Source organism: Ramlibacter sp. (assembly GCF_041916345.1).
GTDB lineage: Bacteria > Pseudomonadota > Gammaproteobacteria > Burkholderiales > Burkholderiaceae_C > Ramlibacter.
The window spans coordinates 1-55,583 of record NZ_JAYRZR010000007.1; the positions used below are offsets into that span (position 1 = coordinate 1).

General features: G+C 70.6%; 51 protein-coding genes (1 of these 51 running past the window's edge). 27 read left to right on the top strand and 24 right to left on the bottom strand.

What is annotated here, in order from left to right:
- The first annotated feature begins 121 nt into the window (after positions 1-121).
- Genes ACE3T5_RS03480 through ACE3T5_RS03500 form a run of 5 tightly spaced genes read left to right on the top strand, consistent with a single transcriptional unit; the run spans position 122 to position 4,215 of the window.
- Positions 122-589 (top strand): DUF3237 domain-containing protein, encoded by a 468-nt coding sequence (locus ACE3T5_RS03480; protein WP_374664484.1) that lies wholly within the window; start codon positions 122-124, stop codon positions 587-589.
- Positions 586-1,386: an SDR family NAD(P)-dependent oxidoreductase gene (locus ACE3T5_RS03485; RefSeq protein ID WP_374664486.1), complete on the top strand. Its 801-nt coding sequence runs from the start codon at positions 586-588 to the stop codon at positions 1,384-1,386. Before ACE3T5_RS03480 ends, ACE3T5_RS03485 begins: the two co-directional genes overlap by 4 nt.
- A gap of 5 nt (positions 1,387-1,391) precedes the next feature.
- Positions 1,392-2,156, top strand: a complete 765-nt coding sequence (locus ACE3T5_RS03490; protein ID WP_374664488.1) for an SDR family NAD(P)-dependent oxidoreductase — start codon at positions 1,392-1,394, stop codon at positions 2,154-2,156.
- Between the two features lie 26 nt (positions 2,157-2,182).
- A complete protein-coding gene (locus ACE3T5_RS03495; protein WP_374664491.1) occupies positions 2,183-3,427 on the top strand; it encodes a cytochrome P450 in 1,245 nt (414 codons plus the stop codon).
- On the top strand, positions 3,424-4,215 hold the full coding sequence (locus ACE3T5_RS03500) for an SDR family NAD(P)-dependent oxidoreductase (protein ID WP_374664493.1): 792 nt from the start codon (positions 3,424-3,426) through the stop codon (positions 4,213-4,215). The genes ACE3T5_RS03495 and ACE3T5_RS03500 overlap by 4 nt, the downstream gene beginning before the upstream one ends.
- A gap of 4 nt (positions 4,216-4,219) precedes the next feature.
- Here ACE3T5_RS03500 and ACE3T5_RS03505 read toward each other — a convergent pair whose 3' ends face one another.
- The 6 genes from ACE3T5_RS03505 to ACE3T5_RS03530 form a co-directional block, all read right to left on the bottom strand.
- Positions 4,220-4,924 carry an SDR family NAD(P)-dependent oxidoreductase gene (locus tag ACE3T5_RS03505; RefSeq protein WP_374664495.1) on the bottom strand — a complete coding sequence of 235 codons (705 nt, stop codon included), beginning with the start codon at positions 4,922-4,924 and terminating at the stop codon, positions 4,220-4,222.
- Positions 4,925-4,968: 44 nt separating this feature from the next.
- The gene (locus ACE3T5_RS03510; RefSeq protein ID WP_374664497.1) at positions 4,969-6,102 is read right to left on the bottom strand and encodes an ABC transporter substrate-binding protein; all 1,134 of its coding nucleotides are present in this window, start codon (positions 6,100-6,102) and stop codon (positions 4,969-4,971) included.
- A gap of 127 nt (positions 6,103-6,229) precedes the next feature.
- Positions 6,230-6,538, bottom strand: a complete 309-nt coding sequence (locus tag ACE3T5_RS03515) for a muconolactone Delta-isomerase (protein WP_374664499.1) — start codon at positions 6,536-6,538, stop codon at positions 6,230-6,232.
- 47 nt (positions 6,539-6,585) lie between these two features.
- Positions 6,586-7,803: a cytochrome P450 gene (locus ACE3T5_RS03520; protein WP_374664502.1), complete on the bottom strand. Its 1,218-nt coding sequence runs from the start codon at positions 7,801-7,803 to the stop codon at positions 6,586-6,588.
- Between the two features lie 13 nt (positions 7,804-7,816).
- Entirely contained in the window at positions 7,817-8,275 is a 459-nt protein-coding gene (locus tag ACE3T5_RS03525; protein ID WP_374664504.1) for a nuclear transport factor 2 family protein, read from the bottom strand.
- A 30-nt stretch (positions 8,276-8,305) separates the two neighbouring features.
- Positions 8,306-9,577 carry a cytochrome P450 gene (locus ACE3T5_RS03530; RefSeq protein WP_374664506.1) on the bottom strand — a complete coding sequence of 424 codons (1,272 nt, stop codon included), beginning with the start codon at positions 9,575-9,577 and terminating at the stop codon, positions 8,306-8,308.
- A gap of 142 nt (positions 9,578-9,719) precedes the next feature.
- Between ACE3T5_RS03530 and ACE3T5_RS03535 the strand changes: the two genes are divergently transcribed.
- Genes ACE3T5_RS03535 through ACE3T5_RS03550 form a run of 4 tightly spaced genes read left to right on the top strand, consistent with a single transcriptional unit; the run spans position 9,720 to position 13,032 of the window.
- The gene (locus tag ACE3T5_RS03535; protein ID WP_374664508.1) at positions 9,720-10,613 is read left to right on the top strand and encodes a branched-chain amino acid ABC transporter permease; all 894 of its coding nucleotides are present in this window, start codon (positions 9,720-9,722) and stop codon (positions 10,611-10,613) included.
- Between the two features lie 7 nt (positions 10,614-10,620).
- Positions 10,621-11,541, top strand: coding sequence for a branched-chain amino acid ABC transporter permease (locus ACE3T5_RS03540; protein WP_374664510.1), 921 nt, complete (start codon positions 10,621-10,623; stop codon positions 11,539-11,541).
- The gene (locus ACE3T5_RS03545) at positions 11,541-12,299 is read left to right on the top strand and encodes an ABC transporter ATP-binding protein (protein WP_374664512.1); all 759 of its coding nucleotides are present in this window, start codon (positions 11,541-11,543) and stop codon (positions 12,297-12,299) included. The genes ACE3T5_RS03540 and ACE3T5_RS03545 overlap by 1 nt, the downstream gene beginning before the upstream one ends.
- A gap of 16 nt (positions 12,300-12,315) precedes the next feature.
- Positions 12,316-13,032 (top strand): ABC transporter ATP-binding protein, encoded by a 717-nt coding sequence (locus tag ACE3T5_RS03550; protein ID WP_374664514.1) that lies wholly within the window; start codon positions 12,316-12,318, stop codon positions 13,030-13,032.
- 14 nt (positions 13,033-13,046) lie between these two features.
- Here the strand turns inward: ACE3T5_RS03550 and ACE3T5_RS03555 are convergent, their stop codons facing one another.
- The 5 genes from ACE3T5_RS03555 to ACE3T5_RS03575 form a co-directional block, all read right to left on the bottom strand.
- Complete coding sequence (locus tag ACE3T5_RS03555) at positions 13,047-13,610, bottom strand: hemerythrin domain-containing protein (RefSeq protein WP_374664516.1); 564 nt, start codon at positions 13,608-13,610, stop codon at positions 13,047-13,049.
- Between the two features lie 59 nt (positions 13,611-13,669).
- Positions 13,670-14,521 (bottom strand): LuxR family transcriptional regulator, encoded by an 852-nt coding sequence (locus ACE3T5_RS03560; RefSeq protein WP_374664518.1) that lies wholly within the window; start codon positions 14,519-14,521, stop codon positions 13,670-13,672.
- A 146-nt stretch (positions 14,522-14,667) separates the two neighbouring features.
- On the bottom strand, positions 14,668-15,507 hold the full coding sequence (locus ACE3T5_RS03565) for an IclR family transcriptional regulator (RefSeq protein ID WP_374664520.1): 840 nt from the start codon (positions 15,505-15,507) through the stop codon (positions 14,668-14,670).
- Between the two features lie 52 nt (positions 15,508-15,559).
- Entirely contained in the window at positions 15,560-16,159 is a 600-nt protein-coding gene (gene wrbA / locus ACE3T5_RS03570; RefSeq protein ID WP_374664522.1) for an NAD(P)H:quinone oxidoreductase, read from the bottom strand.
- A 5-nt stretch (positions 16,160-16,164) separates the two neighbouring features.
- The gene (locus ACE3T5_RS03575; protein ID WP_374664524.1) at positions 16,165-17,118 is read right to left on the bottom strand and encodes a zinc-binding alcohol dehydrogenase family protein; all 954 of its coding nucleotides are present in this window, start codon (positions 17,116-17,118) and stop codon (positions 16,165-16,167) included.
- Between the two features lie 89 nt (positions 17,119-17,207).
- Between ACE3T5_RS03575 and ACE3T5_RS03580 the strand changes: the two genes are divergently transcribed.
- Positions 17,208-17,876: an NIPSNAP family protein gene (locus ACE3T5_RS03580; RefSeq protein ID WP_374664526.1), complete on the top strand. Its 669-nt coding sequence runs from the start codon at positions 17,208-17,210 to the stop codon at positions 17,874-17,876.
- Between the two features lie 53 nt (positions 17,877-17,929).
- Here the strand turns inward: ACE3T5_RS03580 and ACE3T5_RS03585 are convergent, their stop codons facing one another.
- The 3 genes from ACE3T5_RS03585 to ACE3T5_RS03595 all read right to left on the bottom strand — a co-directional run bounded on the left by ACE3T5_RS03585 (position 17,930) and on the right by ACE3T5_RS03595 (position 20,364).
- Positions 17,930-18,766, bottom strand: a complete 837-nt coding sequence (locus ACE3T5_RS03585; protein WP_374664528.1) for an SDR family NAD(P)-dependent oxidoreductase — start codon at positions 18,764-18,766, stop codon at positions 17,930-17,932.
- Positions 18,767-18,776: 10 nt separating this feature from the next.
- Complete coding sequence (locus ACE3T5_RS03590) at positions 18,777-19,922, bottom strand: MFS transporter (RefSeq protein ID WP_374664665.1); 1,146 nt, start codon at positions 19,920-19,922, stop codon at positions 18,777-18,779.
- Positions 19,923-20,040: 118 nt separating this feature from the next.
- On the bottom strand, positions 20,041-20,364 hold the full coding sequence (locus ACE3T5_RS03595; RefSeq protein ID WP_374664530.1) for a 2Fe-2S iron-sulfur cluster-binding protein: 324 nt from the start codon (positions 20,362-20,364) through the stop codon (positions 20,041-20,043).
- A gap of 131 nt (positions 20,365-20,495) precedes the next feature.
- Here ACE3T5_RS03595 and ACE3T5_RS03600 point away from each other — a divergent pair, with 131 nt between their 5' ends.
- The 12 genes from ACE3T5_RS03600 (at position 20,496) to ACE3T5_RS03655 (ending at position 35,103) form a co-directional block, all read left to right on the top strand.
- Positions 20,496-21,707, top strand: coding sequence for a cytochrome P450 (locus ACE3T5_RS03600; protein WP_374664531.1), 1,212 nt, complete (start codon positions 20,496-20,498; stop codon positions 21,705-21,707).
- Between the two features lie 56 nt (positions 21,708-21,763).
- Entirely contained in the window at positions 21,764-22,945 is a 1,182-nt protein-coding gene (locus tag ACE3T5_RS03605; RefSeq protein ID WP_374664533.1) for an alpha/beta hydrolase, read from the top strand.
- A gap of 9 nt (positions 22,946-22,954) precedes the next feature.
- Positions 22,955-24,478, top strand: a complete 1,524-nt coding sequence (locus ACE3T5_RS03610) for an AMP-binding protein (RefSeq protein WP_374664535.1) — start codon at positions 22,955-22,957, stop codon at positions 24,476-24,478.
- 32 nt (positions 24,479-24,510) lie between these two features.
- On the top strand, positions 24,511-25,725 hold the full coding sequence (locus tag ACE3T5_RS03615; protein WP_374664537.1) for an MFS transporter: 1,215 nt from the start codon (positions 24,511-24,513) through the stop codon (positions 25,723-25,725).
- A 15-nt stretch (positions 25,726-25,740) separates the two neighbouring features.
- Positions 25,741-26,904 (top strand): acetyl-CoA acetyltransferase, encoded by a 1,164-nt coding sequence (locus tag ACE3T5_RS03620; protein ID WP_374664539.1) that lies wholly within the window; start codon positions 25,741-25,743, stop codon positions 26,902-26,904.
- 110 nt (positions 26,905-27,014) lie between these two features.
- Positions 27,015-28,289: an NAD(P)/FAD-dependent oxidoreductase gene (locus tag ACE3T5_RS03625; protein WP_374664541.1), complete on the top strand. Its 1,275-nt coding sequence runs from the start codon at positions 27,015-27,017 to the stop codon at positions 28,287-28,289.
- A gap of 84 nt (positions 28,290-28,373) precedes the next feature.
- On the top strand, positions 28,374-29,204 hold the full coding sequence (locus ACE3T5_RS03630; protein WP_374664543.1) for an ABC transporter ATP-binding protein: 831 nt from the start codon (positions 28,374-28,376) through the stop codon (positions 29,202-29,204).
- Positions 29,205-29,324: 120 nt separating this feature from the next.
- A complete protein-coding gene (locus tag ACE3T5_RS03635; protein ID WP_374664545.1) occupies positions 29,325-30,113 on the top strand; it encodes an ABC transporter ATP-binding protein in 789 nt (262 codons plus the stop codon).
- Positions 30,106-31,968 carry a long-chain fatty acid--CoA ligase gene (locus ACE3T5_RS03640; RefSeq protein WP_374664547.1) on the top strand — a complete coding sequence of 621 codons (1,863 nt, stop codon included), beginning with the start codon at positions 30,106-30,108 and terminating at the stop codon, positions 31,966-31,968. The genes ACE3T5_RS03635 and ACE3T5_RS03640 overlap by 8 nt, the downstream gene beginning before the upstream one ends.
- Positions 31,968-32,840 carry a branched-chain amino acid ABC transporter permease gene (locus tag ACE3T5_RS03645; RefSeq protein ID WP_374664550.1) on the top strand — a complete coding sequence of 291 codons (873 nt, stop codon included), beginning with the start codon at positions 31,968-31,970 and terminating at the stop codon, positions 32,838-32,840. Before ACE3T5_RS03640 ends, ACE3T5_RS03645 begins: the two co-directional genes overlap by 1 nt.
- A complete protein-coding gene (locus tag ACE3T5_RS03650) occupies positions 32,840-33,886 on the top strand; it encodes a branched-chain amino acid ABC transporter permease (protein WP_374664552.1) in 1,047 nt (348 codons plus the stop codon). The genes ACE3T5_RS03645 and ACE3T5_RS03650 overlap by 1 nt, the downstream gene beginning before the upstream one ends.
- Positions 33,887-33,939: 53 nt before the next feature.
- Complete coding sequence (locus ACE3T5_RS03655; protein ID WP_374664554.1) at positions 33,940-35,103, top strand: ABC transporter substrate-binding protein; 1,164 nt, start codon at positions 33,940-33,942, stop codon at positions 35,101-35,103.
- Between the two features lie 45 nt (positions 35,104-35,148).
- Here the strand turns inward: ACE3T5_RS03655 and ACE3T5_RS03660 are convergent, their stop codons facing one another.
- Positions 35,149-35,742, bottom strand: coding sequence for a TetR/AcrR family transcriptional regulator (locus tag ACE3T5_RS03660; protein ID WP_374664556.1), 594 nt, complete (start codon positions 35,740-35,742; stop codon positions 35,149-35,151).
- A gap of 151 nt (positions 35,743-35,893) precedes the next feature.
- On the opposite strand from ACE3T5_RS03660, the gene ACE3T5_RS03665 reads away from it, so the two are divergent.
- Genes ACE3T5_RS03665 through ACE3T5_RS03680 form a run of 4 tightly spaced genes read left to right on the top strand, consistent with a single transcriptional unit; the run spans position 35,894 to position 39,751 of the window.
- Entirely contained in the window at positions 35,894-37,054 is a 1,161-nt protein-coding gene (locus ACE3T5_RS03665; protein WP_374664558.1) for an acyl-CoA dehydrogenase family protein, read from the top strand.
- A 12-nt stretch (positions 37,055-37,066) separates the two neighbouring features.
- Positions 37,067-37,756: a transglutaminase family protein gene (locus ACE3T5_RS03670; protein WP_374664560.1), complete on the top strand. Its 690-nt coding sequence runs from the start codon at positions 37,067-37,069 to the stop codon at positions 37,754-37,756.
- Between the two features lie 8 nt (positions 37,757-37,764).
- On the top strand, positions 37,765-38,925 hold the full coding sequence (locus ACE3T5_RS03675) for a CaiB/BaiF CoA transferase family protein (RefSeq protein ID WP_374664562.1): 1,161 nt from the start codon (positions 37,765-37,767) through the stop codon (positions 38,923-38,925).
- A gap of 13 nt (positions 38,926-38,938) precedes the next feature.
- A complete protein-coding gene (locus ACE3T5_RS03680; protein ID WP_374664564.1) occupies positions 38,939-39,751 on the top strand; it encodes an enoyl-CoA hydratase-related protein in 813 nt (270 codons plus the stop codon).
- Positions 39,752-39,865: 114 nt separating this feature from the next.
- On the opposite strand, the gene ACE3T5_RS03685 is transcribed toward ACE3T5_RS03680, so the two are convergent.
- Genes ACE3T5_RS03685 through ACE3T5_RS03700 form a run of 4 tightly spaced genes read right to left on the bottom strand, consistent with a single transcriptional unit; the run spans position 39,866 to position 44,186 of the window.
- On the bottom strand, positions 39,866-41,026 hold the full coding sequence (locus ACE3T5_RS03685) for an acyl-CoA dehydrogenase family protein (protein ID WP_374664566.1): 1,161 nt from the start codon (positions 41,024-41,026) through the stop codon (positions 39,866-39,868).
- 21 nt (positions 41,027-41,047) lie between these two features.
- The gene (locus ACE3T5_RS03690; RefSeq protein WP_374664568.1) at positions 41,048-42,199 is read right to left on the bottom strand and encodes an acyl-CoA dehydrogenase family protein; all 1,152 of its coding nucleotides are present in this window, start codon (positions 42,197-42,199) and stop codon (positions 41,048-41,050) included.
- Positions 42,200-42,216: 17 nt separating this feature from the next.
- Entirely contained in the window at positions 42,217-43,023 is an 807-nt protein-coding gene (locus ACE3T5_RS03695; protein ID WP_374664570.1) for a crotonase/enoyl-CoA hydratase family protein, read from the bottom strand.
- Entirely contained in the window at positions 43,020-44,186 is a 1,167-nt protein-coding gene (locus tag ACE3T5_RS03700; protein ID WP_374664572.1) for an acyl-CoA dehydrogenase family protein, read from the bottom strand. Before ACE3T5_RS03700 ends, ACE3T5_RS03695 begins: the two co-directional genes overlap by 4 nt.
- Before the next feature lie 215 nt (positions 44,187-44,401).
- Between ACE3T5_RS03700 and ACE3T5_RS03705 the strand changes: the two genes are divergently transcribed.
- On the top strand, positions 44,402-46,960 hold the full coding sequence (locus ACE3T5_RS03705) for a glycosyl hydrolase 53 family protein (RefSeq protein WP_374664574.1): 2,559 nt from the start codon (positions 44,402-44,404) through the stop codon (positions 46,958-46,960).
- A 5-nt stretch (positions 46,961-46,965) separates the two neighbouring features.
- On the opposite strand, the gene ACE3T5_RS03710 is transcribed toward ACE3T5_RS03705, so the two are convergent.
- From ACE3T5_RS03710 to ACE3T5_RS03730, 5 genes are all read right to left on the bottom strand, one after another.
- A complete protein-coding gene (locus ACE3T5_RS03710) occupies positions 46,966-48,552 on the bottom strand; it encodes a fatty acid--CoA ligase (protein WP_374664576.1) in 1,587 nt (528 codons plus the stop codon).
- Positions 48,553-48,554: 2 nt separating this feature from the next.
- Positions 48,555-49,382 carry an enoyl-CoA hydratase-related protein gene (locus tag ACE3T5_RS03715; protein WP_374664579.1) on the bottom strand — a complete coding sequence of 276 codons (828 nt, stop codon included), beginning with the start codon at positions 49,380-49,382 and terminating at the stop codon, positions 48,555-48,557.
- 14 nt (positions 49,383-49,396) lie between these two features.
- On the bottom strand, positions 49,397-51,520 hold the full coding sequence (locus tag ACE3T5_RS03720) for a 3-hydroxyacyl-CoA dehydrogenase NAD-binding domain-containing protein (protein WP_374664581.1): 2,124 nt from the start codon (positions 51,518-51,520) through the stop codon (positions 49,397-49,399).
- Positions 51,521-51,542: 22 nt separating this feature from the next.
- On the bottom strand, positions 51,543-52,751 hold the full coding sequence (locus ACE3T5_RS03725) for an acetyl-CoA C-acetyltransferase (protein ID WP_374664583.1): 1,209 nt from the start codon (positions 52,749-52,751) through the stop codon (positions 51,543-51,545).
- Positions 52,752-52,975: 224 nt separating this feature from the next.
- Positions 52,976-55,583: the 3' portion of a LuxR C-terminal-related transcriptional regulator gene (locus tag ACE3T5_RS03730; RefSeq protein ID WP_374664585.1), read on the bottom strand. The gene runs 161 nt beyond the window's last position; the window shows 2,608 of its 2,769 coding nt (coding positions 162-2,769); its start codon lies off the right edge, out of view — the gene reads right to left on this strand; the stop codon is at positions 52,976-52,978.

Here is a 55,583-nt window from a genome sequence, read left to right on the forward strand (position 1 = left end):
GTAATGCTGCGTGCCGACAGACCACTGGTAAGCCGTGTGCGGGAAATCCGCATGCACGGTTTGAACGGGGGTGTTGGCTTCTACTTGAACCTGATGGCTCGATAGGGGCCAACATCTACCAATGACCCCCATCACGCTGCAACCCCTGTTCTCGATCAAGGCCATCGTCACGGCGCCGCCGCAGCTGGTGGGCGCCGTGCCCCACGGCTTCACGCGGCGCGTGATGGTGGTGAGCGGCGGCCACTTCGAGGGTGAGCGGCTGTCCGGCCAGGTGCTGCCCGGCGGCGCCGACGTGGTGCTGGAGCGGCCCGATGGCGGCCTGCACCTCGATGTACGCCTGATGCTGCAGACCACCCAGGGCGAGCTGATCTACATGACGTACCAGGGGCGCCGCAACGGGCCCACGCCGGAGATCATGCGCCAGATCGTCAACCGTGAGCCGATCCCGCGCGGAGCGGACTACTTCCGCGTGCTGGTGCAGTTCGAGACCGCCGCGCCGCGCCTCGCGTGGCTGAACGACAAGGTCGCCATCGGCACCGGCACGCGCGAGTCGGATGGTCCGGTGTACGACGTGTGGGAAGTGGCATGAGTCCAGTGAAGCGCTTCGAGGGCCGGCCGGCCATCGTCACCGCGGCGGCCTCGGGCATCGGCCGTGCCATTGCGTTGCGGCTGCTCGACGAGGGCGCGCAGGTGCTGGCGGCGGATGTCAACGCGGCCGGCCTGGCCGAACTGCCTGCGTCGGACCGCCTGCGCACGCTGCAGGTCGACGTGAACGCGGCGGATGCGCCGCAACGCATCGTGGCGGCCTGCGTGCAGGCCTTCGGCGGCATCCGCGTGCTGGTCAACAACGCCGGCCTGGGCAACTGCCCGCCCTTCCACGAGACCAGCGACGCCGACTACGACAAGTGGATCGACATCAACCTGCGCAGCAACTTCCGCATCACGCGCGAATGCTTCCCGCAGCTGCTGGCCAGCCGGGGCGTGGTGTGCAACATCGCCTCGACCCTGGGGCTGGTGGGCTATCGGCGGCAAGCGGTGTACTCGATGGCCAAGGCGGGCGTGATCGGCCTCACGCGCAACCTGGCTGCCGACTATGCGGACCGCGGCATCCGCGTGAACGCCATCGCGCCCGGCATCATTGCCACACCGCAGACGGCCGGGCGGCTGAACACGGCCGGCTTCTACGCCAACATCGTCGGCACCACGCCCATGGGGCGGCCCGGCCTGCCGGAAGAGATCGCGGGGGCCGCGGCCTTCCTGTGCAGCGACGACGCCGGCTTCGTCACCGGCCAGGTGCTCGCTGTCGACGGTGGCCAGACCACCAGCGCCTACATCAGCAGCGCCCTCGTCGACTGCTGGACCACCGCCCACCCGGACAAGGACTGAACCCCATGCAGCGAATCGCGCTCATCACCGGCGGCGCCAGCGGCCTGGGCCTGGCCAGCGCCCGCCGCCTCGCCGAAGACGGTCTCGTCGTCGCCGTGGCCGACCTGCGGGCCGAGGCCGCGGCGAGCGCCGCCGCCAGCCTGCCCGGGCAGGGCCACATCGGCCTGGCCATCGACGTCACGCGCGAAGACAGCATCGCCGCGGCCTTCGACACCGTGCAGCAGCGGCTGGGCCCGGTCACCGTGCTGTGCTGCTTCGCCGGCATCCTGAGCACCAGCCCGACGCCCGGGCGCCTGCCCACCACCGCCATCAGCATCGACGAATGGGACCGTGTGATGCAGGTGAACGCGCGCGGCAGCTTCCTGTGCATCCGCGAGCTGCTGCGCCGCACGACCGCGCCGGTGGCGCAGGGCCGCATCGTCACCGTCGCGTCGCTCGCCGGGCAGATCGGCGGGCTGCAGAGCGGTGCCGCCTACAGCGCCTCCAAGGGCGCGGTGCTGGCCATGAGCAAGGTGGTGGCGCGTGAGGCCGCCGCGCTGGGCATCACCTGCAACACCATCGCGCCCGGCCCCATCGACACGCCCATGCTGCACCAGACCGTGCCGCCCGAGCAGCAGGGCCAGAAGTACTTGGGCACGGCCGCGGTGCCGCTGGGCCGCATCGGCGTGCCGGAGGAAATTGCCGCCGCCGTGAGCTACCTGGTGTCGCCGGGCGCCGCCTTCGTCACCGGTGCCACGCTGGACGTGAACGGCGGCCTGGCCATGCGCTGAGCGCGCAGCCTCACGAAAGACACGCGATGAATGCCATTTCCGCCTGCCCCTTTCATGCCGGCGCTGCCGCTGGCTTCAAGCCCTATTACCGCCCGGAGCTGCATGCGGCGCTGGAGACGCTGCGCCGCGAGGAGCCGGTGTTCTGGTGCGAGGAGATCGGCTACCGGGTGCTGACGAAGCATGCCGATGCCTACGAGGTGCTGCACGACGGCGTGCGCTTCTCCTCGCAGAACACCACGCGGCCGGTCACGCCCATGCACCCGGACGCGCAGAAGATCCTGCAGGAAGGCGGCTATGCGCCCACCGGCAGCCACAGCAGCCTGGATGGGGAGACGCACAAGCGCATCCGCGGCGTGACCAGCCAGGTGCTGAACCTGCGCGAATTCATCCGGCTGGAGCCGCACATCCGCCAGCTGGTGGCGGCGGCGCTGGACCGCATCGACGGCCAGCCGGATGTGGACCTGCTGCGCGACGTGAACTACGAGCTGCCGGCGCAGGTGGTCTTCAAGCTGCTGGGCATTCCGGAATCGGACATCCCGAACGTGAAGAAGTGGGCCGGCACCCGCAGCGTGATCGACTTCAGCCCGGCGACCTACGAGCAGCAGATCGCAGGCGCGAAGAACCTGGTGGCCTACTGGCAGTACTGCAAGGCCATGGTGGAAGACCGCCTGAAGCATCCGCGCGACGACTTCACCAGCCGCATCCTCGCCATCCGCAATGGTGACGACAGCGTGATGACGCTGGCCGAGGCCACCAACCACACTTTCGGCGTCGCCTTCGCCGGCCACGAGACCACCACCAACCAGCTCACCAACACGTTCCGCACGCTGCTGCAGCACCGCGACCAGTGGGAGCGCCTGTGCGCCGACCCGTCGCTGGCCGCGAACGCGGTGGAAGAGGGCATGCGCTACGCTGGCGCGGTGATCGGCTGGCGCCGCATCGCCATGCAGGACGTCACGTTCCGCGGCGTCGCCATCCCGAAGGGCGCGCCCATCATGCTGTCGCTGGCCTCCGCCAACCGGGATGAAGAGGTGTTCGAGGACCCGCAGCGCTTCGACATCGGCCGCAAGAACGCGCGCCGGCAACTGACCTTCGGGAATGGCGTGCACTTCTGCCTGGGCGCCCCGCTCGCGCGGCTGGAGATGAAGATCGTGCTGGAGGAGTTCGCCAAACGCTATCCGAAGATGCGCCTGCGCGAGCCCGACGCCGCGAAGCACATGCATACCTTCGTCTTTCGCGCGCCCGAGGCGCTGCCGGTGGTGCTGCAATGAGCCAGCCATCGCACCCCTTCGCCGGCCAGACGGCCGTGATCACCGGCGGCGCCAGCGGCGTGGGCCTGGCGCTGGCGCACCAGCTGCTGGGCGTGGGGGCGAACGTGGTCATCGTCGACCGCGACGCGGCCGCGCTGGACAGCGCGCTCGCCACCATGGACACCGCCCGCGCCCTGGGCGTGCAGGCCGACGTGGCGCAGCCCGCCGACGTGAAGCGCTATGCCGACGCCGCCGTGCAGCGCTTCGGCCGCATCGACCTTTTCCACAACAACGCCGCCATCGTGGGGCCGCAGTCGTCGCTGCTGGACTTCCGCATGGAGGATTTCGACCGCATCTTCGCCGTCAACGTCAAGGGCGTGCTGCTGGGCATGCAGGCGGTGGGCAAGGTGATGCGCGCTCAGGGCAGCGGCGCCATCGTCAACACGTCCTCGGTGTCGGGTCAGCGCAGCAGCCGGCCCGAGGCCGGCCTGGGCATCTACGGCGCCTCCAAGGCCGCCGTGATCCGCATGACGCAGCAGGCCGCGCTGGAGTTCGCGCCGCACGGCATCCGCATCAACGTGATCTGCCCTGGCCCCATCGACACGCCGCTGCTGCGCAGCACCTTCCGCGTGGACGGCCGCACCGAGGAGCAGGTGGAGGCGGCGCTGAAGCAGCACTTCATCAACCAGCCGCTCAAGCGCGCCGCCAGCGCCGACGAAGTGGCCAACCTGGTGTTCTGGCTGCTCTCGCCGGCGGCGAGCATCGTCACCGGCGCGGTCTACAACGTGGATGGGGGGATGACGGCGTAGGCCGTCAGCCCACGAACATCCCGCCGTTCACATCCAGGATCGCGCCGCTGGTGAAAGAGGCCATCGGCGTGCACAGCATCGCGATCGGCCAGCCCAGTTCCTCCGGGCGGCCCATGCGCTTCATGGGCAGGATGCTGGTGTCCACCGTCAGCGTGGCCGACAGCGGCGTGGCCACGATGCCGGGGGCCACGCCGTTGACCAGCACGCCATGGCCGACCGCGCGGCGCGAGAGCCAGCGCACCAGCGTGTGCACGCCGCCCTTGGAGGCGGCATAGGCCGCATAGGCCTGCGAGTCATTGGGCAGGCCGCCGCCGTTGCGGCCGGCGGCGGAGCCCACCAGCACGACGTAGCCTTCGCGCCGCGGGATCATCTGGTCCACGCACGCGCTGGCCAGGCGCATGGTGGCGCGCACGTTGATGGCCATCACGAACTCGAAGCTCTCCTGCGCGCTCATGCCGGGCAGGCCGTTGAACACACCGGCAGCGCTGGCGAGCGCGAAGTAGGGCCCCTGGGCGAGCAACTGGTCCTGCAGGCTGTCCTGCGTGATGTCGCCCTGGATGCACAGGGGCGCCTCCGCGCCAGCGGCTTTCACCTGCGCGACGGTCTCGTCGAGCGGGTTGCGGTCCGTCAGCACGAGCTGCGCGCCCAGGGCGGCCAGGCAGGCCGCGGCCGACTGGCCGATGCCGCTGGCGGCGCCGGTGACCAGCACGCGCCGACCCTCCAGCGACAGCGCGGAAGGAAGCGCGCGCGGCGTCACTGGATACTGACGAAGTTGCCGTCCTTCACCTGCAGCAGCACGCCGCCATAGCTGGGGTTGCGCTTGTCGTCCACGCTCCAGGTGCCGGTGCCCAGCACCATGGGCACCTTGTTCAGCTTGGCCAGCTCGTCGCGGATCTTCTGGCGGTCCGGGTTGGGGCCGGCGTTGCGCACGGCCTGCACGGCCACCGTGCCCAGGGCGTAGCCCATGCCGGCCCAGTTGTCCGGCACGGCCTTGTACTTGGCCTGGTAGGCCTTCACGAAGGCCTGGTTCATCGCCGAGCTGTTGTTGGGCGAGTAGTCGGCCACCACGTAGGTGCCTTCCACGGCCTTGCCGCCGGCCTTGATGAAGCCGAGCGAGCCGAAGGTGCTGGGGCCGATGATCTTCACCTTCGGGTCCATGCCGGCCTGGCGGATCTGGATGATGAGGTTGGCAGCCACTTCCGCCGGTGCCGCGATGAAGATCGCGTCGGTCTGCATGTTGGCCACCTTGGTGGCCAGCGCCAGGAAGTTGCTCTCGGAGGAGACGAACTTCTCATCGGCCACGATGGTGGCGCCAGCGCCCTTCATGTAGTCCACCAGGGCGTTCTTCTGGCCCACGTAGCCGTCGTTGCTCTGGTCGATGATCGTCACCACCCGCTTCACGCCCAGCTTCTCCACCGCCAGCTTGCCCAGGAAGTTCATGATGTCCACGGGCGTGGCCTGGATCTTGAAGGCGTAGGGCCCGGTGGCGATGATGCCGGGCGAGCTGCCGATGGCCAGGATGGGCGTCTTCAGCTCGTTGGCCACCGGCGCACCCGCCAGCGCCTCACCGCTGGTGGTGGGGCCCAGGATCAGCATGGCGTTGTCACGCTTGATGAACTGGTTCACCAGGCTGATGGTCTGGCCCTTCTCGCCAGCGGTGTCGCCTTCGAACACCTTGAACTTGTTGCCACCGGGCATGCCGGCCGCATTGGCCTCTTCCAGCGCCAGCTTCATGCCGTTCTGGATCGGCACGCCGCCGAAGGCGTAGGTGCCAGTCATCGCGTTGAACACGCCGACGGGGATCTCCTTGCCCTGCGCGAAGCTCGCGAGCGGCAGGGCGGCAAAGAGGGCGGCGGCAGCGACAGTGTGCCTGCGGTGAAGGGCCATGGGGTGTCTCCTGGTGGGTTTCTGCTGGGGGCCGGACAGACGCGCCCGGTCTGGGGCCAGTATCAAAAGGGTCGGGCTGGCGCGCAGTCCCCCGCTGCGGGGACACACTGCTTGCTGCCGCGGCCGACTAGCGGGCGCGTTGGGCGAGTCGCGCTTCGTAGGCGATCTGCACGCGGTGCTTCATGATGGGCGTGACCTGGATCCGGATGTAGGGCGCCATCGGCAGCGACTGCAGCGCTGCGTCCAGCTGCTCGGGTGAGGCGGCCTGCCACAGGCTGATGTTGCCGCCGCGGCCGACCACGCGGTCGATGCGCAGCAGCACGCCCTGGTCCATGAGATCCATCGCGGCCTCGGTCTCCAGGCGCAGCATCTCGGTGAGCTTCTCCTTCGACCAGTCGTGGGGGAAGTTGGGGAGGATGTCGACGATGAATTGCATGGGGATTCCGTTTCGGGGATGGGGGCAGGCCGAGGGCCAGTCGCGCTTCAGGTCACCAGCCGCAGCGGCAGCACATCCAGCGTGCGCAAGGTATTGACCGGCCGCCACCGCGCCTCGCCATCGGGTTCGATGGCCTTCACGCGGCGCAGCAGCGCGCCCAGCACCGACTCCGCCTCCAGCCGCGCGATCATCTGGCCGATGCACACATGCGCGCCGGCGCCGAAGGCGCGGTGCACGCCGGCGGTCTGCCGCGTGACGTCGAAGCGGTCCGGGGCCTTCCACTGGCGCGGGTCGCGGTTCGCCGCGCCCATGTGATAGCCCACCTTGGTGTCGGCACGCAGCTTCACGCCACCCAGCTCCACATCCTGCGTGGTCGTGCGGAACATCACCTGCGCGGGCGACTCCAGCCGCAGCGCCTCCTCGAAGGCGTTCTTGATCATCTTCGCCGGGTCCTGCTTCACCAGAGCCAGCTGGTCGGGGTGCTCGGCCAGCAGCTTCAGCGTGGAGCCGATGCCGGCCATGGTGGTGTCCACCCCGGCGCGGAAGAAGGTGCGCACGTGCAGCGGCGCCGTGCCGGCGTCGAACTCGCCTGCGTCCTCGGCCTGGTAGATCTTCTCGCCGAAGCCGCCGGGCAGCATGTGCTCGCGCTGCAGGATGTTCACGTACCATTCCATCAGCGGCGCGGTCTTCGCCAGCGCGGCCTGCAGGCGCGCGTTGTTCGGGCCGAGCTGGTTGAAGTTCAACTCGCCCGTCTGCTTGATGCGCTCCGGCGGCACGTTCACGCCCAGCACCTTCGGGAACACGTCCAGCACGAAGGCCTCGGCGACGTCGGCCACGCCGTCGATGCGGCCCTTGGCGAGGGCGGCCTCGGCCACCTCCTCCGCACGGCGCTCGAAGGCCTCGCGCCAGGTCTTTACCACCAGCGGCGACAGGATCTTCTGCAGCGCCGCGCGCACGCGCGTGTGCTCCGGCGGGTCCCATTCGGTGATGGGGCTGCGCGGGCGCCAGGCGCCGGGCTTGCGGATGTCGCTCATGCCCACGCCGCCCTGGGTGGTGAAGCGCGCGTAGTCGCTGGCCACGATGCCGGCCTCGGCATGGCGGCCCACCGCGTAGTAGCCGTGCGGCTGCACGAACACCGCCGGACCCATCTCCCGCATGCGCTCGAACAGCGGGTAGGGGTTGGCGATGTTCTCGTCGGAGAACGGGTCCTCGTCCAGCACGGGGGCGTCTGGCGCGGTGATGGGGGTGGCTTCGCTGGCGCTCATGGCGGGGCTTTCTTCACTGGCCGTCGGGCAGCACGTACACGCTGGCGTGGCGGATGCGCCAGCCGTCCGCGGTGCGCACGAAGCGCAGGCTGTACTTGCCGAACATCGAGAACTTGCCGGGGCCGTCGCGCCAGTCGGTGATCAGGGCGCGGGCATGGCCCACCGCGTCGTCGGGGCCGTCGCCGGGCTCGACGTAGAAGTCGGTGAACTGGTGGTGCATCCGCTGGCGGAACTTCTTCTGCATCACCTCGGTCATCAGCGCGCCCAGCTGCGCGCGGCCGATGGTCTCGCGCGGGAGGCCCGAGCCGCCCATGGAGGCGGGGGGCGAGTTCTCGCGCGTCCAGGTGGCATCCTCGGAGAACAGGTCGATGAAGCCGGGGTCGCCCGCGTCGGCCAGATGGCCGTAGCGCGCGAACAGGCCGCGGATCGCCATCTCGTCGTCGAGCGGTAGGCGGGGAAAGCGGGGGGTCATGGGTTCGGTCGGGTCACGGTCGTCGGCGTGTCACCACGTCACCATCAGGCGGCGCAGGGCACGGAAGGAGGTGTTGGGCGTGTACGGAAAGTCCTGGTCCGGCACCAGGGCCAGGCCGGGCAGGCGGGCGGCGGTGCGCTGCACCATCACCTCCAGCTCCAGGCGCGCGAGCGGCGCGCCCAGGCAGAAGTGCGGGCCGGCGCCAAAGGCCACCTGCTGCAGGCCGTTGCGGCGCCCGGGCGTGAAGGTCTCGGGCTCGGGGAACTGCTGCGGGTCGTGGTTGGCGGCGGCGAACACCAGCAGCAGCCGGCTGCCGGCGGGCAGGGTGATGCCGTCCAGCACCACCTCCTCCTTCGCCTGGCGCCGCCAGGCCTGCACCGGCGGATCGATGCGCAGCGCCTCCTCGACCACCGAGGCGATGGCCTGCTCGCCGCGCACCAGCGCGGCCCACAGGTCGCGCCGGGGCAGCACGGCCTTGAACAGATTGGCCGCCGCGCTGGAGGTGGTCTCGTGGCCGGCGAACAGCAGGTTGAAGGCGGTGGCGCCGATCTCGTGCAGCGTGGCCCGCGTGTCGTCGCCATCGCGCGCGCGCAGCAACTCGCTAATGTAGTCGTCGCCCGGTTGCGCCAGCTTGCGCTGCACCAGCGAGTGGGCGTAGCGGTAGTAGGCCACCGCGCCTTCGGAGAGCTGCACCTGTTCCTCGTCGGTGGGCCGGCCCCAGGTGAGCACCACGCGGCTGGCCGCCCACTCCTTGACCTGCGCCACGTCTTCCGCCGGGATGCCCAGCAGCTCGAAAAGCGCCAGTGCCGGCACGTCCCAGGTGAGGCCGGCCACCAGGTCGGCTGGCTGCGGGCCGGCCAGCAGCCGGTCCAGGTACTGGTCCACCGTGCGTTCCATGAAGGGCCGCAGGGCCGTCAGGCGCTCACGCGTGAGGGGCGCGCCGAAGAAGGCGCGGTAGTGCGTGTGCGAGGGCGGGTCATTGTTCACCAGCAGTGGCGGCACGTCGAAGCCGGCGCCGGCGATGATGCCGCGCGCATGCGGGCACAACGGCCGCAGCGGATCGGACACCAGCTTGGCCGAGTAGCGCTGGTTGTCGCGCAGCACCGTCTTCACGGTCTCGAAGCGCGTGACCACCCACGAGCCGATCTCGGGCGAGAAGAACACCGGCTCGCTGCCGCGCAGCCGGGCCAGCACCGGGTAGGGGTCCTGCACGTAGTCGGGCGCGAAGGGGTCGAACAGGCCGCTCGCGGGCGTGACCGGGCCCTGCGCCACGGCGGAAGCATCGGTGGAAAGCGGGCGCATGCGGTTCTCCTGCGGGCTGGATGAGGCGGCCACGGTAGCCCGCCGGGGGGGGCGGGTCTGTCCCCCTGCAAAGGGACCACGGGCAAACCCGTCCCTCCCCGGGGGGACATACCGCCGGGAGGCGCGCACCTATGCTCCCCGCATGTTGATGCAACAAGTCCTCAACGGGATCGTGGTGGGCAGCGTGTACGGGCTGTTCGCACTCGGTTTCACCCTGCTCTTCGGGGTCAACCACATCATGAACATGGCCCACGGCTCGGTGTTCATGTGGGGGGCGTTCGCGGGCCTGTTCGTCATGCTCAAGCTGGACGCGCCGATCTACGTGTCGCTGCTGGCCGGCATGCTGGCTGGCGGCGTGGTCTCCATCCTGCTGGAGCTGCTGGCCTTCCGGCCGCTGCGACGGCGCCAGGCGCCGGAGTTCTCGGCCATCGTGTCCTCGATCGGGGCGGATCTGGTGCTGCTGTCGATCGCGCAGAAGGTGTCCAACACGGCCATCATGCGCTTCCCCTTCGACGCCTTCCCCATCGTCTTGTTCACCTTCATGGGCCTGCGCATCCAGCTGCTGCAGCTCGTGATCGTGGGGCTGGTGATCGTGATGGTGGTGGGCCTGGTCTGGTACCTGTACCGCACGAGCTTCGGCCTGCGAATCCGGGCGGTCGCCTACGCGGAGCAGACCTCGCGCCTGCTGGGCATCAACCCGGGTCCGGTCAACCTGCAGGTGTTCTTCATCTCCGGCGCGCTGGCCGGCATGGCCGGCGTGCTGATCGGCCTGGTCTTCAACTCGGTGCACTTCGCGATGGGGGAGCCGCTCTTGCTGCGCGCCTTCGTCATCATCATCCTCGGCGGCCTGGGCAGCATCCCTGGCGCGCTGATCGCCGGCCTGGCCATCGGCATCGTGCAGACGCTGAGCGTGGCCTACGTGTCATCGGGCTTTGCCGAGGCGATCGTGTTCCTGGCGCTCTTCATCGTGATCGTGGTGCGGCCCACCGGCCTGTTCGGCCAGCCCACTGCCGCCATGCGGGTGCAGCGCGCGTAGGCCGGACATGCTCAGCTTCTTTTCCACCTACCAGTCGCTGTTCGACCACATCCTGGTCAACGTGCTGTTCGCCGCCAGCCAGTACGTGGTGCTGCGCGCCGGCGTGTTCTCGCTCGGCAGCGCGGGCTTCGCGGCGCTGGGTGCCTACTGCACGGCGCTGCTGACCACCAAGCTGGGCTGGAACCCCTGGCTCTCGGCTGTGGCCGGCATGCTGCTGGGCACCTTCGCCAGCGTGCTGCTGGCCCTGCCGCTGTCGCGGCTGCGCGGCGTGTTCCAGGCCGTGGCCACGCTGGCCTTCGTGCAGATCGTGATGTCGGTCACCCAGAACTGGGTGAGCGTGACCAATGGCCCGATGGGCGTGAACAGCATTCCCCATGCGGCGGGCACGCTCTCGCTGTTCTGCATCACGTTGGCGGTGGTGACCTTCCTGGTCATGATGGGGCGCTACAGCTTCGGCCGTGCGCTCGACGTGATCCGCGAGGACGAGACGGTCGCCGTCTCGCTGGGCATCTCGGTGCCCTACTACCACCGGATCGCCTTCATCCTCTCGGGCGCACTCGCAGGCCTGTCGGGTGGCCTGCACGCGCTCAGCAGCTACAGCATCACGCCGCAGGACTACGGCTTCAGCTTGCTGGTGGCGGGCCTGGCCATGGTGGTGCTCGGCGGCCGCACCTCGGTGTGGGGCGCGGTGGTGGGCGCGGTGGTGCTCACGTCTTTGCCGGAGATCTTCCGCGTATTCGCGGACTACCGAGCGGTGGTGCAGGGTGTGCTGCTGATGCTGGTGATCGTGTACCTGCCGCGCGGCCTGGCCGACACGGTGATCGCCCACTGGAAGGACCGCCAGCTGCGCGCGCGGGCGGTGCCTGCGCCCGCCTCCTCTGCACCTGTTCGGCCTGCGGGCGCAGCCGTTGAAGCAGGAGGCCGCTGATGACCGCCACCCTGGTTCTCGAAGACGTGGCGCGCCACTTCGGCGGCGTGCCGGCCGTGGACGGCGTGAGCCTGGAGGCACCCGCCGGCCAGATCACCGGGCTGATCGGCCCCAATGGCGCCGGCAAGACCACGGTGGTGAACCTGATCACCGGCATCCTGCACCTCACGCAGGGCCGCGTGCTGCTGGACGGCCAGGACGTCTCGCGCCTGGAGGCGCCGGCCCTGGCCCGCGCCGGCGTGGCGCGCACTTTCCAGAACATCCGCCTTGTGCCGGACGCGAGCGTGCTCGACAACGTGCTGGCCGGCTTCCACCGGCATGAGCAGACCGGTCTGTGGGCCAACCTGCTGGGCCTGCCCTCGGCGCGGGCCGAGGCGCGACAGATGCGCGAGCGGGCGATGGAACTGCTGGAGCGCTTCGAGATGACGGCGCTGGCGGAGCATCGCGCCGGCGGCCTCTCCTACGGCCACCAGCGCCGCATCGAGATGATGCGGGCGCTCGCCACCCGGCCGCGCCTGCTGCTGCTCGACGAGCCGGTGGCCGGCATGAACGACGCCGAGGCCGAGAGCCTGGCGCACATCTTCCGCAAGGTGGCCGACGACGGCGTGGCCGTGCTGCTGATCGAGCACAACATGCGCTTCGTGATGTCGCTGTGCTCGAAGCTCTACGTGCTGGCCTCCGGCCGGCTCATCGCCCAGGGCGAGCCCGAGGCCGTGGGCCGCGACCCGGTGGTGGTGGAAGCCTATCTCGGTGCCTGATCCCGCGAGGAACCCCATGCTGCAGATCCGCCAGCTCGACGTGCACTACCGCGGCATCCAGGCCCTGCGCGGCGTGGACCTGACCGTGAACAAGGGCGAGATCTTCGCCCTGATCGGACCCAACGGCGCCGGCAAGTCCAGTCTGGTGAATGCCATCTCGGGCATCGTTCCCGCCAGCGGCGAGATCCTGTTCGAAGGCCAGCCGCTGGCCCGCATCCCGGCCCATCGCCGGGCCCGTGCCGGCATCATCCAGGTGCCCGAGGGTCGCCGCGTGATCGCGCCGCTCACCGTGGCCGAGAACCTGGAGCTGGGTCGCCAGGCCGTGGGCCTGCGGGGCAGCGATGCCTCCGACCTGGACCATGTGCATGCGCTGTTCCCGGTGCTGAAGGAGCGGCGCAACCAGCTCTCGGGCTCGCTCTCCGGCGGGCAGCAGCAGATGCTGGCCATCGGCCGCGCGCTGATGGGCCGGCCGCAGGTGCTGCTGCTGGACGAACCCAGCCTGGGGCTGGCGCCGGTGATCGTGAAGGAGGTGTTCAAGGCCCTGCAGCGCCTGAACGCCGAGGGCCTGACCATCCTGCTGGTGGAGCAGAACGCCAAGCTCGCGCTGGCCACCGCGCACCGTGCCGCGGTGCTGGAGCAGGGGCGTGTGGTGCACCAGGGGGATGCGGATGACCTGGCGAGCGATCCGGTGATCGCGGATCACTACTTCGGGCGGGCGGGGGCGATTGCCTGACGGAGTTCCCCCGCCTACCGCCCCCCACCCCCCGCCACGATGCGCTCGAACAGCGCCCGGTGGCTCTCTGCCCCCACCGCACCACTCGCGTGGCCTGGCGCGCCGAACGCCGCCTCCAGCTCGCGCCAGTCGGCCGCCGACAGGTAGTCCTGCGCCACCGGCAGGATGTAGTTCTCCTCGACCTCCATGTGGCCCAGGTAGCCTTCGACGAAGGCGTGCAGCAGCAGCTCGAAGGCCTCGCGCCGGGCGTCGCCCATCACCTGCCACGCGTTCAGCGCGTGTTCCAGTTCGCGCACCGAGGTCTCGCCGCGCCCATGGTCGGCCTCCAGGCGGTCCAGCACGGGCCGCAGGGCGGGACAGCGCTCGCGGATGCGGGGGAACAGCAGTTCGCTCTCATTGGCGTGATGCACCCGAGCGGGCACCTCGTCCAGATAGAACAGCATGGCGCGCAGGCGCTCGAAGTCGGGCTGCGCGCCGGCCTGGTGCGCAGCGGCCACGGTGGCCTGCAGCGTGCGCATGACCGTGGCGAGCGCCGCGTGCTCCTCGATGATGCGCTGGATGGCGCTGGGCGTTGGCATGCCTCCATTGGGGCACCGCGTGGCGCGATGGTCAGTCCCCGCGACGGGGGACCGCACCCCTAGTGAACCGCCGCCGGTGCGCCGCGCACCAGCGTGTGCCGCTGCAGCGACCAGTGGCTCCAGCGCGCGAGGTACCAGGTGAGCAGCTCGCGCTCGCTGCCGATGTTCAGGCGCTGGTAGGCGCGCTTGCGGTAGGTCTTCACCGTCTCCTCGCTCACCGACAGGTCGAGCGCGATGCCCACCGACGACAGGCCGTAGAGGATGCGGGCGCAGACCTCGGCCTCGCGCCGTGGCAGGGCGCCCATCTCGACGATGCAGCTCTCGATGTCAGGCAGGGCCGTGAGGGCCTGCGCCACGTTGGGGCGGCTCTGCGACGACTCGGCATGCTTGCCCAGCACGGCCACCAGCAGGTCGGCCGCTTCGCCCAGGCGGCGCAGGTTCTCGTCGCCGAAGGGGCTGTGCGGGTCGGCGCGCAGCACGCTCAGGCCGAAGGCGCCGCTGGCGGCACGGCCGCACAGCAGCACGCGATCGCGTACATGCGGGTAGACCTGCGGCCGCAGCGCGGTGTAGCCCTGGTCGGAGAAGTCCACGTGGATCAGCGCCGGCGCGGCGTGCTGCACGCAGCGCTGCGCCTCCGTCATGGCCGGGTCGTGCTTCCACAGGCCCAGCTTCACGTAGCTCTCCACGCGGTCGCGCGCGGTACGCGCCGGCTCCACGCAGCAGGCGGCCACTTCGCGCAGTTCGTCCTGCCCGAGGCGGAAGGCCGCGAAGTGATCCGCGCCGCACAGACCGTGCAGGTAGCTCGCCAGTGCGGGCCCGAAGCGATCGTGGCCGATGGCGTCCACCAGGTGGGCGAGGGAGCCCTGCGATGCACCGCCGGCGGGGCCCTCCTGGACCATCACTGTCATCATGGCTTGTCTCCTGTCCTTGGATGACGTCACTGGCAGGCGCGGATCTGAAGGCCCGCTGCAATTCCGTGACGCGTAATCAGATTACGCTTTGCGTAATCCCGACCGGATCCGGATAAACCCTGATATCCGACCGACGGGACGGACTATCAGGCGCTCCAGCCCATGCGGCGGGAGGCCTCTTCCGCGCGGGTCGCCAGCACCCGGGCGGTCGGGCCGTCGAGGTTGGTGTCGATCAGGCCGGCCGGCCCCATCAGTGTGATGACCCCCACCACCGCATCGGCATGGTCGAACACGGGGGCCGACAGGCCATGCAGGCCCGGGTTCAGATCGCCCAGCACGCGCGCCATGCGGCGCTGGCGCACCTCGGTGAACAGGGCCTCCACCTCGGCGGGCGTCGGCGGCTTGCGCTGCGGCATGGGTGTGGCGCCAGGGTGCGGCGTGCCCGCCAGCTCGCGCGCGATGAAGGGGCCGGTCACGGTGCGGGGCATGTAGGCGCCGAAGACGCGCCCGGTGGAGGAGGTGAGCACCGGCATCACCGAGCCCGGTCGCCCGCTGATGATGAGTGCGTCGTTGGTTTCCTCGAAGCGCACGAAGGTCGGCCCGGCCGCCCCCCACACCGCCAGGCCGGCGGTGAAGCCGAGTTCATCGCGCAAGTGCCCCAGGTAGGGTGCGGCGACCTGCACCACATCGAGATGGCGCAACGCGGCCAGGCCCAGGCGCACGGCCAGCGGGCCCAGCCGGTAGCCGCCGGTGGCGGGGTCGCGCTCGGCCAGGCCGCCGCGGCAGAAGCTGACCAGGTAGCGGTGCGCCTTGGGCGGCTGCATGTCGGCGCGCTCGGCCACCGTCTTCAGCGGCAGCGGCGCGCCCATGCCGATCAGGGCGGACAGCACGCGCAGCGCGGTGTCCACGGCCTGTACGCCGCCCGCCTCGTCGTCACCCTGGATCGAACCCTGCTCTTCGCTCATCTCCGCATCGTCGTCGCGCATGCCTGGGGCCTCCTGATCGCGCGCGCAGACTAGCACGCGCCAGGGGCCCGGATCACCCCCTGGCAGCCGCCAGCAGCGCCGCGAACTTCGCCACGCGCTGGCCCTGGTAGCGGGCGGCGGCCAGGGCCTCGGCGGCCACCGAGGCGCCGGCGGTGAAGCTGCTGCCGTAGGGGTTGCCGCCGGCGGCCTTGACGCTGGCATCGGTATAGCCGGGCGGCACGATCACCGAGCCCCAGTGATAGAACATGTGGTGCAGCGCGAGCAGGGTGGATTCCTGGCCGCCGTGCCGGTTGCCCGCGCCGGTGAAGGCGGCCGCGGCCTTGTCCTGCAGCTTGCCCGTGGCCCACAGCGGGCCGGTGGTGTCAATGAACTGCTTCATCTGCGCCGCCGGCAGCCCGAAGCGCGTGGGCGAGCCGAACACGTAGCCGTCGGCCCACTCCAGATCCGCCAGCGTGGCCTCGGGCACGTCGCGCGTGGCCTCCAGGTGCGCGCCCCAGGCGGGCTTGCTGGCGATGGCCTCGGGGCCGGCGAGCTCGCGCACCTTGCGCAGCCGCGTCTCGGCGCCGGCCGCCAGGGCGCCGGCCTCCACGGCCTGGGCCATCTCGTAGGTGTTGCCGGTGCTGCTGTAGTAGACGATGGTGATGCGGGCCATGGGGGTCAGTCGACGAGGAGGACGATCTTGCCGAAGTGCTGGTTCGCGGCCATGCGGGCCAGCGCGGCCCCGGCCTCGGCCAGCGGGAAGCGGCTGTCGATGGGCAGGCGCAGCTGGCGCGCGGCGACAGCGGCGCCCAGGTCGGCCAGCATGCGGGCATTGAGTTCGCGGATCTCCGCCACCGATCGGGTGCGGAAGGTCACGCCGATGTAGCTGAGGCGGCGCAGCGCGTGCAGCTGGAAATCGAACGGGCTGTCGGCGCCGCCCAGGCGGCCCAGGTTGACGATGCGCCCGCCGATGGCCGCGGTCTTCATGGTGCTGGCGAAGTCGCGGCCGGTGACCTGGTCCACCACCACCTCCACGCCCTTGCCGCCCGTGGCCGCGAGGATGCGCTCGTGCCAGCCGGCCTGCGATGCGTCGATGGCGGTGGTGGCGCCGAACTCGGCGAGCCGCGCCAGTCGCCCCGCGTGGGTGCCGGTGCCGAAGACCTGGCCCGCGCCCAGCAGCCGTGCGATCTGCATGCCCATGAGGCCGACGCCGGAGGAGGCACCGTGGATCAGCACGTCCTGCCCGCGCTGCAGCCGCCCGTGGGTGACCAGCGCGTCGTGCATGGCCTGCAGGGCCAGCGTGAGGATGGTGGCCTCGTCGTAGGGCAACGTGGCGTCGGGGATGCGGCAGGCGCGGCCGCCGTCGGTGACCGCGTACTCGGCATAGGCGCCGGCGCCGGTGCACATCACGCGGTCGCCGGGCTTCCAGGGGCCGGCGTCCGGGCCGGCCTCCACCACTTCACCGGCCCATTCCATGCCGATGACCTTGCCGTCCTTCGCGGCGAGCCCGGCGAGATCGGCACGGTTCAGGCTGGCGGCCTTCACGCGCACCAGGATCTCGTGCGCCTGCGGGCGGGGAACGGGCACTTCGGCCAGGGTGGCGCCCTCGGGCGCGGCGATGATTGCTTTCATGCGGGACAGCATAGGCAGGCCGCGCGCTGTCGTATGCCCCCCTTCGATGGGACAGACACGACCGGCCACAGGCGGTCAAGATGGCGGGCATGATCTACGAACTGCGCCTCTATTCCGTGGCCCCGGGCCGCATGGACGACGTGCACGAGCGCTTCGCCCGCCACCTGCCCGTGCTGTTCGAGCGCCACGGCGTGCGGCTGGTGGGGCGCTGGCATGCGCTGGCGGGGCCCGACGCGCCGCGCTTCGTGTACCTCATCGCCTACCGCGACTACGCCGAGCGCGAGGCGGTGTGGTCCGCCTTCTACCAGGACGCCGACTGGTGGCGCATCCGCGCCGAGACCAATGCCGGGCATGAGATGGTGGAGCGGCACGACCTGTTCTTCCTCAAGCCCAACGCGGCCTGGCCGCCCGCGGCGGACGCGCAGGCGCCGGTGGGCGGCCTGCATGAGCTGGTGCAGCAGCAGATCGCGCCCGGGCAGAATGCGCGCGCCAACGCGTTCCTGAAAGACGTTCAGCTGCCGCTGCTGCGCGAGGCCGGCGCGCAGGTGCTGGGCGTGTTCGACATGGCCGCCGGCGCCGGCATGCAGAAGGTGGTGCAGCTCATCGCCTGGCCCGATGCGGCCACGTGGCATGCGGGGCGGCGGATGATCGATGCGCACGAAGGGCTGCGCGCCGCGCTGAAGGCGCAGCGCGAGTCGGCCGCGGGGCCGGTGTTCGAGCGGGCGGAGGTGAACCTGCTGGAGCCGGGGGCGCAGTGATCCACCCGTCATCCCCGCCTACGCGGGGATGACGGGAGCCACGGGGATGACGATCAGGATGCGCCCGCGTCCTTCTTCTCGAAGCCCGGCCGCGGGATCAGGGTGAGCCAGGCGGACGACAGGCCACCATCCACCAGCACGTCCTGCCCGTTCACGTAGCCCGCGCGCGGGCTGGCGAGGTAGACGATCACTTCGGCCAGGTCGGCCGGGCCGCTGACGCGTCGCGCGGGCACGATCTGCTCGCGCTTCTTCAGCACCTCGGGGTTCTCGTAGATCACGGTGGTGAGCGGCGTGCGCACCATGGCCGGGCTCACCACGTTGCTGCGGATGCCGTGCTCGGCCAGCTCCACTGCCAGCAGGCCCGACAGCATCTTCACGCCCGCCTTGCTCACGCTGTAGGGGCCGCTGAAGGGCTGCGGCACGCGGCCGGAGATGGAGGCCACGTGGACCATGCTGCCGCCGCGCCCGCTGGCGATCATCTGCCGGCCGAAGGCCTGGGCGCACAGCAGGTAGCCGTTCACGTTCACGTTCATGGCGTGGTTCCAGCGCGCCAGGTCCACATCCATCAGGGCGGCCGCGTAGATGGCGGCGGCATTGTTCACCAGCACATGGCATGCGCCCAGCTCGCGCTGCACCGTGTCGGCGGCGCGCTGCACCGCGGCCGGGTCACTCACGTCGCAGCCCAGGCCGATGGCGCGCGCGCCGGTGGCGGCGATCTCGGCGGCCACGCGCTGCGCGCCGGCCTCGTCGCGGTCCAGCAGCGCGACCTGCGCGCCGACGCGGGCGAACTCGCGCGCGGTCTCGGCGCCGATGCCGCTGGCCGAGCCGGTGACGACGACGACTTGTCCTTCAAGAGCCAGCCAGCCGGCTGGGGAGGGGGTGGAAGACATCAGGGATTCCTCAGGAGGGGGTATGGGCGGCGGCCCGCGCGCGGGCCCGCAGCCGCCATGCGAAGAGCAGGGCCAGCACCAGCAGCCCGCCCGCGCAGGCAGCGAACAGCGGGCGGTAGCCGAGGTGGTCCACCACGCGGCCTGCCACGGCGACGCCGGAAGCGATGCCGATGAACATGGTGGCGGCGAACAGCGAGACAGCCGTGCCGCGCAGCGCAGGCACCATCTGCGTGGCATGGGTCTGCATCAGCCCGTGCAGCGAGTAGAAGCCGAGACCCGCCAGCGCCGCCGCGGGCAGTGCCATGGCCCAATGCGTGCCGAGCGCGAGCGCGGTCCACGCCAGTGCCAGCGCCACGCCGCCAGCCAGTGCCACCCCGGTCTCGCCGAGGCGTGGCACCAGCCAGCGGGCCGCGAACGCGTAGCCCAGGCCGCCCAGGCCATACAGCACCACGATGGCGGCGGCCGTGGACAGGCTGAGGCCGTAGCTGTGCGCCAGGAAGGCGGGCAGGAAGGCAACGGCGCCGAAGGCGAGGGCGCCCTCCACCGCCACGAAGGCGAGCATGGCGCGCGCCCAGGGCACGCTCAAGACATCCGCGATGGCGCGCAGGTGGCTGCGTGAGGCGCCGCCCGCGCGCCCTTCGCTGCGCAGGGCGCGGTCGAGGATGATGATCGTGCCGCCTGTGCCCAGCAGCAGCACCAGCAGCGCGAACACCGCGCGCCAGCCGACATGCTCGGTCAGTACGCCGGCCGCCCACTGCCCGGCCATCATGCCGGTGAGCGAGGCGGTGAGAAACCGAGCCAGCACGACCTGGCGTTCCGCATAGGGCACGGTGTCCCCGATCCAGGCCAGCACCAGCGCGATGATGCCGGCGGCGGCCGCGCCCGAGAGCACGCGGGCCAGCACCAGCACCTCCAGCGTGGGCGCGACCAGCGCCAGCAGGTTGCCCGCCACCGTGGCCAGCGCGGCAAAGCCGATCACCCGCCGCTTGCCCCAACGGTCACCCGCCGGGCCGAAGAAGAACTGCAGCAGACCGTAGGCGATGGCGTAGGCCGAGATGGTGGATGCGGCCTGGCCGGTGGTCACGCCGAAGTCGCGCGCCAATGCCGGCAGCATCGGATCGCACACGCGCATCATCGCGGCGCTGCCGAAGTGCACGGCGAACAAGGCGACCAGGCCGCCCGGGCGCGGGGCGGCGCCAGCGGTAACCGGGGCCTGCGCGGAGGGGGAGGTGGGTGCGTGCGGCGACGTCATCCGTGTGGGCGGGCCGGCGCGCTCAGACTTGCGGATCGGCGACGCGCACCACGATGCCGGCGATCGACTCGCTCATCACGATCTGGCAGGCGAGGCGGCTGTTGGGCTGGCGGCCGGCGGCCGTGTAGTCGAGGATCTGGTCCTCGTTGGGCGCCATTGCCGGCAGCCGGTCGCTGAAGCCGTCTTCCACGAACACGTGGCAGGTGGCGCAGCTCATCGCGCCACCGCAGTCGCCCACGATGCCGTCGATGCCGTTGTCAGTGGCGGCGCGCATGAGGCTGGTGCCGATGGCGACGTCCAGTTCGCGCCGGGTACCGTCCGCGCAGACGAAGGTGGCTTGGGGCATGGGTTCTCCTGGTGCAACTCGCACGCAGTGTGCGACGTGGCGGTCCGCGCGTCAGTCCCCTCGGCAGGGGACGGTGCGGGCGGCGGCGTGCGCGCACACTCACGGGCATCCCGCCTGCTGGAGCCCTGCCCATGCCCGTGAACCTGCCGCCCCCCTCCGACGACGTGCCCGTGCTGCAGGTCGATCCGTTCGATGTGGCGGTGCTGCGCGATCCCTATCCGTTCTTCAAGGCCCTGCGGGAGGCGGGCCCCGTGGCCTGGCTGGCGCCCTACGGCATCTACGCTACCGGCCGCCATTCGGAGGCGACCACCGTGCTGTCACGCTGGCAGCAGTTCACCAATGCGGGCGGTGCCGGCCTGGCCGACATCCGCAAGCCCGGCAACTGGCGGCCGGCCAGCGTGATCCTGGAGGTGGACCCGCCCGCCCACACGGCCGTGCGCGGGGCGCTGCAGAAGATCCTGTCGCCGATCGTGGTGCGGCAGTGGCGCGAGAAGTTCCAGGCCGAGGCCGAGGCGATGGCCGACCAGCTGGTGGCGCGGGGCCGCTTCGACGGCATGCGCGACGCGGCCGAGGCCTTCGTGCTGCAGGTGTTCCCGCCGGCGGTGGGCATCCGCATCCCGCGCGAGAACGCACAGGCCATCGGCGACATGAACTTCAACGCCATCGGCCCGAACAACGAGCTGACCAAGGCCGCCGTCGCCCGCGCCCAGCCCTACATGCAGTGGTACGAGGACAGCATGAAGCGCGAGGCCATGCTGCCCGGCGGCTTCGGTGAGCTGATCCACCAGGCCGAGGATGCCGGCGCGCTGCAGAAGGGCTTCGCGGCGAACCTCACACGATCGTTCCTGCGCGGTGGCATGGACACCACCATCAGCGGCATCGGCTCGGCCCTGCTCGCCCTGGCGCGCGACCCGGCGCAGTGGGACCTTCTGCGCGCGGATCCAGCCCTGGTTCGCAACGCGTTCGACGAAGCGATCCGCCATGAGTCGCCGGTGCAGGTGATGTTCCGCACCACCTGCGAAGGCGCCGAACTGGGCGGCGTGGCGTTGGCGCCCGACATCAAGATCGCCGCCTTCATGGGCGCTGCCAATCGCGACACGCGCCAGTGGCCGGACGCCGACCGCTTCGACCTGCGCCGCCCCGTGGCCGGCCAGCACCTCGCCTTCGGCAGCGGCCCGCATGTGTGCATCGGCCAGATGATTGCGCGGCTGGAGGCGGAGTGCCTGATCGGCGCGCTGGCGCGGCGCGTGAAGCGGCTGCGGCTGGCGGGTGAGCCGGTGTATCGGCCGGTGAATACCTTGCGCACGCTGGACAGCCTGCCGCTGGAGGTGGAGGCGGGGTGATGTCCGTCCCCCACCGGGTGACTGTCCCGCCCACCAGACCCCGCTAGAGTCCTGCCATGAGCGCAACTCCCCAATTCCACACCGAGTGGGTCCACCTCCAGTACGAGGAGACCGCGGCCTTCACCGAGACCTACGGCTTCTCGGGCAACCAGGGCGCGGTGAACCTGGAGGCCATCCGCTTCCGGCCCGCGGACGGCCGGCCCTCCGACACGCTGATGGTGTTCATGCACCCCTCGTCCACGCTGCAGCTGTTGCCGGTGCCGCGCGCCATGGCCGCCGCGGGCGCGCACGTGCTGTGCGCGGGCAGCCGCTACCAGCGCAACGATACCGCGCTGATCCTCGAGAAGGTGCTGCTGGACCTGGGCGCCTACATCCGCCATGCCAAGACGGTGTGGGGCTACCGGCATGTGGTGCTGGTAGGGTGGAGCGGCGGCGGCTCGCTCGCGGTGAGCTACCAGTCGCAGGCCGAGCAGCCCACCATCACCCACACGCCGGCCGGCGACCCGGTGAACGTGAAGGGCGCCGGGCTGATCCCGGCCGACGCGGTGATCTACCAGGCCGCGCATCTCTCGCGCGCGCACCTGCTGGCCGAGGTGATCGATCCCTCGGTGAAGGACGAACTGAACCCTGATGACCGTGACGTGGATCTCGACATCTACGACCCGCGCAACCCGAACCAGCCGCCCTACAGCGAGGCGTTCATCCAGCGCTATCGCGCCGCCCAGATGGCCCGCATGCGGCGCATCACGGCCTGGGCGAAGCAGTCGCTGGCCGAGCTGAAGGCGCGCAACACGGGCGAGCTGGAGCGCGGCTTCATCGTGCACCGCACCCTGGCCGATCCGCGCTTCCTGGATCCCGCGCTGGACCCCAACGACCGCCGGCCGCGCTGGTGCTACCTGGGCAACCCCGAGACGGTGAACACCGGCCCGGTGGGGCTGGCGCGCTTCACCACGCTGCGTTCGTGGCTCTCGCAATGGTCACTGGACGATTCCTGCGGCAACGGCCTGGAGGCGGTGAAGACCATCCGCGCGCCGCTGCTGGTGATCGAGAACACGGCCGATGATGCCGTGCCCACCACGCACCCGCGCATGCTGTTCGAGGCCGCCACCACGGCCGACAAGACTTTCAGCCAGATCCGCGGGGCCACGCACTACTACGCCGGCCAGCCCGAGCTGCTGGCCGAGGCGACGCGGCTGATCCAGTCGTGGCTGGTGGCGCGCGGCCTGCTGGAAGGCTGAGGGGGCACCATGCATCTCTTCAAGCTGCTCGAACGCTCGGCGCACCAGTGGCCCGATGAGGGCGCGGTGTACCTCGGCACGCAGCGCGTGCAGACCTGGGCGCAGCTGCACCGCCGCTCGCTCGCGCTCGGTGGGGCGCTGGCCGCGCAGGCCCCGGCTGGCAGCCGCATCGCCCTGGCGAGCGAGAACACGCCGCAGTACCTGGAGCTGATGTTCGGCACCTGGGCCGCGCAGCAGGCCATCGTGCCACTCAACTACAAGCTGCATGCCAAGGAGATGGCGCAGATCATCGAGGACGCCGATGTGTCGCGCGTCTTCGCCTCGCCCGCCATCGCCGAGGGCCTGCGCACCACGCTGCCGGCGCCCTGGCGCGACCGCCTGGTGGTGATCGGCTCGGCCGACTACGAGCGCCTGTTCGAGGGGCCCGTGGCCACCGTGGGCACCATCGACCCGCAGGCGCTGGCCTGGCTGTTCTACACCAGCGGCACGACCGGCCGAAGCAAGGGCGCGATGCTCTCGCACCGCAACCTCATGGTCATGACCATGGGCCACCTGGCCGATGTGGAGGTGCTGGACGAGCACTGCAGCCAGATCCACGCGGCGCCCATGTCGCATGGCTCCGGTCTGTACATCCCGACCTCGATCGCGCGCGGCGCGCGCCAGGTGATCCCCGCATCGCAGGGCTTCGACGCGGCGGAGTTCCTGCAGCTGTGCGACCAGCATCCGGGCTGCGGCGCCTTCCTGGCGCCCACCATGGTGCAGCGCCTGCGCCTCGCGGCGGAGGCCAGCGGCCACGTGCCCAAGGGGCTGCGCAGCATCGTCTACGGCGGCGCGCCCATGTACGTGGAGGAACTGAAGAAGTCCATCGCGGTGTTCGGCCAGGTGTTCGCGCAGATCTATGGCCAGGGCGAGGCGCCCATGACCATCACCGGCCTGCGCCGGCAGGACCATGCGAGCACTGACGAGGCCGTGCTGGGCTCGGCCGGTGTGCCGCGCACGGGGGTGGAGGTGCGCGTGGTCGACGAGCAGGGGCAGGACGTGCCGCAGGGCGAGATCGGCGAGATCATCGCGCGCGGCGACGTGGTCATGTCCGGCTACTGGAACAACCCCAAGGGCACGGCCGAGGCGCTGCGCGAGGGCTGGCTCTACACCGGCGACATGGGCTCCTTCGACGCGCGCGGCTATCTCACGCTGCGCGACCGCAGCAAGGATGTGGTGATCAGCGGCGGCTCCAACATCTACCCGCGCGAGGTGGAAGAGGCGCTGCTCACCCACCCCGGCGTGTCGGAGGTCAGCGTGATCGGCCAGCCCGATCCGGAGTGGGGCGAGGTCGTCATCGCCTGCGTGGTGCGTGTGCCGGGCGGCAACGTCTCGGCGCAGGAACTGGACGCGCATTGCCTGGAGAGCATCGCGCGCTTCAAGCGACCCAAGCGCTACGTGTTCCTGGAGGCGCTGCCCAAGAGCAGCTACGGCAAGATCCTCAAGCGCGAACTGCGGCAGCAGGTCGCCGCAACCGCCCGGGGCGCAAGCTGAACGACGCCGCGCGCGGGTATCGCCCGCCGGCCATGGGCCCGGCGCTGGTGGTGCTCGTGGTCACGCTGGGCACGGCCGCGCAGCCGGTGGGGACCGATCTGTACCTGGCCGCGCTGCCGGCGATCCGCAACGACTACGGCGCGCCGGTCAGCGTGGTGCAGCTCACGCTGGCGGTGCTGGTGTTCAGCTTCGGCCTGAGCCAGCTCTTCTGGGGCCCGGCGGCAGACCGCTTTGGCCGGCGGCCGGTGTTCCTGGCCGGCTTCGCGCTCTTCGCCGGTGCCGCGCTCATCGGCAGCATGGCGCCCTCCATCCACCTGCTGATCGCGGCGCGGGCGCTGCAGGGCCTGGGCATCGCCGCCACGATGGTGTGCGCGCGGGCCCTGGTGCGCGACCTGTTCGAGCAGCAGCGCGGCACCCACGTGATGACGGTGGCGATGTCGGTGCTGGCCTGCCTGGTCATGACGGTGCCGGCATTGGGCGCCGCCCTGGCGGATGCCTTCGGCTGGCGCGCCACGCTGTACACCATGGCCGCCTTTGGCGTGGCCGGTGCGCTGCTGGTGGCGCTGCGAGTGCCCGAGACGGCGCACGCCCTGCGTCCCGACGCGCTGCAGGTGGCGCCGCTCTTCGCCGTCTATGGCCGCATCGCCCGGCACCCGACCTTCCGCTCGTGGACGCTGCTCAATGCGTTCGGCTACGCGGCCAACTTCGGCTTCTTCTCCAGCTCGGCCTACCTGTTCATCGAGACCTTCGGTCTCTCGCGCGTGAGCTTCGGCCTGGTGATCGGCGGCGCCTCGGTCAGTTACCTGGTCGGCACCTTCCTGTGCCGCCGCTGGATCGCGGCGCACGGCATCGTGACCACGGTGCGCTGGGCGGGCCGGCTCACGCTGGTCGGTGCGGCGGCCTTCATCGGGCTGGAGCTGGCGAACAGCCACACCGCTGCCACGCTCGCCGGCAGCCTGTGGCTGATGCTGCTGGCCTATGGCGTCTACCAGCCCTGCGGCCACGTGGGCATGGCCACGCCGTTCCCGCAGCAGGCCGGCGCGGCCTCTGCCCTGGGCGGTTTCGTCTTCGCGGTGGCGGCCTTTCTCTCTGGCGCCTGGATGGGCTGGATGTTCGAGAGCGGCAGCACCCGCGTGCTGGCGCTCACCACCGGCGTGCTCAGCGCGCTGGCCGGCCTGACCTGCCTCACTTTCCTGCAACGCCACGGCCAGCCGGCCGTGCCGGCCACGTCTCAATCGACCACCTGACCAAGAGGACCACGCATGACCGCCTACATCACCGGCTGGGGCCACACCGCCTTCGGCAAGTTCGACCAGGTCGAACTGGAGCAGATGATCCGCGACGCGGTGCAGCCCGCGCTGGCGAGCGCCGGGCTGGCGCCGCAAGACATCGACGGCATCTTCGTCGGCCACTTCAACGCCGGCTTCGTGGGGCAGGATTTCACCGCGGCCCTGCCGGCCGTGGCCATGACCGAGTTTCGCCACACGCCGGCCATGCGCACCGAAAACGCCTGCGCCACCGGCTCCGCCGCGATCTGGGCGGCGCTCGACGCCATGGGCGCCGGCCGCATGAAGCGCACGCTCGTCATCGGCATGGAGAAGATGAACGGCCTGAAGACGCCCGAGGTGGCGGCCACGCTGATCAAGTGCTCCTACGTCAAGGAGGAGGGCAGTGACCCCGCGGGCTTTGCCGGCATCTTCGGCGGCATCGCCACGAAGTACTTCGAGCGCTACGGCGACCAGTCAGACGCGCTGGCCGCCATCGCGGCCAAGAACCACGCCAACGGCATGCACAACCCGTACGCGCACATGCGGCGCGACTTCGGCTTCGACTTCTGCCGCACGCCGAGCGACAAGAACCCGTTCGTCTCGGGCCCGCTCAAGCGCTCCGACTGCTCGTTGGTCTCCGACGGCGCGGCGGCCCTGGTGCTCTCCACCGAGCCGCTGCCCGGTGCCAAGGTGCGGCCGGTGAAGTGGCGCTCGCGCACGCAGGTGAATGACTTCATGCCCATGTCGCGCCGCGACCCCACGCGCTTCGAGGGCGCGGCCATGGCCTGGCAGAAGGGCCTGGCGGCGGCGAACGCCACGCTGGACGACCTGGCCTTCGTGGAGACGCACGACTGCTTCACCATCGCCGAACTGCTGGAGTACGAGGCCATGGGCCTGGCGCCGCACGGCCAGGGCGCGCGCGTGATCCTGGACGGCGTGACGCGCAAGGACGGCCGCCTGCCCGTCAACCCTTCGGGCGGCCTCAAGTCCAAGGGCCATCCCATCGGTGCCACCGGCGTGTCGCAGCACGTGATGGCGGCCATGCAGCTCTCTGGCACCGCGGGTGACATGCAGGTGGGCCGCAACGGGCTGGGTGCGGTGTTCAACATGGGTGGCTCGGCGGTGGCGTCGTACCTGAGCATTCTCGAAGCGGCCTGAGGCGGCGTGCCGGCGGCCGGGCGCCGGCACCTTGCGACCCCGCCGAAACTGCCCCATAATTAGTCCGACGAGACGGACTATCAACAGACGACGGCGAAGCCCCACAGACCATGCAGACGCAACCGCCCGGCCTGCTCATCATCGGCGCCGGCCACGCCGGCAGCGAGCTGGCCATTGCCGCGCGGCAGGCTGGCTGGCCCGATGCCATCACCCTGCTCGGCGAGGAGCCGTTCGTGCCGTATCACCGGCCGCCGCTCTCCAAGGCCTGGCTGGCCGGCGAGGCGGATGAGGCCTCGCTGCAGCTGCGGCCCGCCAGTGCCTATGAACTGGCGCGGGTCGACCTGCGCCTCGGCACACGCGCCGTGGCCATCGACCGCGCCGCCCACACGGTGACCCTGGCCGACGGTACGCAGCTGCCGTACGCCAAGCTCGCGCTGTGCACCGGCGGGCGCCCGCGGCCCTTTGTCTGCGAGGGCATCGACCCCGCACAGCCGCCCGCCAACCTGCACCTGCTGCGCACCCGCGCCGATGCCGACGCCCTGCGCGCAGGCCTGCGGGTGAGCGGCCACCTCGTCGTCATCGGCGGCGGCTACGTGGGGCTGGAGGTCGCGGCCTCGGCCATCAAGCTGGGCCTGCGGGTCACGCTGCTGGAGGCGCAGCCGCGCGTGCTGGCGCGAGTGGCCGGCCCTGAGGTCTCGCGCTTCTATGAGGATGTGCATCGCGCCGCCGGCGTGGATGTGCGCACCGATGTCTCCGTGGCGCGGGTCGATGTCACGGGCGGCCGCATCGTCGCGGTCCACACCACGGCGGGCGAACGCATCGAGGTCGATGCCGTGGTGGCGGGTCTGGGCATGCTGGTTGACGTGGGCCTGGCCGCCGCCGTCGGCCTGGCGCAGGAAGCCGGCATCCCGATCGACGAGCACTCGTGTACGGCCGACCCGGACATCCTGGCCGCGGGCGACTGCACGCTGCAGGTGAGCGCGCTCTATGGCGGCGCGCCGCGCCGCATCGAATCCGTGCCGAACGCGCTGGAGCAGGCGCGCGCGGCCGCCGGCTGGCTGGCCGGCAAGCCGCGGCCGAACCGGGCGGTGCCCTGGTTCTGGTCTGACCAGTACGACCTGAAGCTCCAGATGGCCGGGCTCTCGCAGGGCTGGGACCGCTGCGTGCTGCGCGGCGATCCGGCCGCGCGCAGCTTCGCGGCCTTCTACCTCGCCGGCCGGCGCCTGCTGGCCGTGGACGCGGTGAACCGCCCGGCGGAGTTCATGCTGGTGCGCCGCCTGCTGGCCCAGCCGGTCGATGTGGACGCCGACCTGACCGATGAGAGCCGGCCGCTCAAGGATCTGCTGCCTGCCCTGACACCGGCAGGGATTACGGGTAAGCCCTAGCCGGGACATCCCGCCCCTTCCCGATAATTCGCCTCATTCAAAGACCGACGCGACGGTCTAATATTGGAAAGAAGCCCGACGCACATGGAGACCTCTTCAACCGCCAGCGCGACAGCGCCGCCAGCCCTGGCGGTGCACAACATCCAGATCGTCTATGGCGGCGCCATCGAGGCCGTTCGCGACGTGTCGCTGGAGGTGCGCCCGGGCCAGATCGTCGCGCTGCTGGGCTCCAACGGCGCGGGCAAGTCCAGCGTGCTCAAGGCCATCTCGGGCGTGCTCGATGCGGAGGACGGCGAGATCGAGAAGGGCTCCATCCACCTGTTCGGCGAAGCCGTGGAGCGGGCGCCGGCGCCGCTGATCGTGCGGCGCGGCATGGTGCAGGTGCCGGAGGGCCGCCGCCTGTTCGGCACGCTCACCGTGGACGAGAACCTGGTCGTGGGCGCGCATCTGCAGGGCACCAGCCAGCTCGCCCAGACGCGCGACTACGTGTACGAACTCTTCCCGCGCCTGGCGGACCGGCGCAAGCAGATCGCCGGCTACCTCTCGGGCGGTGAGCAGCAGATGGTGGCCATCGGCCGCGCGCTCATGAGTCAGCCCAAGGTGCTGGCGCTCGACGAGCCCTCGCTCGGGCTCGCGCCCCTGATCGTGACCGAGATCTTCAACAGCATCCGCCGCCTGCGCGAGACATCGGGCCTGACCATCCTGCTGGTGGAGCAGAACGCCAGCCGGGCGCTCGCCATCGCCGACTACGCCTACATCATGGAGAACGGCCGCGTGGTGCTGGACGGCACCAGCGAGCAGCTGCGAAAGAACCAGGACGTGCGCGAGTTCTATCTCGGTGTCTCCACCCAGGCGGGCCGCACCCACATGAAAGACGTGAAGCACTACAAGCGCCGCAAGAGGTGGCTTTCATGACCCACCCCCGAAGCGCCTGCAGCGCCTCCCCATCGCACCCCGCTCAAGGGAGCGCCTCCAGCGGCCCGGCAAAGCCGGTTCCGCGGTGGCACGCGCACATCCCCTGCAAGGCCAGACACCATGACCTCGCCACCCTCTCCCATCCTTGACGTCCGCGGCGTCTCCAAGCGCTTCGGCGGCGTGAAGGCGGTCAACGACGTGAGCCTGAAGGTCTTCCCGGGCGAGATCGTCAGCCTGATCGGCCCCAACGGCGCCGGCAAGACGACCACCTTCAACCTGATCAGCGGCGTGCTGCCGCCTACCGAAGGCCAGATCCTCTTCGAAGGCCAGGATGTCGCGCGGCTGAAGTCATCGGACTTCGCCCGCCTCGGCATCGGCCGCACCTTCCAGAATCTGGCCCTGTTCCGCCACGGAACGGTGGTCGAGAACCTGCTGGTGGGCCGCCACATCCACTTCCGCTACTCGGTGCTGGAGTCGCTGCTGCACTTCGGCCGGCCGCGCCGCGAGGAGATCGCCGCGCGCGAGAAGGTCGAGCAGATCATCGAGTTCCTGGAGATCGAGGAGCTGCGCGACAAGACCGTCTCGCAGCTCGCCTACGGCCAGCAGAAGCGCGTGGAACTGGGCCGTGCGCTGGCCTGTGAGCCCAAGCTGCTGCTGCTGGACGAGATCGTCGCGGGCATGAACCGCGAAGAGAAGGAAGACATCGCCCGCTTCACGCTGGACATCCGCGACGAGTTCGGCATCGCCGTGCTGATGATCGAGCACGACATGCAGGTGGTGATGGATCTCTCCGACCGCGTGTACGTGCTGGACTTCGGCTCCCTCATCGCGCAGGGCACGCCCGCCGAGGTGGCGGCGAACCCGCAGGTGCTGCAGGCCTACCTGGGCGAGGAGGCAGTGCATGCTTGAGCACGACCTGCTGATCCGCGGTGAGGCCACGCTGCCGGGGTTGCTGCGCCTGCAGGCCCGCGAGCGCGGCGACCAGGTGGCGCTGCGTGAGAAGGTGCAAGGCATATGGCGCGGTCGCACCTGGGCCGACTACTGGCGCGATGCCCGCCGCGTGGCGCTGGGCCTGCGCAAGCTGGGCCTGCAGCGCGGGGACCGCATCATCATCGCCGGCGAGGACGTGCCGGAGTGGTTCTACGCGGACCTGGGCGCCCAGATGATCGGTGTGCAGGTGGTGGGCATCTACCCCACCAACCCCTGGCCCGAGGTGCAGTACATCGCCGGGCACTGCCAGGCGAAGCTGGCCGTCACCGGCGACCAGGAACAGACCGACAAGGTGCTCGATGCCATGGCCAACGGCAACGGCCTGCCGCACCTGGCGCACCTGTTCTGCATCGACATGAAGGGCCTGCGGCGCTATCCGGAGGGGCGGCCCCATGCCTTCACCCATCTGCTGGCGCTGGGCGACGCCCTGGCCGCGGAAGACCCGGATGCGCAGCGCTGGCTGGACGAGCGCATCGATGAACTGAAGCCCGACGACGTCAACATCCTCGTCTACACGTCGGGCACCACCGGCCCGCCCAAGGGCGCGATGCTCACGCACCGCAACTTCGTGTACGGCGCCTATGCCTACATGGCGGCGCGGCGGATGACCGACAAGCCCTTCGAGTCGGTGTGCTACCTGCCGCTGTGCCACGTGGCCGAGCGCAGCTATTCCACCGTGCAGCACCTGCTGTCGGGCGGCTGCGTGAACTTCGCGGAGTCCATCGACACCGTGGCCAGCAACATCCGCGAGATCGCGCCCACCTTCTTCCTGGGCGTGCCCCGCATCTGGGAGAAGCTGCAGCAGGGCTTCGAGTTCCGCATGAAGGACAGCGGACGCGTGCAGCAGTGGCTGTACCGGACCGGCATGAAGCGCGGCCGCGCGCTGTCGGACCGCCGCGCGGTGCACGGCCGGCTGGTCGCCTTGGGCGACCGGCTCGAGTTCGCGTTCTGGTACGTGCTGCTGTTCCGCAACATGCAGCGGCACATGGGCCTGAACCGCACCCATACCCGCATGTGCGGCGGGGCGTCGGTGTCGCCGGAGACGCTGCGCTTCTTCGACATCATCGGTCTGCCGGTGGGGCAGGGCTACGGCCTCACCGAGGCGGGCGGGCTGGCCTTCGTGCAGGTGCCCGGCCGGCCGTTCATCGCCGGCAGCTGCGGCCCCGCCATGGAAGGCGTGGAGTGGAAGCTGGGGGACGATGGCGAAGTGTTCGTGCGATCGCCCGGCGTGTTCCAGGGCTATCTGCACGACGAGAAGGGTACGAAGGAGATCCTGGCGACGGATGGCTGGCTGGCCACGGGCGACATCGTGGAAGTGCGTGGCGGCGACGAGATCGCGGTGGTCGACCGCAAGAAGGCCATCATCATCACCAGCGGCGGCAAGAACATCGCGCCGTCGGAGATCGAGAACGCCCTCAAGGACAGCCCCTTCGTGCGGGAGGCGATCGTGGTGGGCGAGGGCCGCAAGTTCCTGGGCGGGCTGATCCAGATCGACTTCGACAGCGTGGGCCGCTGGGCCGCCGAGCGCAACCTGCAGTACACGACCTTCAAGTCGCTGACGCAGATGGAAGAGGTGCGCGAGCTGATCCAGGGCGTGGTGGACGAAGTCAACGGCAAGTTCGCCCGCGTGGAGAACATCCGCAAGTTCGTGCTGCTCGAGAAGGAGCTGGATCACGACGACGGCGAGCTCACCGCCACCCAGAAGGTGCGGCGGGGCCTGATCAACAAGAAATTCGCGCGCGAGCTCGAGATCATCTACGGGGGGACGGCCTGATGAGCTACTTCATCGAGCTGATCGTGTCCGGCCTGGCGGTCGGCGCCATCTACGGCCTGGTCGCCATGGGCTTCGCGGTGATCTACAAGGCCACCGGCATCGTCAACTTCGCCCAGGGCGAGATGGGCATGCTGACGGCGTACACCACCTGGTCCATCGCGGTCACGCTGGGCACCGGCGGCATCCTCACCGTGCTCATCGCGATCGTGGTGGGCGCCCTGCTGGGCCTGATCTGCGAGCGGCTGATCATGCGCCCGATGCTCGGCGAGCCCGTGCTCTCGGTCGTGCTCGTGACCGTGGGCCTGGCCGTCGTGCTGCGCTCCATCGTCACGATCATCTGGGGCGCGTCGCCGCACAAGTTCGAGGTGGCGGGTGCCGACCGCATCGTGGACATCGGCGGCATCGGCATGCGCGTGAGCCAGATCGGTGTGCTCGTCACCCTGCTCGTCGCCCTGGCCGGCTTCTGGTTCTTCCTGCGGCACAGCCGCTTCGGCGTGGCCATGCGGGCAGTGGCCGCGGACGAGAAGACCGCGCGCTTGATGGGCGTCTCCACGGCCCGGGTGCAGGCGGTGGCCTGGGCCTCGGCTTCCGGGCTGGCCGGCTTGGCGGGTGCGTTGTTCGCGGTGATCTATGGCCTCACGCCCACCGTGTTCGAGCTCGGCCTCAAGGCCTTCCCCGCCACCGTGCTGGGCGGCTTCGACTCGGTGCTCGGCTCCGGCTTCAGCGGCCTGCTCATCGGCGTGGTGGAAAACCTGGTGGGTGGCTACCTCCCCAGCACGCTGAAGGAGATCTCCGGCTTCGTGCTGATCCTGGTGGTGCTGATGGTCAGGCCCTTCGGCCTGTTCGGCGAGAAGCGAATCGAAAGAGTCTGATGCGAAGCGGCTACTTCAAACAGCGGTACGGCGAGCTGATCGTCCTGACGGACTCGCCGGCGGTCAAGGCCTGGACAGCGGTGCTGCTGGTGGGGCTGGTGGCGGCCCCCTTCCTGCTGAGCACCTATGTGCTGTCGTACCTGACCATCATCCTGTTCACGCTGGTGGGCGCTCTGGGCATCACCGTGCTGACCGGCTTCACCGGGCTGATCTCGCTGGGGCACGTCGGCTTCCTCATGCTCGGGGGCTATGCCTACGCCATCGGCGTCACGCGCATGGGCCTGCCGCCCGAACTGGCGCTGGTGATGTCCGCCGTGATTCCGGCGGTCTTCGGGCTGATCGTCGGCATCCCTTCGCTGCGACTGCACGGCCTCTACCTGGCCATCACGACACTCGCCTTCAGCTACATCGTGAGCGCCTCCATCCTGGCGGGCGGCAAGTTCACGGGCGCCGGCCGCGGCATCATGATCTCGCGGCCCACGCTGCTGGGCATCGACCTGTCCAGCGACCGTGCGTTCTACTGGTTCTGCCTGGTCATGAGCGTGCTGGCGGTGCTGCTCACGCTGAACTTCCGCCGCTCGTACATCGGCCGGGCGCTGGTGGCCATCCGCGACAACGACATCGCGGCGCGCACCATGGGCATCAACCTGGTGCGGTTCAAGCTGCTCGCCTTCCTGGTGAGCGCGGCGCTGACGGGCGTCGCGGGCGCGATCATGGGCATGTACCTCAGCATCGTCAGCGTCGAGGGCTATCCGTTCCTGCTGTCCATCGAGGCCCTGGCCATCATCATCGTCGGCGGGCTCGGCTCCGTGCTGGGGGCCGTCTTCGGCACGATCTTCATCGTCACGCTGCCCGAGCTGTTCAGCGCCTCGGTGGCCCTGCTGGGCGGGCGCCTGCAGGAGGTCATCACCACCAGCGCGCACGAGATCAAGAGCGTGCTCTATGGCCTCGCGATCATCGGTTTCCTGCGGTTCGACCCGCGCGGGCTGCGCGGCATCTGGCACGACATCCGCCACGCCTGGGTCTACTGGCCCCTGCGCTACTGATTCCCGCCTCGTACGTTTTCACCATGGCCCAGGCCAACTTCAAAGGAGCTAGCATGAACCGGAGACTCACCCACCTCGCCCTGCTCGGGCTGCTTGCTGCGGGCGTCGCGGCGCCTGCCGCCGCCCAGCAAGGTGTCACCGACACCGAGATCCTGATCGGCGACATCGTGCCGATGACCGGCCCGCCGGCGCTGCTGGGCGTGCCCCACACCATCGGCGTGCGGCTCGCCATCGAGGAGGTGAATGCCGCCGGCGGCATCAACGGCCGCAAGGTCCGCGCCATCTTCGAGGACGACGGCTACGTGCCCTCGCGCACCATCCAGGGCGTGCGCAAGCTGCTGACGGCGGACAAGGTGTTCGCGCTGACCTCCATGTCGGGTTCGGCCCAGGGCCAGGCGGTGCTGCCGCTGATCAAGCAGTCGGGCATTCCCGTCATCAACTCGCTGAGCTTCTCCGACGACGTGCACACGCCGCTGGTGAAGAACATCTTCGTGATGGGCACGCGGCATCCGCTGGTGACGGAGCAGCTCTCGGCGGCGCTCAACGCGCGCTATCCGGGCCGCAAGTGGGCGCTGGTGTCGCAGGACGACGAGTACGGCGAAATGACGCGTGAAGGCTTCGAGGCGACCGAGAAGGCGAAGAAGCTCGACGTGGCGCTGAAGACCATCTACAAGAAGGGCCAGACCGACTTCTCGGCAGAAATGCTGCGGGTCAAGAACTCGGGCGCCACGGCGCTGTACGCGGGCGGCGTGCTGAGCGAGAACGTCGCCATGGTGAAGGAGCTGGAGCGCCTGGGCATGAAGGACGTGCCGGTCGGCATCTCCTATGTGGCGCAGGTGCCCGCGATCGTGAAGCTGATGGGGTCGGCTGGCGCCAACGTCTACACGATGGACTACGTGGTGTCGCTGGACAGCGACAAGGGCAAGGCCTTCATCGAGAAGGCGAAGAAGCACCTGCCCGAGGCGGACGTCGCCAGGATCCACCGCTTCGCGCTGACCGGCTACGCGGGCGCGCGCATCCTCTTCGAGGCCATGCGTCAGTGCGGGAAGGCGCTCACCTGGGAGTGCACCATCAGCAAGCTGGACCAGACGAAGAACTTCGACACGGGCGTGCTTAATTCGCCGGTGTCGTTCTCGCCGACGCAGCATCTGTCGCTGCCGCAGCTGAACCTGCTGAAGGTCAACACCACGACGATGCAGTTCGAGCAGGTGAAGTGAGTTTCCGCCGGGGCGGGCGGCGCAAGCGCGGCCGGCCCCGGTGGCTCAGCCTTTCTCGGCCAGGAAGCCCTTGAGGAAGAGCCTGGAGATGCGGTCGCACAGCTCCTGCGGCTTCATGGTGCCGCCGGGCCGGTACCACATGTCGGTCCAGTTCAGCATGCCGATCAGCATCATGGTGTAGGGCTTGTAGGTGTCCTCGGGCAGGCCGGGATTCACCTCGCGCAGCAGCGCGGCGACGCGGTCCACCAGCTGGCGCTGCAGTTCGATCAGCGGCGTCTGCTTGGCGCGCGGCAGGTACTTGATGTCCTGCATGGCCACCATGTGCCGGCGGCGTGACTGGGTGGATTTCTGCGTGTACGCTTCCACCATCGTCAGCAGCTTCTCGCGCGGGGTCGCCTTCAGGACGATGGCTTCCTCCACACCCTGCACGACCCGCTCCAGGTGCTCCATGAGCATCGCGAAGAGCAGGTCGTCCTTGGTCGGGAAGTAGTGATACAGCATCGACTTGGTCGCGCCGCAGGCCTTGGCCACGTCCTGCATCTTGGCCGAGGGATACCCTTCCTTCGCGAACAGCGCCGCGGCGCAGTCCATGATGGCGTGGCTCTTGGCTTCGTAATCGTCCGAACGTACGCGGGGCATCGCATCTCCTGTCGGGCGGGAGTTTAGCAATGGCCTTGTGCCCGCCCGGCCAGATCCCATAAAATAAACCGACGCGCCGGACTATGAATAACCCGGGGCCACCGGCGCGGTCCGTCCAGGGCGGGCCCGCCCTTCCACACGAGCGCCACTCATGACCGAATTCGAATTCAACGAGCCCGACATCCTGGGCGAAGACCTTCGCATGGTCCGCCAGCAGGTCCGCCGCTTCGTCGACGAGGCCATCGTGCCCAAGGGCGAGGAGTGGGAGGCCACCGGCGAGATCCCGCGCAGCATCTTCCGCCAGCTGGGTGAGATGGGCTTCCTGGGCATGCGGCACCCGGTGGAATACGGCGGCGGCGGCCTGGGTGCCATGGCCTCGGTGGTGCTGGGCGAGGAGCTGGCCCGCTCCACCTTCGGCGGTGTCGCTTCGGCCCTCACCGTGCACAGCGACATGTCCATCTCGCACATCGCGCACCGCGGCACGCATGAACAAAAGCAGAAGTACCTGCCCGACGCCTGCGCCGGCCGCAAGGTGGGCGCCGTCTGCGTGACGGAGCCGCATGCCGGCTCCGACGTCGCGGGGCTGAAGACACGCGCGGTGCGCACCGCCGACGGCTGGGTGCTCAACGGCTCCAAGACCTTCATCACCAACGGCGTGCTGGGCGACATCTACATCGTGGCCGCCCGCACCGACCCCCAGGCCAAAGGCAGCCGCGGCATCTCGCTCTTCATCGTCGAGCGCGGCAACCCCGGGCTGAAGGTGGCGCGCAAGTTCGAGAAGCACGGCTGGCGCTCCTCGGACACGGCCGAACTGTTTCTCGACGACCTGAAGCTGCCGCCCGATGCCCTGCTGGGCGAGGAGGGCAAGGGCTTCTACTACATCATGAGCACGTTCCAGAACGAGCGGCTGGTGGTGGGCGCCCTGTGCTCGGGCGCCAGCGCCAAGGCCATCGAGCTGACGGTGGACTACGTGCGCAACCGCCAGGCCTTCGGCAAGTCGCTGTGGGACCAGCCCGTGGTGCGCAACAAGATCGCGTGGGTCGCCTCCAAGGCCGCGGCCGTGCGCTCGCTCACCTACCAGTGCGCGCAGATGATCGACGAGGGCAAGGACACCGTGCGCGAGGTCTCGATGCTCAAGGCCTTCGGCGCCGAGACCCTGCAGGAAGTGGTGCACACCTGCCTGCAGGTGCATGGCGGCACCGGCTACATCATCGGAACGCCCGTCGAGCGGATGGCCCGCGACTCCCGCATCCTCACCATCGGCGGCGGCGCCACCGAGGTGATGCTGGAGGAAGTGGCCAAGCGGATGTAGCCGGCGCCCCGCATGCAGACCCTCGAGTTCACCCCCTACGGCTGGCCCGCCCTCGGGCCGACCTATCTCGCGCCCACTTCCTTCCTGGACTACGAGCACCCGGACGTGGCGGCCTTCGCGCGCGAGGCCGTGGGCGCGGCGACCGACCCGCGCGAGCAGGCCGTGCGGCTGTTCCTCGCCGTGCGGGACCAGGTGCGCTACGAACCCTTCACCATGCGGATGACGCCGGAGTGCTTCCGCGCCAGCACCGCGGTTCGCGAGCGCGGCACCTTCTGCATCCCCAAGGCCGTGCTGCTGGCGGCCTGCGCGCGGCGCGTGGGCATCCCGGCGGCCATCGGCCTGTCGGACGTGGTGAACCACTTCTCCACGCCCAAGCTCGTGGCGCTGATGGGCGGGCGCGAGGTCTTCATGCATCACGGCTGGGCCGCGCTGCACATCGAAGGCCGGTGGCTCAAGGCCGTGCCTGCCTTCAACAAGGAGCTGTGCGCGCTGATGCGCGTGCCCACCACCGACTTCGACGGCACGCAGGACGCCATCCTGCAGCAGTACAAGGAAGATGGCTCCGTGCACATGGAGTACCTGCGCGATCACGGCGTCTGGTCGGACCTTCCCTACCTGCGCATCGATGCCGACTGGAGCGGCTACTACCCGCCGTCGCTGTGGCATGGGCAGCGCAGCCGTGTCGATGTCGATGGCCTTTGAAAGCGCGCATGCCAGGACCCCTCTCCCACCTCACCGTCATCGAACTCGCCGGCATCGGGCCGGGGCCCTTTGCCTGCATGCTGCTGACCGACATGGGGGCACGCGTCATCCGCATCGACCGCCCGCCGGCGCCGGCACGGGGCGGCCTGGACAGCCTGATGCGCAACGACAGCGTGGTGGACCGGGGTCGGCAGTCCCTGGCCCTTGACATGAAGCAGCCGGGCGCCGTCGAGGCGGTGCTGCGCCTGGTGGAGCAGGCGGACATCCTCATCGAGGGCTTCCGTCCCGGCGTGGCGGAGAAGCTGGGCCTGGGTCCGGCGGCGTGCCATGCCCGCAACCCGAAGCTGGTGTACGGCCGCATGACGGGATGGGGCCAGACCGGCCCGCTCGCCAAGGCAGCCGGCCACGACATCAACTATGTGTCGCTCACCGGCGCGCTGCACGCCATCGGCACGGCGGCGCAGCCGGTGCCGCCCCTCAACCTGGTGGGCGACTATGGCGGCGGCGGCATGCTGCTGGCCATGGGCGTGCTGGCGGCCCATGCGCAGGCGGGGCACACCGGGCAGGGTCAGGTGGTCGACGCCGCCATGACCGACGGCGCGGCGCTGCTGATGGCGGCGCAGTACGGGCTGATGGCCAAGGGCTTCTGGGTCGACGCGCGCGAGAGCAACTTCCTCGACGGCGCGGCGCACTTCTATGGCACCTACGAGTGCCAGGATGGCAAGCACGTCTCCATCGGCTCGATCGAGCCGCAGTTCTACCGGCAGCTGCTCGAACTCTGCGGCATCACCGATCCGCATTTCCAGCAGCAGTGGGAGGCGGGCGAGTGGCCGGCCTTGCGCGCCAAGCTGGCGCAGGTGTTCCGCACCCGCACGCGGGCCCAGTGGTGCGAGCTGCTGGAAGGCACGGACGTGTGCTTCGCGCCGGTGCTGTCGATGAACGAGGCGCCGGACCATCCGCACAACGTTGCGCGCGGCACCTTCGTCCGCGATGAGGGCGTGCTGCAGCCGGCGCCCGCGCCGCGCTTCGACCGCACGCCGTCGGCGCTGCCGAAGAAGGCGCCGCGCACCGGCCAGCAGACGCGCGAGCTGCTGGCCGCCGCCCGCTATTCGGCGGCGGAGATCGCCGAGCTCGTCGCCGGCGGTGTGGCGTTCGACGCCTTGCCCTGAAGGAGCCCCACTCATGAGCGAACCCTCCGTCGTGTTCGAAGTCATCGATGGCGTGGCGCGGGTCACCCTGAACGAGGCCGAACGCATGAACCCGCTGTCGGAGTCGCTGCAGGCCGGCCTGCTGGATGCGCTGGCCCGTGTGCATGAGGACAAGGCCATCCGCGCCATGGTGCTGACCGGTCGGGGCCGCGGCTTCTGCTCCGGCGCCGACCTGAAGGACTTCAGCCAGCGCGCGGCGCAGATGCCGCCCGGCGACACGTTGGGCGCCTACGTCGGCCGCATGATGAAGGAGACCGGCAACCCCGTGCTGCTGGGTCTGCGCACGCTGCCGGTGCCGCTGGTTTGTGCCGTCAACGGTGCGGCGGCCGGCGGCGGCTTCGGGCTCGCGCTGGCAGGTGACATCGTGATCGCCGCGCGCTCGGCCTTCTTCTATTCGCCCTTCGTTCCGGCGCTGGGCATCGTGCCGGACTTTGCCGCCGTCTGGGCCGGCGCCCGCGCCATCGGCCGCGCCCGCACGGCGGGCCTCGTGCTCACGGGGCACAAGCTGCCGGCCGAGAAGGCCGCCGCGTGGGGCCTGATCTGGGACTGTGTGGACGACGACCAGCTGCAGGACGAAGCCATGGCGATCGCGCGGCAGCTGGCGGAGCTGCCGGCCCATGCCATCGCCGAGACGCGGGCGCTGCTCGACGCGGCGGAGCGCGCCACGCTGGCCGAGCAGCTGGAGCTGGAGCGCCAGCGCCAGGCCGAACTGATCGATGGCGAGAGCTTCGCCGAAGGCGTGCGGGCGTTCACCGAGCGGCGCAAGCCGCGCTTCCGCGGCCGCTGAACCGGCCGCGGGGGGGGGGGGGGGGGGCGCCCGGGCCCCCCCCCCCCCCCACCACCACCGGGGGGGCCCCCCCCCGGGGGCCGCGGCCGCTGACCCGGCCGCGGGCCGCGCGGCTCAGAGCCGCTTGCCCACTTCCTCGAGCATGACCTCGGTGGCGCCGCCGCCGATGGTCTGGATGCGGGCATCACGGGTCATGCGCTCGATGGCCATGCCCCGCATGAAGCCGCTGCCGCCGTGCAGCTGCAGGCAGCTGTTGACCACCTCCACATTGACCTCGCAGGCGAAGATCTTGGCCATGGAGATCTCGCGCACGCAGTCCTTGCCTTGCGCCTCCAGCTCCGCGGCGGAGTAGGTGAGGGCGCGCGCGGCCGCCACCTTGGTGGCGAGCATCGCCAGCTTCTGGCGCGTGGCCTGCAGGTCCCACAAGGTGGCGCCGAAGGCCTGGCGCGTGCGCACGTGGTCCAGCGTGACCTCGATCGCGCGCAGGCTGGCGCCGATGCTGCTGCCGGCCATGACCAGGCGCTCGTTCTGGAAGTTGTCCATCACGGCGTAGAAGCCCTTGTTCTCCTCGCCCAGCAGGGCCGAGGCGGGCACCCGCAGGTTGTCGAAGTACAGCTCCGCGGTGTCCGAGCACAGGTCGCCGTGCTTCTCCAGCTCGCGCGCCACCACGAGCCCCGGCGTGCCCTTCTCCACGATGAAGAGCGAGATGCCGCGGCTGCCCTTGGCCTGCGGGTCGGTGCGCGCGGCCACGATGTAGATGTCACCGTGCACGCCGTTGGTGATGTACAGCTTGGAGCCGTTGATGACCCAGTGGTCGCCGTCGCGCACCGCGCGGGTCTTCAGGCCCGCGACGTCCGATCCGGCGCCTGGCTCGGTCACGGCGATGGCGACGATCTTCTCGCCGCGGATCACGGCGGGGATGTACTGGCGCTTCTGCTCCTCCGTGCCGCGCCGGCTGATGTGGGTGGAGGACATGTCGGTGTGCACCAGCACCGAGGCCGGCACGCCGCCATAGCCGCTGCGGCCCAGCTCCTCGGCCCACAGCACGGAGGCCACCGGTCCCAGGTCGGAGCCCCCATAGGCCACCGGGTGGCGCATGCCCAGCAGGCCCAGTTCCCCCAGGCGGCGGAAGATGGCGCGCGGAATGCAGCCTTCCTTCTCCCAGGCGTCGGCGACAGGCAGTACCTCCTCGGCGACGAAGCGGCGCACCTGCTCGCGGATGAGCCGCAGCTCCTCGGTGATGCAGGGCGGATCGGTCAGGTCCAGGGTGTTCATGCAGATTCAGCGGGGGTTCACTCAGAGCAGCTTGGCGACTTCGTCCAGCATGACGGCGGCGGCGCCGCCGCCCAGCGAGTAGGGGCGGGCGTCGCGGAAGATGCGCTCGATCTCGGTGCCGCGCATGTAGCCCGAGGCGCCGTGCATCTGCACGCACGCGTCGGCCATGCGCTTGAGCAGCTGGGGAATCTGCGCCTTCATCATCGAAGTCTCCAGGCGCACGCTCTCGCCGCGGCTCTTCTTGGCGGCGGCGTGATAGACCATCAGCTTGGCGGCGGCCAGCTCGCTGGCGTAGGTGGCCAGCTCATGCCGGATCGCCTGCAGGTCCCACAGCTGGCGGCCGTACGCGGCGCGCGTCTTGACGTGCGCCAGGGTGATGGTGAGCGCCCGCTCCATCATGCCCACGCACTGCGCGCACATGCTCATGCGCTCGCGCTCCAGGCCCTGCATCAGCAGGTAGAAGCCCTGGCCCTCCTCGCCCAGCAGGTTGGCGGCCGGCACGGCGAAGTCGTCGAAGAACAGCTCGCTCATGTCGGAGGCCTGCCAGCCCGTCTTCTGGAACTTCTGGCCCGTGGTGAAGCCCTGGCCGCCCTTCTCGATGACGAAGATCGAGTAGCCGTTGGCGCCGCGCGACTCGGGGTCGGTACGGGCGACGGTGATGAACAGGTCCGCCGACAAGGCATTGGTGATGAACGTCTTCTGGCCGTTCAGGACCCAGTGGTCGCCTTCGCGGCGCGCCGTGGTCTTCATGCGCGTGAGGTCGGAGCCGCCGCCCGGCTCGGTCACGGCAAAGCCCAGGATGCGGCGGCCGGCGGCGATGTCGGGCAGGAAGCGCTCCTTCTGCGCGGGGGTGCCGATGCGCGCGATCACGGGCGCCGCCATGTCGGCGTGATCCGAGATCGAGGCGGCGAATCCGCCGAAGCTGGAGCGGCCGATCTCCTCGCCGAACACCACGGTGCCCAGCGCGTCGAGCTCGGTGCCGCCATAGTCGGCGGGCACGGCCAGGCCCAGGAAGCCCAGCTCGCCCATTTGCCGATAGACCGCCGGCGGAATCAGGCCCTCCGCCTCCCAGGCGGGGGCGTGGGGCACGACCTCATGGGCGACGAAGCGGCGCAGTTGCTCGCGGAACTGGCGGTGCTCGGTGGAGAGGTAGGTGTCGTCGAGGTTCAGCATGGCGTCGGTGCAGGGGTTCAATCCGTGAAGACGGGCGCCCGGCGCTCGCGCGAGGCGCGCACCGTCTCCACCTGGTTGGGCGAGCCGAGCAGCACCTGCTGCTCGGCGCACTCGGCCATCAGGCCCTGCGCGGCGCGCGGCGCGCTCTGGGCGTTCAGCAGCCGCTTCATCGCGCGCACCGCGTCCGGGCTGCGCTGCGAGATCTCCTGCGCGGTGGCGTGGGCCATGGCCAGCGGATCCGCGCCCAGGCGCGTGACCAGGCCCACGCGCTGGCCCTCCTGCGCGTCGAAGGTGCGGCCGGTGAAGGCCAGCTCGCGCACCTCGTCGTCACGCATCAGGTCGTAGTAGCGCACGGTGCCACCCATGTCGGGCACCAGGCCCCAGTTCACCTCCATGATGGCGAGACGGGTGTCGGGCGTGGCATAGCGGAGGTCGGCGCCCAGCGCCAGTTCCAGACCGCCACCGAGCGCGAAGCCGTGCACGGCGGCGATCACCGGCACGGGCAGATCACGCCAGGTCCAGGCGGCATGCTGGAAGCGGTTGCCCATGCCGTGGGTGCGCTCCAGCAGGTCGCGCGTGCCGGCGATGGTGCCGTCCTTCATGTCGGCCAGCACCTGCATGTCGATGCCGGCGCAGAAGCCCTTGCCGGCGCCGGTCAGCACCACGGCCCGCACGCGGCGGTTGGCACGCAACTGCTCGCCGGCGGCGATCAGCGCGTCGAACATCGGGCCGTCCAGGGCGTTGGACTTGTCCGTGCGCACCAGGGTCACGCGGGCCACCTGGTCGTCGCCGACCTCCACCCGCACGCGATCATCGTGATTCATTGAAACGTCTCCAGGTCCATCCGCTTGGCCACTTCTTCCAGCATCACCTCGGTGGCGCCGCCGCCGATGGTGAGGATGCGTGCATCGCGGGTCAGGCGCTCCAGGGCGCAATCGGCCATGTAGCCGGCCCCGCCATGCAGCTGCAGGCAGTCACGCATCACGTCCTGCACGGTCTCGCCCGCCAGCGCCTTGACCATCGAGACCTCGCGCACGCTGTCCACGCCCTGCGCCACCTGTTCGGCGGTGCGGTGCACCAGCGCCTGCACGGCCATGTGGCGCGCCGTGAGCGCGGCCAGCTTCTGGCGCGTGGCCTGCAGGTCCCACAGCGTGCCGCCGAAGGCGCGGCGCTGCTTCAGATGGGCCAGGGTGTGCGCCAGGGCGCAGCGGCCCAGGCCCACAGCCATGGCGCCGAGCACCAGGCGCTCGTTCTGGAGGTTCTCCATGATGGCGCGGAAGCCCGCGTTCTCCTCCCCCAGCAGGGCGTCGGCCGGCAGCCGGGCCGACTCGAACACCATGTCGGCGATGTCGGAGGAATGCAGGCCCAGCTTGCGCGCCATCGGCCGCAGCGTGAGGCCCGGGGTGTCGCGCGGCACGATGAAGAGCGAGATGCCGCGGGCCGGCTTCGCCTGCGGGTCCGTGCGCGCCGCCACGATCATCACGTCGCCGTGCAGGGCGTTGGTGGCATAGGTCTTGATGCCGTCCAGCACCCAGCCTTCGCCCTCGCGCCGGGCCGTCGTGCGCAGCGCAGCGAGATCGGAGCCCGCCTCGGGCTCGGTCAGCGCGATGCCGCAGATCCGGTCACCCTGGATCAGGCCGGGCAGCCACCGCGCACGCTGCGCGGCGGTTCCGCGGTGGCCGATATGCGTGCCCGACATGTCGGTGTGGATCAGCACCGCCTCGGCCACGCCGCCATACGAGGAGGCGGAAATCTCCTCGGCGAACACCACCGAGCCGATCGGCCCCAGCGCGGTGCCGCCCTCCTGCTCGGTGTACGCATGCCCCAGCAGGCCCGCGCGGCCGAGCGCCTGGTAGGCCTCATGCGGTGTGGTGCCCAAGGCCTCCCAGGCGTCGCCGTTCGGCACGATGTGGGCTTGCACGTGGGCCCGCGTGGCCGTGCGCAGGCGCACGATGCGGGGGTCGTCGAAGCGCTGGGGGATGGGCATGGCGGCAGCAAATAATAAACCGACGCGGCGGACTATAAATGATCGCCGGTGAGGTTGTCCAGTTGGCTGCGGATCGCCCGCCCCTCACACCCCCCGCCGGAAACCCACGCCCACGTGGGGGTATGCCTGCCCCGCCACCTCGCATCATGCAGACTCCCCGATCGGCATTCCGCCGGGGCGAGGGGGCCCTGCCGGGCCTGCGGAGGAAACAGCGTATGACTTTCCTGCGATCCACATGGCGTGCACGGATGGGCACGCTGCTGCTTGGGCTGGCGGCCCTCCTGCCCGCGCACGCCCAGGTGGACGACACCTTCGACGGCTCGTCACTCGACAGCTGCCGCTGGGAGCCGCTCACGCAGGGCGGCAGCGTCAGCCAGGGCGGTGAGCTGCTGCTGGCCACGGAGCCGGCGCCCTCCTTCGGCTCCAGCCGCGTGCTCAGCCAGTACCGGCTGATCGGCGACTTCGACGTGCAGGTGGACTACCGGCGGGTGAGCGGCTTCGATGTCACCTTGCCGCCGGCCAGCCCCAACGTCTACGACCAGCTCAACCTCGCCATCGGCCTGCACTGGAACGAGGCGCGCTACATCCAGTTCTCGCGCGCGCGCACCTCCGGCGGTGAGGTCGTGTCCGTCTACTCCAGCCTGCCCAGCCACGCCGGCGTGAACGCGCCATCGGCCGAGGCATCCGGCGCCACCGGCGCGCTGCGGCTGGTGCGCACGGGCACACGGCTGTCGTTCCGGCATCTGTCGGGCGGGTCATGGACGGAGGTGGGCCAGCTCACGGTGCCCGACACGCCGGTCTCGGTCTACCTCGGCGCCGTGACGGTGGTGGGCGGCGGGCGCGCCGGTCCGCCGATCCGCGTGGCCTTCGACAACTTCCGCCTGAACGCGGGCGCGACCGACCAGAAGCAGGCGCAGCCGCTGGCGCCCTATGCGCGGCGTTCCGATTTCGCGGCGGGCGGCACGATGGAGAACTGGACGAGCTGGCGCTACCAGTCGACGACCCCCATCGATCCCAACCTGCTGGGCCGCTTCCGCGCCGAAGGCATGGCCTGGCTGCGCGTGGGCGTCACCACGGTGAGCAAGCCCGCGCTGGACGCGACGCCGCTGGAGCGCTGGGTCACCTTGCCATCGGACCCCACCACCTGGAGCACGCGCGAGGCCGCGGCGCGCTCCCTGCTGGACGCGCAGGCGGCCGGCATGCGGCTGTACGCCTACCTCTACTTCAGCGACCAGGCCGCGAACTGGGGCAACCAGAAGGCGCCGGACGCGTGGGCCGGCAAGAGCGTGGCCGAGACCGCGGCGCTGATGGAGCAGCATGCCTTCGACATCGCCACCTACTTCAAGGGTCGCGGCCTGAACGTGGAGATCTACGAGATCGGCAACGAGACGGACATCGGCATCACCGGCTTCGTGGCGGGCGGCCGCATTCCCATCCCGCCCGGCGTGGACCATGTGAACGACCACGACTGGCTGCGCGAGAACGTGTGGAAGGTGCAGGCGGAGCTGTTCAAGGCCGCCGCACGGGGCATCCGCCGTGCCGCGCCCGGCGCGCGCATCGCGCTGCATGCCGCTGGCGTGGAAGTGGGCGTGGGCACCGGCTTCGCCCCGGCCTTCTACGCTGCCATGCGGGACTTCGGCGTGGACCACGACATCGCGGCGCTGTCGCACCCCTATGCCACCCATCCTTGGAAGCTGCATCACTACAGCGCCGCCTGCTGGTTCAAGCGGCTGGGCCAGATCGTCGACCGCGTGGCCAGCCCGGGCCGGCCGGCGATGTTCGTGGAGGCCTCCTACCAGTCGGATCCGCGCCTGGTGGTCGCCCAGCCGATGCCGGACTTCCCGTTCACGCCGCAGGGCCAGTCCGACTGGCTGGCGGCGCAGCTGGGCTTCGCCAGCCGGCATCCGGCACTGGCGGGCTGGTTCTACTTCTATCCGGAGTTCTATCCCGGCATCGTGCCGGTCTACGAGGAGCTGCAGGGCGGCGGCCTGATGGCCGGCCCCACCACGCCGCAGCCAGGCCTGGCCCGCTACCGGGTCAACCTCGACAACTCCACCGAGCCGATCGAGCCGCAGGCTGGCGTGTGGGCGATTGATGCCGAGCTGAACGGCCAGGCGGGCCGCGGCTTCCAGCTCGACGCGCGCAAGGGCACGCTGGTGCTGAGCTTCTACGGCTACGAGACCAGCGGGCGCGCGCGCTTCTGGCTGGCGGTGGGGCCGATCGTGCAGAACGGCTTCAGCGCGCCGCTGGTCACCTATGACAGCGGCACGCCCTTCGGCGGCAGCTACCGGGCGGCGCAGCTCACCGGCACGGCCGGCACGGTGCAGGTGCGCTTCACCTCCGCGGTGGAGGGCACCATCACGCTGCCTGGCGAGGCGCCCCAGCGCATCTCACGCCTGCGCTATGGCAGTGGGGGCACCGGCAACGCGATCACGCCGGTGCGGGGCGTGTGGGCCATCGATGCCGAGAACACGGGCCAGGCCGGCCGCGGCTTCCAGCTCGATCACCAGGGCGGCACGCTGGTGCTGTCCTTCTACGGCTACACCGCCGAGGGCAACAGCCGCTTCTGGCTGGCCACCGGGGCACTGGCGGACAACCGCTTCAGCGGCACGCTGGAATCGTTCGACGGCGGGGCAGCCTTCGGCAGCGCCTGGAAGCCGGCGCAGCGCGGGCCGGTGGCGGGCGCGGTGAGCCTGGTGTTCACCGGCGAGCGCACGGGCGTGCTCACCCTGCCGGGGGAGCCGCCGCGGGCGGTGTCGCTGGTGGCGTTCTGACCCCCTCAGTGCACCCGCCGCGCCTGTCCTGCCCAGTACGGCTCGCGCAGCACCCGCTTCAGGATCTTGCCCGAGGGGTTGCGCGGCAGGGCGGCGATGAACTCCACGGTCTTGGGGCACTTGTAGGCGGCGATCTTGCTTCGCGTGAAGGCAATCACCTCGGCTTCGGTCAGCTGCTGGCCGGGCCGCAGCACCACCATGGCTTTCACGGCTTCGCCCCACTTGGCGTCCGGCACGCCGATCACCGCGGATTCGGCGATGGCCGGGTGGTCGCCCAGCGCGCGTTCCACCTCGGCGGGGTAGATGTTCTCGCCGCCGGAGATGATCATGTCCTTCAGCCGGTCGAGGATGAACAGATAGCCGTCGATGTCGAGGTAGCCCACGTCGCCCGTGTGGTACCAACCGTCGCGCAGTGCTTCGGCCGTGGCCTCGGGCCGCTTCCAGTAGCCCTTCATGATCGCCGCCGAGCGGATCCAGATCTCGCCCGACTGGCCGGGCAGCGCTTCCTTGCCTTCCAGGGTGACGATGCGCAACTCCACGCCGGGCAGCACCTGGCCGCACGACTTCAGGCGTTCGGGCAGCGCCGGGTTGTGGTCGCGCGGCTGCAGCGCCGTGCCCAGCGTGGTGGATTCGGTCATGCCGAACATCTGCAGGAACACCGGGCCCATCACCTCCACGGCGCGCCGCAGCAGCGCCGGCGGAATGGGGGCGCCGCCGTAGGTGATGGCGTCCAGCTGCGAGAAGTCGGCCTTCGCGCAGTCGGGGTGGTCCAGCATGAACTGCATCACCGCCGGCACCACGCCCAGCTTGGTCACGCGGTGCTGCGCCAGCGCCTGCAGGATGAGTTGCGGCTGCGCTTCCCGCAGCACCACCACCGTGCCGCCCATGTAGGGCGCGTTCATGCCGTAGCAGACGCCGCCGGCATGAAACAGCGGCAGCGGCACCACGCACAGGTCGTCTTCGCTCCAGCGCCCCAGGTGGCCCGCGGCTGCGTAGGAGAACTGCGTGAGCAGGTTGCGGTGCGTGAGCTCGGCGCCCTTGGGCAGGCCGGTGGTGCCCGAGGTGTAGAGCTGCAGCGCCGTCTCGTCCGTGTCGGCCGCCAGCCGCGGGTCGGTGTCGCTGCCGCTGTCGCGCCAGGCGACGTACTCGCTGCAGCCGGCCTGCGGGCCGTCCATGGCCACCACCAGCCGCAGGCCCGGCACGGCCGCGCGCAGGCCGTCCACCAGCGGCAGGTAGTCGGCGCCCACGAACAGCACCTGCGCCTCGGCGTCGTTCAGGATGAAGGCGATCTCCTCGGGCGCCAGCCGCCAGTTCACCGGCACCAGCACCTGGCGCGCCTTGGCCGCGCCCAGGAACACCTCGAAGAAGCGGTCGCAGTTCTTGCCCAGCCAGGCGATGCGGCTCTGGGGGGGCAGGCCCAGGGCCAGCAGGGCATGCGCAACCCGGTTGCAGTGGCGGTCGAAATCGGCCCAGCTCGTGCGGCGGTCCTCGAAGATGAAGGCGGCATGCGCGGGCCGCCGGGCGGCGTGCACGCGCGGCAGGTCGCCCAGCGTGCGGAATCGGGGGTCGATGGAAGGAATGGCGTGCGTCATGGTCAATCGGGCCAGCCGGGTGGCAGGTCTCGCGACACAGTGTCGGGGAACCGGGGCGCGCGTTTTTGCAGGAAGCTGTCGACCCCTTCGCGCATGTCGGCGCTGCGGGCGCGCGCGGCGATGAGCCGGCTTTCCACGCGATGCGCTTCCTCGGGGCCGGCCGCGGTGGCCATGCGCCAGAGCAGTTGCCGCGTGAGCGCCACCGACACGGGCGAGGTGGCCTCGATGAGCGAGCGGGCATGGGCCTGCGCGGCGGCCAGCACTTCTCCCGCGGGGTGAAGGGAGCGGACCAGGCCCGCCTGCAGCGCCTCGGCGGCGTCGAAGCTGCGGCCCGACAGGCACCAGTCGAGCGCGCGGTCCAGGCCCACGATGCGGGGCAGGAACCAGCTGGAGGCGCTCTCGGGCACGATGCCGCGCCGCACGAACGGCAGGGCGAAGCGGGCGCCTTCGGCGGCGAAGCGCGCGTCCATGGCGAGCGTCAGGGTCACGCCCACGCCGGCGGCCGAGCCGTTGAGGGCGGCGATCACCGGCTTGCGGCAGCGGTGGATGCGCAGCGTGAGCACGCCGCCCGCATCCGGCACCGGCTCGCCCGGGGCCTCGGCCGAGGCAAACGGGCTGTCGCTGCCCGACAGGTCCGCGCCGGCGCAGAAGGCCCGGCCCGAGCCGGTGACCACGATCGCGCGCACCGCATCGTCGGCGTCGGCGCGGTCGATCAGCGCGGCCAGCCCGTGGATCATGTCCAGCGTCATCGCGTTGAGCTGGTCCGGGCGGTTCAGGGTGAGCGTGGCCACCCGGTCCGCCACCGAGTACAGCAGCGTGTCGCTGGTCATGCCGGCGCGCGGCCTCAGTCGCGGTAGCGGCCGCCGCGGGCCGCCAGCTCGCGCAGCGCCGGGGGCACGGCGAAGCGCTCGCCCTGGCGGGTGGCCAGCTCGTCGCAGATCGCCACGAAGCGGGCCGAGCCCACGGTGTCGATCTGGCCCAGCACGCCGCCTGCCACCGAGGGGAAGCCCCAGCCCAGCAGCGAGCCGACGTCGGCGTCGCGCGGGCTGACGATGCCCTCGGCCACGCAGCGCGCGGCCTCCAGCGACTGGGCGAACATCAGGCGGTTGCGCACCTCGTCCACCGAGGGCTGTTCCTTCGCCAGCGGGAAGTGCTCGGCCAGGCCGGGCCACAGGCGCTTGGGGCCGTCGGCCGGGTAGTCGTAGAAGCCCTGGTTGACCTTGCGGCCCAGGCGGCCGAGCTTCTCCACCATCACCTCCATCACCGCGTCCTGCGGCTGCGCCCGGTAGGCCGCGCCCTGGTCGATGCGGGCCTGCTTCAGGGCCTTGTACAGCAGCTCCACCGAGAACTCGTCGATCAGCGCCAGCGGCGGCATCGGCATGCCGGCCATGCGGCCGGCGTTCTCGATCAGCACCGGGTTCACGCCCTGCGCCAGCAGCGTCATGGCCTCGTAGGGGTACATGCCGAAGGCGCGGTTGGCGTAGAAGGCCGGGCAGTCGTTCACCACGATCGGCGTCTTGCGGATGCGCTTGGCGAAGTCCAGCGCGTGCGCGATGGTCGCTTCGCTCGTCAGCTTGCCGCGGATCACTTCCACCAGCGGCATCTTCTCCACCGGCGAGAAGAAGTGCAGGCCGACGAACTGCGCGGGCCGCGCCGACACTTCGGCCAGGCCGGTGATGGGCAGGGTGGAGGTGTTGGAAGCGAAGATCGCCCCGGGCGCCATGGCTGCTTCGGCGCGGCGCGTCACTTCGGCCTTGACGGCGCGGTCTTCGAACACCGCTTCGATCACCATGTCGCAACTGGCCAGTTCGGCGTAGTCGGTGGTCGTCTTCACGCGGGCCAGCGTGGCGTCGCGCTGGTCCTGCGTGAGCCGACCCTTGGCCACCTGGCCGTCGAGGATCTTCGCGCCGTAGGCCTTGCCCTTCTCGGCCGCCTCCAGCGTGGTGTCGAGCAGCACGACGTCGAGCCCGGCCACCGCGCTCACGTGCGCCAGGCCCGCGCCCATCATGCCGGCGCCCAGCACCGCCACCTGGGTGTACTTGCGCACCGGCACGTCCTTGGGCCGGTCGGCCAGGCGGTTGGCTTCACCCAGGTCGTAGAACAGCGTGCGGATCATGTTCTTGGTGGCCTGCGAGGTGGCCAGCCGCGCGAACTGCCGCTGCTCGATGCGCAGGCCGGTGTCGATGTCCACCTGGCAGCCGTCGTACACGCAGGCCAGGATGGCCTCGGGTGCCGGGTACAGGCCCTGCGTCTTCGACAGCAGTGCGCCGCCCGCGGCGAAGAACAGCTGCGTGGGCCCGGCCGTCTGCGGCGCGCCGCCGGGGAAGCGGAAGTTCTTGCTGTCCCAGGGCTTCACCACCGCCTTCGCACCGTCGGCCAGCAGCCAGGCGCGGGCGCGCGCGAGCAGTTCGCCGGCGGGCACGACCTCGTCGACGATGCCGGCTTCCAGCGCCTTGGCCGGGCCGACCTTGCGGCCCTCGGTGAGGTAGGGCAGGGCCTTCTGGATGCCGATCATGCGCGGCAGGCGCTGCGTGCCGCCCGCCCCGGGCAGCAGGCCCAGCGTGACTTCGGGCACGCCGAGCTGGATCTTCGGGTCGTCGGCCACGATGCGGCGGTGGCAGGCCAGGCAGATCTCCAGCCCGCCGCCCAGCGCAGTGCCGTTGATGGCGGCCACGAAGGGCTTGCCCGATGTCTCCAGCCGGCGCAGGGTCTGGCTGAAGGCGCCGCCGGCGGCGAACGACTCCTCGGCGTTGCGGATGTGGCGGATCAGGTCGAGGTCGCCACCGGCCACGAACTCGGGGCGCGAGGAGGTGACGATCACCCCCTTGGCCGCCGGGTCGGCGATGGCCTGCTTCACCGCCGCGTCGAAGGCAGCGATGGAGGCGTGGTTGAGCACGTTCATGGGCCGTTCGGCCACGTTGAACGAGAGGGTGACGATGCCGTCGGCGTCAATGCGGTAGTCGATCATGGTGTTTCCTGGTCCTGCCGCCTCAGACGCGCTCGATGATCATCACCGAGCCCATGCCACCGCCCACGCACAGCGTGATGAGGCCGGTGGCGAGGTCGCGGCGCTCCAGTTCGTCGAGCACCGTGCCCAGCAGCATGGCGCCGGTGGCGCCCAGCGGGTGGCCCATGGCGATGGCGCCACCGTTGACGTTGACCTTGTCATGGGGCACGCCCAGGTCCTCCATGAAGCGCAGCACCACGGCCGCGAAGGCCTCGTTGCACTCGAACAGGTCGATGTCCTTCGGGTCCATGCCGGCGCGCTTCAGCGCGGCGCGGGCGGCCGGCGCGGGGCCGGTGAGCATGATGGTGGGCTCGCTGCCGACGGTGCCGAAACTGCGCACGCGGGCACGCGGCTTCACACCCAGCTGCTTCGCCATGGCGCCGCTGGCCAGCAGCACGGCGGAGGCGCCATCGACGATGCCCGACGAGTTGCCGGCATGGTGCACGTGCTGGATGGCGGCCACCTGGGGGTAGCGCTGGATGGCCACCGCGTCGAAGCCCAGCTTCTCGCCGAGCATCGTGAAGGAAGGCTCCAGCTTGGCCAGGGATTCGAGCGTGGTGTCGCCGCGCACGTGTTCGTCGCGCGCGAGAACCACGGTGCCGTTGACGTCGCGCACCGGCACGATGCTGCGGGCGAAGCGCCCCTCGGCCCAGGCGGCGGCGGCGCGGCGTTGGCTTTCCACGGCGTAGGTGTCCACGTCCTGGCGGCTGTAGCCGTGCAGGGTGGCGATGAGGTCGGCCGACACGCCCTGCGGCACCAGCTGGTTGGGCAGGGTGATCTGCGGGTCGGTGACCCAGGCGCCGCCGCCCACGAACATGGGCACGCGCGACATGCTTTCCACGCCGCCGCCGATCATCAGCTCGGACTGCCCGGCCATGATCATGGCCGAGGCGAAGTTGCACGCCTCCAGGCCGGAGCCGCAGAAGCGGTTGATCTGCACGCCGGGCACCTGACGGAAGCCGGGCGCCGACAGCGTGATGGCCTTGGCCACGTCGGAGGCCTGCTCGAGCGAGGGCTCGCCGCAGCCGATGATCACGTCGTTCACGAGACCGGGGTCGAACCCGTTGCGCTCGCGCAGGGCGGTCAGCAGGCCGGCCGCCAGGCGGGCCGGGCCGATTTCATGCAGGGCGCCGCTGGCGCGGCCCTTGCCGCGCGGCGTGCGCACGGCGTCGAGGACGAATGCTTCAGTCATGCGGGCAGTGTGCCCGCGCACCTGCGCGGCGATATCGTCGTGAAAGACGATTTCGGGCGCGGGTGCGGCGGTCGCGCCGGTGTGGCGGTTCGTAGGCTGGGGTGCAACCCCAGCGGTTCTTCGCACGGCACCTATCGCTGGGGTTGCGCTTCGCTCCACCGCCAGCCTCCGAGGGCCCTATCCGCCGACCAAGGACACAGGCCGCCGGACGACCCGGGGGTCTGTCAGCCGATCAGGCCCAGCTTGCGTGCCGCCGCAATCGCTTCCACCCGGCTGCGGGTGTCGAGCTTCACGTTGATGTTGCGCAGGTGCGTGCGCACGGTGGTCTCGGCCACGAACAGGCGCTCGGCCAGCTCGTCGTTGCTCAGGCCGTCGGCGGCCAGGCGCAGCACCTGCAGCTCCTTGCGGGTCAGCAGTTCGCTGCCGCTCGCAGGCAGCTCGCTCGCAACGCCGGGCGTCGGCGCAGGGGGCGCGGCCTGCGGTTCGCGCAGCAGGCGGTCGATGAAGAGCAGCGCCTCGTCCCCCTGGCTGGTCTCGCGCACCAGGTCGGGCTGCGCGCGCAGCTCGCGCAGGATGGTCATGAGCAGCGGGCCTTCGTCCTGGAAGGCCCGCACGTAGCCTTCCACGCAGGCCAGCCGCACGGCGCGCGCCAGCATGCGCATGGCCTTGTTGCGCTGGTCGTCGCGGTACAGGGCCTGGGCCAGCAGCAGCCGCAGGGTGAGCGCCCGCCGCTCGCGCTGCGCCCGCTCGGCGGCGTCCAGCTCGGCGCGCAGCGGCCGGATCACCTCGCTGGCATGGCCGGTGCGCACGGACCAGCGCGCCAGCGCCACGTCGTAGGTCTCCACCTCGTTGGCCCGCATGGTCAGGCGCGCCACGCGCTGCCACAGCGCCTTGTCGCCGCAGCGGTCGAGCTCGCCACGGGCCTGGGCCAGCCGCTCCGCCATCAGCAGCTGGCGCACGCGTTCCAGCCGGGCGGTGGCCACCACGCGCGGCAGGCCCTCGCGGTGGCCGATGTGCTCCAGCTCCAGCAGCATCTGCTCGGCCCGCTCGGCGTCGCCGCGGTCCAGTGCGATGCGCGCCATCACCACGTGGCCGATGATCAGCTCGTCGGGGATACCGACGCCGCGGATCAGCGGGATGTAGACCACCAGCAGGCGCTCGGCCTGCTCCAGCTGCCCGGCCTCGTACAGGGCCTGCGCGAGCGGGATGCCGGCCAGGGCATTGCCGTTGGTGGAGCGCGTGGCGTCCATGGCGCCGGCACTGACGGCGATGCGCAGCCCGGCGATCGCCTTGCGCAGCCGCCCCTGCGTCATGTCGACGGCGGCCTCGGCCGCCTCCGACAGCGCGAAGTTGAACGGGCTGGCGCGCACCTGCTGCCGCGACCGCGCCGCGTCGGCGAAGCGCAGCGCGTCATGGAAGCGGCCGGCGATGAGCGCCAGGTTGGCCATGTTCACTTCGAGGAAGCCGCTGACGAAGGCCAGGTCGCGCGGGATCGCCTCCAGCGCGGCGGCCGCGAGGGGCAGGGCCTCGTCGATGCGGTCGGTCAGCGACAGGAACAGCGGCCGCATCGCCAGCCGGTGCGCGCGGACCTCGGGGTCGGGGTCGGCCTGGCGTTCCAGGCGGTCCAGCAGTGTGGCGGCGGCCCTTGGCCCGCGGGCGAAGCACACAGCCCAGGCATGCACCACCTGCAGGATGGGATAGCCGTCCAGCGCGCCGGATTCCAGCAGCGGGTCGAGCCAGCGTGACAGCAGCCGCACGCGCCCTTCCTCCAGCAGCGCCTGGCCATGCTCGGACAGCGCGGGCAGGGCATAGGCCAGGTCACCCGCGGCCAGGGCGTGCTCGATGGCCGGCACGGCGCGCCGGCGCTCGTCGTACCAGCGCGAGGCGGCCCGGTGCAGGCCCGGAATGTCCGCCGCGTGGTGGCGCGCCAGCTCGGTGCGCAGGAACTCCGCGAACATGCCGTGGTAGCGGTACTGGCTGTGGTCGCCCTGCAGCGGGATCATGAACAGGTGGGCCTGCTCCAGCGTGCGCAGCATGCGGGCGCTGTCGTCGCGGCCGCACACCGCGTCGCACAGCGAGGCATTCAGCTCGCCCAGCAGGCTGGTGCGCAGCAGGAAGCTGCGCACGTCCGCGCTCTGCCGGGCCAGCACGTCCTCCACCAGGTAGGCCACCACCGCGGCGTTGGAGCCCGAGAAGCCTGCGATGAAGCGGCTGGGGTCGTCGCGGTTCTCCAGCGAGATCGAGGCCAGCCACAGCGCGGCCGCCCAGCCCTCGGTGCTGCGGTGCAGCCGTCGCACGTCGTCCGGCGCGAGCCGCAGGCCGCGGCGCTGGCGCAGGAAGGCGTCGGCCTCGGCCTCGGTGAAGCGCAGCTGGGCCGGCTCCACCTCCAGCAGGCGGCCGCGCGCGCGCAGCCGGCCCAGGCCCAGCTCAGGCACGCCGCGCGAGCCCACGATGAGCTGCGCGCCGCGCGGCAGCTGCTCGATCAGCTCGCTGACGATGCCGATGGCGGCCGGGTTCTGCAGCGCCTCGAAATCGTCCAGGAACAGGGCGAAGGGCGCCGGGTGCGCCGCCACGCGGTCGATCACCGCGAAGGCCAGCTCGTCCGGCCGGCTGCCTGCATCCTGCGGCGTTGCCAGGCCGGGGATGAGCCGCGCCAGCGTGGCCGTGAGGCCATCCAGGAAGCGCATCACGTCGTTGTCGGCGCGGTCGAGCGTGAGCCAGGCGGCCGGCAGGCCGGTCTGCACGAAGCGCTCGTGCACCTGCAGCATGGTGGTGGTCTTGCCGAAGCCCGCGGGCGCGCGCAGCAGCACGAGCTTGGCCGCGCCGGCGGCG

Bases quoted from the DNA above. Each gene is read 5' to 3' on its own strand.
- ACE3T5_RS03480 (WP_374664484.1), top strand. From the start codon at position 122: ATGACCCCCATCACGCTGCAACCCCTGTTCTCGATCAAGGCCATCGTC.
- ACE3T5_RS03485 (WP_374664486.1), top strand. From the start codon at position 586: ATGAGTCCAGTGAAGCGCTTCGAGGGCCGGCCGGCCATCGTCACCGCG.
- ACE3T5_RS03490 (WP_374664488.1), top strand. From the start codon at position 1,392: ATGCAGCGAATCGCGCTCATCACCGGCGGCGCCAGCGGCCTGGGCCTG.
- ACE3T5_RS03495 (WP_374664491.1), top strand. From the start codon at position 2,183: ATGAATGCCATTTCCGCCTGCCCCTTTCATGCCGGCGCTGCCGCTGGC.
- ACE3T5_RS03500 (WP_374664493.1), top strand. From the start codon at position 3,424: ATGAGCCAGCCATCGCACCCCTTCGCCGGCCAGACGGCCGTGATCACC.
- ACE3T5_RS03510 (WP_374664497.1), bottom strand. From the start codon at position 6,102: ATGGCCCTTCACCGCAGGCACACTGTCGCTGCCGCCGCCCTCTTTGCC.
- ACE3T5_RS03515 (WP_374664499.1), bottom strand. From the start codon at position 6,538: ATGCAATTCATCGTCGACATCCTCCCCAACTTCCCCCACGACTGGTCG.
- ACE3T5_RS03520 (WP_374664502.1), bottom strand. From the start codon at position 7,803: ATGAGCGCCAGCGAAGCCACCCCCATCACCGCGCCAGACGCCCCCGTG.
- ACE3T5_RS03525 (WP_374664504.1), bottom strand. From the start codon at position 8,275: ATGACCCCCCGCTTTCCCCGCCTACCGCTCGACGACGAGATGGCGATC.
- ACE3T5_RS03530 (WP_374664506.1), bottom strand. From the start codon at position 9,577: ATGCGCCCGCTTTCCACCGATGCTTCCGCCGTGGCGCAGGGCCCGGTC.
- ACE3T5_RS03535 (WP_374664508.1), top strand. From the start codon at position 9,720: ATGTTGATGCAACAAGTCCTCAACGGGATCGTGGTGGGCAGCGTGTAC.
- ACE3T5_RS03540 (WP_374664510.1), top strand. From the start codon at position 10,621: ATGCTCAGCTTCTTTTCCACCTACCAGTCGCTGTTCGACCACATCCTG.
- ACE3T5_RS03545 (WP_374664512.1), top strand. From the start codon at position 11,541: ATGACCGCCACCCTGGTTCTCGAAGACGTGGCGCGCCACTTCGGCGGC.
- ACE3T5_RS03550 (WP_374664514.1), top strand. From the start codon at position 12,316: ATGCTGCAGATCCGCCAGCTCGACGTGCACTACCGCGGCATCCAGGCC.
- ACE3T5_RS03555 (WP_374664516.1), bottom strand. From the start codon at position 13,610: ATGCCAACGCCCAGCGCCATCCAGCGCATCATCGAGGAGCACGCGGCG.
- ACE3T5_RS03560 (WP_374664518.1), bottom strand. From the start codon at position 14,521: ATGATGACAGTGATGGTCCAGGAGGGCCCCGCCGGCGGTGCATCGCAG.
- ACE3T5_RS03565 (WP_374664520.1), bottom strand. From the start codon at position 15,507: ATGCGCGACGACGATGCGGAGATGAGCGAAGAGCAGGGTTCGATCCAG.
- wrbA (WP_374664522.1), bottom strand. From the start codon at position 16,159: ATGGCCCGCATCACCATCGTCTACTACAGCAGCACCGGCAACACCTAC.
- ACE3T5_RS03575 (WP_374664524.1), bottom strand. From the start codon at position 17,118: ATGAAAGCAATCATCGCCGCGCCCGAGGGCGCCACCCTGGCCGAAGTG.
- ACE3T5_RS03580 (WP_374664526.1), top strand. From the start codon at position 17,208: ATGATCTACGAACTGCGCCTCTATTCCGTGGCCCCGGGCCGCATGGAC.
- ACE3T5_RS03585 (WP_374664528.1), bottom strand. From the start codon at position 18,766: ATGTCTTCCACCCCCTCCCCAGCCGGCTGGCTGGCTCTTGAAGGACAA.
- ACE3T5_RS03595 (WP_374664530.1), bottom strand. From the start codon at position 20,364: ATGCCCCAAGCCACCTTCGTCTGCGCGGACGGTACCCGGCGCGAACTG.
- ACE3T5_RS03600 (WP_374664531.1), top strand. From the start codon at position 20,496: ATGCCCGTGAACCTGCCGCCCCCCTCCGACGACGTGCCCGTGCTGCAG.
- ACE3T5_RS03605 (WP_374664533.1), top strand. From the start codon at position 21,764: ATGAGCGCAACTCCCCAATTCCACACCGAGTGGGTCCACCTCCAGTAC.
- ACE3T5_RS03610 (WP_374664535.1), top strand. From the start codon at position 22,955: ATGCATCTCTTCAAGCTGCTCGAACGCTCGGCGCACCAGTGGCCCGAT.
- ACE3T5_RS03615 (WP_374664537.1), top strand. From the start codon at position 24,511: ATGGGCCCGGCGCTGGTGGTGCTCGTGGTCACGCTGGGCACGGCCGCG.
- ACE3T5_RS03620 (WP_374664539.1), top strand. From the start codon at position 25,741: ATGACCGCCTACATCACCGGCTGGGGCCACACCGCCTTCGGCAAGTTC.
- ACE3T5_RS03625 (WP_374664541.1), top strand. From the start codon at position 27,015: ATGCAGACGCAACCGCCCGGCCTGCTCATCATCGGCGCCGGCCACGCC.
- ACE3T5_RS03630 (WP_374664543.1), top strand. From the start codon at position 28,374: ATGGAGACCTCTTCAACCGCCAGCGCGACAGCGCCGCCAGCCCTGGCG.
- ACE3T5_RS03635 (WP_374664545.1), top strand. From the start codon at position 29,325: ATGACCTCGCCACCCTCTCCCATCCTTGACGTCCGCGGCGTCTCCAAG.
- ACE3T5_RS03640 (WP_374664547.1), top strand. From the start codon at position 30,106: ATGCTTGAGCACGACCTGCTGATCCGCGGTGAGGCCACGCTGCCGGGG.
- ACE3T5_RS03645 (WP_374664550.1), top strand. From the start codon at position 31,968: ATGAGCTACTTCATCGAGCTGATCGTGTCCGGCCTGGCGGTCGGCGCC.
- ACE3T5_RS03650 (WP_374664552.1), top strand. From the start codon at position 32,840: ATGCGAAGCGGCTACTTCAAACAGCGGTACGGCGAGCTGATCGTCCTG.
- ACE3T5_RS03655 (WP_374664554.1), top strand. From the start codon at position 33,940: ATGAACCGGAGACTCACCCACCTCGCCCTGCTCGGGCTGCTTGCTGCG.
- ACE3T5_RS03660 (WP_374664556.1), bottom strand. From the start codon at position 35,742: ATGCCCCGCGTACGTTCGGACGATTACGAAGCCAAGAGCCACGCCATC.
- ACE3T5_RS03665 (WP_374664558.1), top strand. From the start codon at position 35,894: ATGACCGAATTCGAATTCAACGAGCCCGACATCCTGGGCGAAGACCTT.
- ACE3T5_RS03670 (WP_374664560.1), top strand. From the start codon at position 37,067: ATGCAGACCCTCGAGTTCACCCCCTACGGCTGGCCCGCCCTCGGGCCG.
- ACE3T5_RS03675 (WP_374664562.1), top strand. From the start codon at position 37,765: ATGCCAGGACCCCTCTCCCACCTCACCGTCATCGAACTCGCCGGCATC.
- ACE3T5_RS03680 (WP_374664564.1), top strand. From the start codon at position 38,939: ATGAGCGAACCCTCCGTCGTGTTCGAAGTCATCGATGGCGTGGCGCGG.
- ACE3T5_RS03685 (WP_374664566.1), bottom strand. From the start codon at position 41,026: ATGAACACCCTGGACCTGACCGATCCGCCCTGCATCACCGAGGAGCTG.
- ACE3T5_RS03690 (WP_374664568.1), bottom strand. From the start codon at position 42,199: ATGCTGAACCTCGACGACACCTACCTCTCCACCGAGCACCGCCAGTTC.
- ACE3T5_RS03695 (WP_374664570.1), bottom strand. From the start codon at position 43,023: ATGAATCACGATGATCGCGTGCGGGTGGAGGTCGGCGACGACCAGGTG.
- ACE3T5_RS03700 (WP_374664572.1), bottom strand. From the start codon at position 44,186: ATGCCCATCCCCCAGCGCTTCGACGACCCCCGCATCGTGCGCCTGCGC.
- ACE3T5_RS03705 (WP_374664574.1), top strand. From the start codon at position 44,402: ATGACTTTCCTGCGATCCACATGGCGTGCACGGATGGGCACGCTGCTG.
- ACE3T5_RS03710 (WP_374664576.1), bottom strand. From the start codon at position 48,552: ATGACGCACGCCATTCCTTCCATCGACCCCCGATTCCGCACGCTGGGC.
- ACE3T5_RS03715 (WP_374664579.1), bottom strand. From the start codon at position 49,382: ATGACCAGCGACACGCTGCTGTACTCGGTGGCGGACCGGGTGGCCACG.
- ACE3T5_RS03720 (WP_374664581.1), bottom strand. From the start codon at position 51,520: ATGATCGACTACCGCATTGACGCCGACGGCATCGTCACCCTCTCGTTC.
- ACE3T5_RS03725 (WP_374664583.1), bottom strand. From the start codon at position 52,751: ATGACTGAAGCATTCGTCCTCGACGCCGTGCGCACGCCGCGCGGCAAG.